We start from the raw sequence: 57,671 nt of genomic DNA, 5'->3' as shown, positions 1-57,671 counted from the left end.
ACCAGCACCAGCGTGGTCAGTTCCTCGCGACCGTTGTGCCCCCCGGCCTCGAAACCCTCGCACACCACCCCGTCGCAGCCCGCCTCCTCGCACTTGCGGGCGAGGATCGGGCTGGCCACCACGTGCAGGACCGTGCAGCCGTGGTCCTTGAGCCTGCCCACCACTCGCCTGGGCGAGCCCGCGCTGGTGACGAAGAGCTTGACCCCCTCGGCCAGCGCGATGTCGAGCACCTCGCCCGAGTGCGGATAGAGCAGTGGCACGTTCACGCCGAAGGGCCGGGTGGTGAGCGCGCGGCACTTCTGGAGTTGCTCGCGGAAGAGGTCGGGACGCATGCTGCCCGAGCCCAGGAGCCCCAGGCCCCCGGCCTCGCTGACCGCGGCGGCGAGCCGGGCGCCGCTCATGTACACCATGCCGCCCTGGATCACGGGCAGGCGAATTCCGAGCAGCTGGCAGAGGCGATTGTTGGACCAGTCCATGACGACTCCTTCGTGGCGTGCCGATCGCGGACCTTGGCGGGCGCAATTCCTTGCCGGGAAGGGGGCCGGAGTCCCGCCGACACGGTCGGCTACGTGCTGCACAGGGTAGCGGATCCGGCATGGTGGCGGAACGGGGAATCCGTGCAAGACTCCGCCGGAGGCCTGGATTCGTGTCGGATAAATACAAAACTTGATCCGTCCTGTTGTTAAATTGTCGTCCGGATCCGTTAAAACACTCTTTGAAGTTAACACCGTTCCTCGACTATGGTTGTCGCGCTAGCGGTCCCGTTCCCGAGCGTCTGGAGGTTCTCATGCGGAGTCTCATCTGCCTGGTCATCTGTCTGGCGGTCCTATTGCCGTTGCAGGTCGCCGCGGGCGAGAAGTACCTCGAGCGGTTCGACGTGCCGGCGGATGCCGAGTACGTCGGAGCCGAGGAATGCACCATGTGCCACGAGGACGTGGGTGAGTTCTACACCCATTCCCCCCACGCCTGGGAGCGCGGGCTCGCCGTGCCGGGCACCGACATCGTCGGCTGCGAGGCCTGCCACGGTCCCGGCAGCCTCCATGTCGACGAGGGCGGCGACGGCTGGATCCTCGGCGTCGAGCAGCTCGGCCAGCTCGAGGCCGCCGGCCGCGCCGACATGTGCACCCAGTGCCACATCAGCATGGACCTGCACTTCGCCGGCAGCCCCCACGCGGGCAGCGAGGTCTCGTGCGCCGATTGCCACACCGACCAGGTCCACTTCCCCGGTCTGGCGCGGCCGGCGGCGGAATTCCGCAACCGCAGCGAGTTCTGCCTGCAGTGCCACACCGAGGTGGTCGCAGCGTTCCGGCTGCCGTTCCGCCACCGGGTGCTCGAGGGACAGATGTCGTGCAGCGACTGCCACGACCACCACGCGGGCAACGATCTCGCCAGCTGGGAAGGTCTCAACGCCGGCTGCCTGAGCTGCCACCCGCAGATCGGCGGCCCCTTCGTCTTCGAGCACGAGGGCGTCGACGGCGAGGAATGCCTGAGCTGCCACCTGCCCCACGGCTCGCAGCACGACAAGATGCTCACCCAGGACGGCAACGGGCTCTGCCTGCAGTGCCACTTCGAGGCCGGCTTCAACAACGACATCATTGACCCAGAAACAGGCGAGAGAAACAGCTGGGCCATCGGCGACGTCAACCACGGCGGCCTGATCGCGGGCGAGGCGCGCTGCTACGACTGCCACCGCGAGGTCCACGGCTCGAACATCAACCCCAACTTCCTGGACCAGTAAAGGAGGCAAGGTCATGAAGAACACGCACCTGACCACCGCGCTCATGCTGGTCCTGCTGCTGGCCGCGTTGCCCGCAGCGGCCACCGAGCTCCCCGCCCAGTCCATGCGGATCTGGGCCCCGGCCGGCGACCTGATCAGCCTCGACAACCACGCCACAGCGTCGCTCGTCATGGCCGACCGCCATGGCGACCGCGCCAAGGGCGCCGAGGACACCCAGCTCTACGGCAAGACCATGGGCACCGGCCTGTTCGGCTACCATCGCACCAGCGAGAGCAGCCACCAGATCGACGCCAGCGGCTACTTCGGCAACCTCGAGGGCGGCGGCCTCAGCGGCGACTTCGGTGTCTGGAGCTCGACGCCCGGCAAGTACAGCGCCACCCTGACCTACCACCGCCACCACACCTTCGCCGACACCGACAGCGAGATGCGCAACCCCAACTTCCCCTATCCCCCGCCGCCGGCGTCGCTCGACTTCGACCCGCGCCTGCGCTGGGCCCAGGGCAAGCTCGACCTGCGCTTCCACCTGTCGGATTCGTTCGACCTCACCGGCGGCGTGGTCGACATGCGCCGCGAGGGACGCAAGGGCAGCCTGCTGCGTGGCGGCGCGCTCTCCACGCCTCCCGCGGTCCAGACCATGGACACCTCGCTGTACGAGGTCTGGATCGGCGGCGCCATGGCCCTGGGCCGGTTCAAAGGCGACCTGCGCCTGGCCTTCCGCGGCAGCGACGGCGACCGCGGATACACCACCGGCCACGTCTACACCGACGACCGCCAGGACTTCCGCGGCAGCCTGGACGTGGCCTACGACCTCAACGCTAGGCACCGGCTGCAGTTCTACGGCCTGGTGGGCGACCTCACCAGCAAGGGCGGCGAGACCTGGGGCGCGAGCGACGTCGGCAACCTCGACAACGAATCGCACATCGCCACCGGCCGGCTGGCCTGGCTGGGCCGGTTGTCCCGGAACACCATGGTCCGCCTGAGCGGCGGACTGTCGAGCCAGGACACCGACGGCAACCTCGCCGACCCCGACGGCGTGCTCCTGGGCTCGGACCGCCAGCGCGACTACGTCGACGCCATGGCCGCGGTGGACAACACCAGCCTGGGCAAGACCCGGATCCACCTGCACTACAAGTACCGCCAGACCGAGCTCACCGAGCAGACCGCCGAGGGCGCGTTGCCCGGCGAGGTCGCCGCGACCCGCAGCCGGTCCCTCGACCAGAAGAAACGCAACCAGGAGCTCGCCCTGCGGATAAGGTCGCGGCTGAGCCGCCAGACCAAGCTGCGCGTGGGGCTGCTTTACCAGGACCGCAACGTTGAGCACGCGGTGTCGGACAACGACTGGTACGGGGTCATGGGCGACTACCAGCGCCAGCGTCTCGGCTGGGAGCTGGCGCTGCAGGCCCGGCCCAGGCCCAAGCTGCCGCTGGACTTCGGCTACCAGGGCCGCGACCAGTCGCTCGAGCGCAAGGACCAGGACACCGAGACCAGCTGGCAGGCCCATCGGCTGTTCGCCAACCTGAACTGGCTGGCCAGCCCCATGCTCTCGTTCTACGGCATGGTCTCCTACGGCACCGAGAAGTACGAACTGAAGGACGGCACCACCCCCACGCCCGGCATGGGCGCCTTCAACTACGACGGCACCACGCTCCGCTTCACGCCCGGCGCCACCGTCCGCCTGACGCCCAAGCTCTCGTTCGAGGCCATGTACGAGGGCATCTACTTCGAGAACAAGGGCGACGAATCCACCAGCCTGAACCCGGTCCAGAGCGACCACGACCGGGCCATGGTCCGGGCGCGGTGGCAGGCCAGCGAGAAGCTCGCCGTCAGCGCCACCTACCGGCGCAACGAGTTCGACGAGAATCGCTGGGACGACTACATCCAGGACCTCTACGCCATCTCCGTGAGCGGTCTGTTCTAGACCACTCCTCTCGATGCGGGGCTCCGTGCAAACGGAGCCCCTTTCTTTTGTTGAAATCTCAATTCCGACAGTTTTGGTTGTTAATAGATAATCTATTGTTGACAAGGAAATCACAGGGCCTATCTTCGAGTTGGTAAACGTTCGCTTACTGAAATGGTAGGACAAGCGCCTTGCCCCACGGAAACGGCTCCAGCAACCGCCGCGACCAGATCCTGTCCCGGGCCACCGACCTCTTCGCCCGGCATGGATACGTGGGCACGTCCGTGCGCCAGATCGCGCGCAGCTGCAGCATCACCGAGGCCGCCATCTACCGTCACTTCGACAGCAAGCGCCATCTCTACGAAGAGGTGATCCGGCGCAAGGCCGCCGAGCACGATATCGCGGGCTATCTGGCTCAGCGCGCGGATCGCGGCTCCATCCGCGACGCGCTGATCGCCGTCAGCAGCCACGTCATGACGCTGACCCGCGAGGACCCGGCGCTCATGCGCCTGATGTTCAACAACAGCCTCGACAGCGGCGACGTCTCCACGGTCCTTTTCCAGGAGATCCGCCTGCCCTACATCGACTTCCTGACCCGCGAGCTGGAGATTCGCGCGGAGAAGGGCGAGATCCTCGCGGTCGAGCCGTTCCTCACCGGTCGCTGCTTCGTGGGCATGGTCATGGACTGCGCCCTCAACCTCGGGATCTGGGACACCCTGTTCCCGAGCCGGAACCAACCCGTCGACATCTACACCAACACCGCCACCATCTTCGCCCTTGGCCTCAGCAAGGAAAGGGATGCCATCACCATCGAGGTGGCATCCAAACCAGGGAGAACCCCATGAAGCAGCTCACCGCACTCGGCCTGCTGCCGCTACTGATCCTGGTCGTCCTCTGGGGGTGTGACAACGACACCTCCAACGACGTGTCCGGACCGGGCGGCGGCACCACCGACAAGACCTGTATCGGCTGCCACTCCAGCGAGAGCGAACTGAAGGCCGCGCTGGGCGTCGAGGAAAAGGGTCAGGACTTCGTCCTGCGGATCCCCAACAAGGACGACGGCTGAGGCGGCGACGTCCCCGAGCTGGAAGCTTGGGAAAAGGTCATCATCACCGGCTCCAACGGCGATCGGTTCCTGGAGAGCGTCCACGGCCCCAACTACACGGGCGACGACGAACGCATTCCCCACGTGCTGACGTGTCAGCACTGCCACGGCGGCGCCGCGGACTTCACCTTCGCCTCCATGGACGAGGCCCACGCGGGCATGTTCGCCGATCCCAGCGAGCCCGGCGCGAGCGGCTGCACGGCCTGCCACGACCAGACCGAGGTGCGGTCCGCCTGCGACCAGTGCCACGCCGAGGCCGTGACCAACACCGCCAACAGCCTGCACACCACGCTCAACGGCTACTACACCGCCATCAACCAGCGCTGCGGCTGCGAGTTCTCCGAACAGGGCATGGACACCCAGTTCAACCAGCGCTGTGCCGGCTGCCACACCACCTGCGGCCAGTGCCACATCTCGCGGCCCCAGAGCGTGGGCGGCGGCTTCCCGCGGATCGGGGCGCTCTACTCGCACCGCTTCCGCGAGACCCCCGACATGAACGAGCAGTGCACCGCTTGCCACGGCAGCCGCGTCGGCCACGACTTCAGGGGCGAGGGCGAGGGCAACGAGGCCGACGTGCACCGCCAGGGCGGCATGCAGTGTGTCGGTTGCCACACCAAGGAAGAGATCCACGGCGACGGCACCGAGTACAACCACCGGTACGAGGTGGCCAACATGCCGCGCTGCAGCAACGCGGAGTGTCATCCGGCGGCCAACCTGTCGAACACCTACGGCCACATCCACCACACCGGCCAGGATCCCGACTGCGGCCAGTGCCACCACAACGGCGACAGCAACTGCAACGAATGCCACGACGGCGGCGGCGTCTTCGCCTTCGCCTACCCGCTGCCCACCATGCAGTGCCAGGTCTGCCACTCGCAGCCTTATAAGAACTGCACGAACTGCCACAACCTCACCGAGGCGGGCTACGACATCGACCCCAGCGTCCTGCAGCTGAAGATCGCCCGCAACCCGAGCCCGCACCGCACCGAGTTCGACTACTCGCTGGTGCGGCACACGCCCATCGACCCGGGCACCTTCGCCAACTGGGGCCTGGACCTGCCCGACTACCTGAGCAAGTCGACCTGGCAGTACACCAGCCCCCACAACATCCTGCGCGAGACGCCCCAGACCGCCGTGGTCGACGGCAGCTGCTCCTACAGCTGCCACCAGTCGGCCACCGGTCCTCAGGGCTTCTTGCTGCGGGAAGCCGACCTGTACGAGGCCGACGGGGTCACCCCGTTGCCCGACTACAACGCCAACATCGATTACGTGATTCCGGAATCCTTCCCCGCGGGGAAGTAGCATACCCGTGAAGGCCGGGCCCCGAGCGGGGTCCGGCCCCAACCCCGAGGAACGGTGACCAGCTGTTCCCTCGACCAGGCCTCCGGGCCGCTTAAAGGAGCGACAATGCAGTACCGCAAGACCTGGCTCATTCTTCTCATGGTGGCCCTGATGGCTCTCTGGGGCTGCTCCGACGACGACGACGACGGGCCCACCACGCCCACCGGCACGGCCTTCGAGGTCATGGCCGAGGCCGGCGCCGGCTACATCAACGTCTCCGCCCAGTGCCCCGGTGTCCTGAGCGCCGAGGCCCTCCACGACAATCTGGATGATTACACGGTCATCGACATCCGGCGGGAAGATGCTTACCTGGCCGGCCACATCCCCGGCGCCTACCACAGCAGCCTGGGCACCCTGCTCGACGACCTGGCCAACACCATCCCCAGCGACAAGCCCTACGTGGTGGCATGCTACAGCGGCCAGAGCGCCGGCCACGCCAAGATCGCCATGGAGCTCGTGGGCTACGACGACGTCTACAGCCTGCTCTTCGGCATGTCCTCGTGGAACAACAGCCTCGACGTCTGGACCGCCAAGTGCGACGACGCGCTGCCGGCCGGCATGATCGAGCAGGAGAATCAGAACGGCAACCTCACCGAGCACGACTTCCCCGTGCTGAGCGAGGACGCCGGCTCGGTGGTGGCCGATCGCGTGGCCCTGATGCTCACCAACGGTTTCAAGGGCCTGCCCTTCACCGGCAACGACGGCAACAACCTGATCGATCACCTGGACGAGTACTTCATCATCAACTACTTCGGCGAGGCCGACTACGAGGGCACCGGCACCTCCGGCGTCCCCGGCCACATCCAGGGCGCCTTCCAGTTCACGCCCTACGAGAGCCTGGGCATGGATCAGATGCTCAACAACCTGCCCACCGACATGCCCATCGTGGTCTACTGCTGGACCGGCCAGCACAGCTCGCAGATCACGGCCTACCTGAACATGCTCGGCTACGAGGCCTACAGCCTCAGCAACGGCTCGAACAACCTGTTCTACGGCTCGTTGACCGCGCACAAATGGAACGTGGACACCGCGTCCCACGACTACGACCTCGAAGTCGGCGCCATGCCCGAAGAGCCCTTCGCCACCATCGCCGCGGCCATGGCCGAGTACGTCAACGATTCGGCACAGTGCCCGGGCACCATCAGCGCCTTGGACCTGCATGACAACCTCGACGACTACACCGTCATCGACATCCGCCGGGAAGACGCCTACAACGCGGGCCACATCCCCGGCGCCTATCACAGCGGCCTGGCCACCATCCTCGACGACCTCGACGGGACCATCCCCAACGACAAGCCCTACGTGGTGGCCTGCTACAGCGGCCAGAGCGCGGGCCACGTCAAGATCGCCATGGAGCTCATGGGCTACGACGACGTCTACACCCTGCTCTTCGGCATGTCCTCCTGGAACACCTCCCTCGACGTCTGGACCGGCAAGTGCGCCGACAACCTGCCGGCCGGCATGATCGAGGTGGAGAACCAGAACGAGAACCTGGTGGCCTACAGCTACCCGACCCTCGACGCCGGCGCCACCGTGGCGAGCCAGGTCGAGGCCATGCTCGCCGCCGGCTTCAAGGGCCTGCCCTTCACCGGCAACGACGGCAACAACCTGATCGACCACATGGACGAGTACTTCGTCATCAACTACTTCGGCGTGGACGACTACGAGGGCAACGGCACCTCCGGCGTCCCCGGCCACATCCAGGGCGCCTTCCAGTTCACCCCCTACCAGAGCATGGGTGTGGACCAGATGCTGGCCTACATCCCCACCGACATGCCGGTGGTGGTCTACTGCTGGACCGGCCAGCACAGCTCGCAGATCACGGCCTACCTGAACATGCTCGGCTACGAGGCCTACAGCCTCAGCAACGGCTCGAACAACCTGTTCTACAGCTCGTTGACCGCGCACAAGTGGAACGTGGACACCCAGTCCCACGACTACGAGCTGACCGATCCCATCACCTTCTAGTTCCGTTCCGCACACACGAAGGGAGGGCCTCAGGGCCCTCCCTTCTCTCGTAATTGTCAGGACCGTGGCCTACAATCCGAGGTCGTCCGCCACCGGCACCAGCGCCCCGAGCACGTGCGCGATCACCTCGTCCACCTCGAGCCCCAGGTCGGCCGCACCCTCGGCGATCTCCTCGCGGTTGACCTTGGCGGCGAAGTCCTTCTTCTTCAGCTTCTTCCGCACCGACTTCACCTGCACCTGGGCGATCTTCTTGTCGGGCTGCACCATGGCGCAGGCCATGCAGAACCCGCACAGCTCGTCCACGGCGAACAGCCAGCGCGCGCAGTCGTCCTCGCGCGGGAGGCCGGTGTGGCTGGCGTGGGACATGACCGTGCGCACGAAGCGGTCGTCGTAGCCGCGCTCGCGCAGGATCTCGCCGCCCCGGAACGGATGGTCCTCCATGGTGGGGAAACGCTCGTAATCGAAGTCGTGGAGCAGGCCCACGGCGCCCCAGTACTCGGGGTCCTGGCCGGTGCGCTCGGCCGCGGCGCGCATGGCGGCCTCCACGGCGTAGCCATGGCGTCGCAGCGCCTCCGACTCGGTGTATTCGTGCAACAGGGCGAGGACCTGCTCGCGGCGGTAGAGGTCGGACATGGTGGTTCCTCCAGGCTCGGGTTCCGGCCGAGGATGATGCCATGGAACGACCCCGACGCCAAGAGAGCCGTTGCGGTCAGGAGCGTTTCTCTGTATCAAGATGAAAGAGTCTCAGTATCCGAATTCGCGCCCGGACCGATCGCCATCATGGCAGATCGGCCGCCGCCAGCGGATCTCGCCCCGAGACGATACACCGGCTGCGGCGACCGACACACAAGGAGGTTGCCATGTCAGATCATTTCATCCTCATGACCCGATATCCCCAGATCGGGCGCAGCAAGACCCGCTTCATCCCCACCCTGGGCGCCGAGGGCGCCGCCCGCCTGCATCGCAAGCTCGTCGAGCACAGCCTGGCCGAGGCACGTCTCTGGCGGCAGCGTGGCGAGAATCGCCACATCACCGTGGCCTGCGAGGGAGCCTCGATCACCGAGTACCGCGAGTGGCTGGGCGAAGACGTCACCTTCGCCGATCAGACCGGCGGCAGTCCCGGCGCGCGCATGGCGGTGGCCTCGGTCCGCGCCTTCACCCACGGCGCCGACCGCGTCGTCCTGTCCTGCGCCCGCTGTCCCGACCTCGACGCGGTCCAGATCGCCCGGGCGTTCTTCGGCCTCGACCATGCCGACTGCGTCATCGGCCCGAGCCGGGCCGGCGGCTACTACCTCATCGGCCTGGTCACCCCCACGCCGGCGCTCTTCGCGGGCATCCCCTGGGGCACCGGCGCGGTCCTGGCCCGCACCATGGCCACGGCGCACCAGCGCGACCTGCGCGTGGGCGTCCTGCCGACCCTGCCCACCATCAACGGCCCCGGCGACCTGATCAACGCCGCCCGCCTGCTGGAGGTCCACCCGCTGGCCGACACCGTCGGCTGAGCCGGCTCACAGCTCGAGTTCGCCGCCGTGCCGGCGCAACCATGCCATGTGTTCATCGTGGGCGGGGCAGTGTGCCGCCACCAGTTCGTGGAACCGCGGCCCGTGGTCCAGGTGCGCCAGATGGCAGAGCTCGTGGATCACCACCGCATCCACCACCGCGAACGGTGCCATCACCAGCCGATAGCAGAACGACACGGTGCCCCGCCGGGAGCAACTGCCCCAGCGGCTGGTCCGCTCGCCCACCATGACCCGCCGGGGAACCAGGCCGGTGCGCTCGGCCAGCGCATTGGTGCGCGCGCGCAGGTGACGGCCGGCGAAGGTCCGGAGCCAGCGCTCCAGCGCCGGCCGCGGATCGAGCAGGTCTGCCGGCGGCAGTTCCAGGCGCAGGCGATCGTCCTGCTGGTCGACTCGTGGGCGCGATCGTCCCGCGGGCAGGGCCGCGAACTCCAGCCGGAGCGGCTGGCCGAGGACGCAGAGCTCGCTGCCCGTGGCCCAGGAGCGGCGACGCGGGCCATCCCATACCTGGTGCAGGTCGGCCTGTCGCGATAGCCAGGCCTCGCTGGCGGCGAGTAGCTCCTCCACGTCGCGATAGGTGGCCCGACGGGGCATCACCACCTCCACGCCCCCGCGGTGACTCACCCGCACGGTGAGGCGGCGGGCCCGCTGGCTGCGACGCAGGCGCAGGCGGAGCGGGCGGCCTCCGATCAGGCGGATCTCCTGACGATCGGTCACGACGGCACCCGGACCTCATCTGTACAGGACAACTTTGGTATGGTATTATCGCACTGTTCTTGTCGGATATACGTCAGGAACATCCCAGTCACCCCGGGTGCTGCGGCGCCCTTACACTCGCGAAAGGATCGCCCATGAAACGTCATCTAACGACCCTGATCGCCTGCGGCCTGCTGGCCGCCGTTCTGGCTGGCCCGTCCGCGGCCACCGATCATACCGTCAACCAGGTCGGACTGCTCTTCGAACCCGCCGAGCTGGTCATCCAGGCCGGCGACACCGTCAACTGGGTCTGGTCCAGCGGCTTCCACACCGTGACCAACGGTTCGGACCCCGAGGCCGACGATGCCGGTTCCCTGTTCGACGCACCGCTGAACAGCGACAACCCGACCTTCAGCTTCACCTTCGACACCGAAGGCGTCTACCCCTACTTCTGCCGGCCCCACTTCTCGCTAGACATGGTGGGCACCATCACCGTGGAGAACGGTACGCCCGTGGAGAGCGCCACGCTCGGAGCCGTGAAGAACCTGTTCCGCTAGCCTCGTCGCTCGCGGTCGACACCAGGCGGCGGCCCCTGCGGGCCGTCGCCTGCGCCATGTCCGGCCTTGCCAGCGGGGCGCGATACGGGCACCATGGAGCATCGCGACCCTGGACCGGGAGGCCACCCGTTGTTCTTCCTGCGCGGCCGCCGCCGCAAGAAGCTCCTGCAGACGCCGCTGAGCGAGGCGCAGCGCCGCCTCCTGCACGCATCATGCCCGCTGTGCGCCGCGGTTCCGTCCGACCTGCGCCCGCGCCACGAGGGCGTCATCCAGATCCTGCTGGCCGAGAAGCATTTCGAGGGCGCCGGCGGCCTCGCGGTGGACGAGTCCATGCGCCTGACGGTGGCCGGGCAGGCCGCGCTCCTGCAGCTGCGCGCCGGCGCCGACTACTACCCCGGCCTCGACACCATCCTCTTCTACCCCGACGCCTTCGTGGTCGCCCACGAGGAATGGGACGAGGACGGGCTGGTCCACGCCGGTCCCGACGAACGCGCGGGCGAGTCCTGGCAGCGCGGCGCCGTGGTCCTGAGCTGGCGGGACGCGGCCCAGGAGGCCGCTCGCCGCGACGGCTACAACGTGGTGCTCCACGAGTTCGCCCACCAGCTCGACGACCAGTCGGGCGAGGCCGACGGCACTCCCATCCTGCACACCGGCGATCAGGCGGGCCGCTGGGCCGAGGGTTTCCAGGCTGCCTTCGAGCGCCACCAGCGCGCGCTGCGCCGCCGCCGCGAGATCCTCTTCGATCGCGACAGCGCCGAGAGCCCCGCCGAGTTCTTCGCCACCGCGGTCGAGCTGTTCTTCGAGTATCCTCGCGACCTGCAGCGGGAATTCCCCGCCGTGCATTCCTTGTTGGCCGAGTACCTGGAGCTCGACCCGGCCGCCTGGCCGGCCCGCTGACGACCCCTTCGCCCCGGAGGCCCCGCACCATGCGCCACTTCGCCCTGTTCGCCCTCGCCTGCACGCTGGTGCTCGCCGGCTGCGCCTCGGTCCAGGACCTCGACCTCGACGACCTGGCCGGCTCCTCCGGCGCCCTCGACGAGGCCACCGTCGCCGCCGGCCTCAAGGAGGCGCTCACCGTGGGCACCGAGCGCACGGTGCGGCAGGTGAGCCAGGCCGGCGGGTACCTCGACGACGCCTCCCTGCACATCCCGCTGCCCGAGGAAGTGGCCGGGATCGGCGACGCGCTGCGCGGCCTGGGCCTGGGCCACTATCCCGACGAGATCGAGATCGCCATGAACCGCGCGGCCGAGCAGGCCGCGAGCGAGGCCACCGCCGTGTTCGGCGACGCCATCGCCAAGCTGACCATCCCGCGCGCGCTGCAGATCCTGAAGGGGCCCGACACCGCCGCCACCGACTACTTCCACGAGCGCACCGGCCCGGCCCTCTCGCTGCGCTACCGGCCCATCATCGAGGAGAACCTGCGCCAGGTCGGCGGCTACGACACCTACCGCGACATGATCGAGAAGGTCCAGAAGGCGCCGTTCATCACGGTGCCCCAGCTCGACATCGTCGAGTACGTCAACGCGCAGGCGCTGGACGGCCTCTTCCGGGTGCTGGCCAGCGAGGAGAAACGGATCCGCGAGGACCCGCTCGCCCGGACCACCGCGCTGCTCCAGCAGGTCTTCGCGACCCGGCCGGCGCGCTAGCGCCCCTTGCCGTAGTTCGGCGCTTCCTTGGTGATGTGCACGTCGTGGGGATGCGACTCCTGGACCCCGGCCGCGGTGGTGCGCACCAGACGGGCGCGCGCGTGCAGCTCGGCGATGGTCTGGCAGCCGCTGTAGCCCATGCCCGAGCGCAGGCCGCCCACCATCTGGTAGAGGATGTCGCCGGCGCGGCCCTTGTAGGGCACGCGGCCCTCGATGCCCTCGGGCACCAGCTTGGCGGCGTCCTCGACGTCGCCCTGGAAGTAGCGGTCCTTGCTGCCCTTCTGCATGGCCGCCAGCGAGCCCATGCCCCGGTAGGTCTTGTAGACCCGGCCCTCGAACAGGACCTTCTCGCCGGGAGACTCGTCGGTGCCGGCGAGCAGGCCGCCCATCATGACGCAGTCGGCGCCCACGGCGATGGCCTTGACCGCATCGCCGCTGTAGCGGACGCCGCCGTCGGCCACCAGCGGGATCTTCGCCGGACGGGCCACCGCGGCCACGTCCATGATGGCCGTGATCTGGGGCACGCCCACGCCGGCCACCACCCGCGTGGTGCAGATCGATCCCGGCCCGATGCCCACCTTCAGCGCGTCCACTCCGACGTCGACCAGCGCGCGGGCGGCCTCGCCGGTGGCGATGTTGCCCGCCATGACCTGCTGGTCGGGATAGGTCTCCTTGAGCGTGCGCACGGTGTCGATGACGTTCTTCGAGTGGCCGTGGGCGGTGTCGACGCAGAGCAGGTCGACTCCGGCCTCCACGAGCAGTTCGGCGCGCAGGAGCGTCTCGGCGCCCACGCCCACCGCGGCGGCCACACGCAGCCGGCCGAGGTGATCCTTGCTGGCCAGCGGGTAGTCGAGCTTCTTCTGGATGTCCTTGACCGTGATCAGGCCGCGCAGCTCACCCGCCTTGTTGACCACCAGCAGCTTCTCGATGCGGTGCGCGTGGAGCTTCTCGGCGGCCTGCTCGAGGGTGGTGCCCTCGGGCACGGTGACCAGGTTCTCGCTGGTCATGACCTCGTGCACCGGCCGCGTCGTGTCGCGGACGAAGCGCAGGTCGCGGTTGGTGAGGATGCCCACCAGCTTCTCGCCGCGGGTGATGGGCACGCCCGAGATCTTGTAGTGCGCCATCAGGCCCATGGCATCGGCGATGGGTTCGTCGGGGCCCATGGTGATGGGCCTGGTGATCATCCCCGACTCGCTGCGCTTGACCCGCTCGACCTCGCCCGCCTGCTGCCGCGGCTCGAGGTTCTTGTGGATCACGCCGATCCCGCCGGCGCGGGCCATGGCGATGGCCATGTCCGATTCGGTGACCGTGTCCATGGCCGCCGAGAGGAAGGGGATGTGCAGGCTGATGGCGCGGGTGAGGTTGGTGGTGGTGTCGATCTCCGATGGCACGACCTCGCTGTAGGCGGGCACCAGCAGCACGTCGTCGAAGGTCAGTCCCTCGCGGAAGCCGCCGCTGGCGGCCGTCTGATCGTTGCTCGTGTCCATCCGTCTCACCTTCGCGTTGAAACCCGTGTCGCTAGCCCTTCAGAACGCCGATGAACGGTAGGTTCCGGTGCTTCTCCTCGTAATCCAGGCCGTAGCCCACTACGAACTCCTTGGGGATCTCGAACCCCCGATAATCCACATGCACATCCTTCTGACGAGCCGCGGTCTTGTCGAGCAGGGCGCAGATGCGGACGCTGCGTGGCGAGCGGGTGCTCAGCAGCTCGACGAGGTGGCTGAGGGTCAGGCCGCTGTCGACGATATCCTCGACGATGATGATGTCGCGGTCGGTGATGTTGGTGCGCAGGTCCTTCTCGATCTTCACCACGCCGGTGGACTGGGTCCCGCCCTCGTAGCTGGAGACCGCCATGAAGTCCACCTCGTGGTCGATCCCGATGCAGCGCGTCAGGTCGGCGAGGAAGACGTAGGCTCCCTTGAGGATGCAGACCAGGATCGGCACCGAGCCCTGGTAATCGCGGGTGATCTCGTTGCCGAGTTCCTGGATGCGCAGGCCCAGCTCCTCGGAGCCGATGAGGATGCGGTCCAGGAGCTTGGTGCGGCGCAGATAATCCTGATCGTCGAAGGTCACGGCTAGTCTCCATTCGCTCCCGCGGCGGAGGTCGGGCGATTCTCGCGCCATTGCCGCCGCATCTGGATGATCTCGTTGATCTTGCTGGTGATCAGGTCGATGGCGACCTGGTTGTGCCCGCCCTCGGGGATGATCAGGTGCGCGTGCCGCTTGCTGGGCTCGACGAACTGCAGATGCATGGGCCGGACCACGCCGCGGTACTGCGCGAGCACCGAGTCGAGGGAGCGCCCACGGTCGAGGATGTCGCGCTTGAGTCGCCGGGCCAGCCGTTCGTCGGCGTCGACGTCGACGTAGAGCCGGATGTCCATGAGCTCGCGCAGCTGCTCGTGTTCCAGCACCAGGATCCCCTCGACGAACACGATGTCCGCCGGTTCGACCCGCTTCGTCGCCCCGGTACGGCTGTGGGTGGCGTAGTCGTAGATCGGAACGTGCACCACCTCGCCGGCGCGCAGCGCGGCCAGATGGCGGACCAGCAGGTCGGTCTCGAAGGCGTCGGGATGGTCGTAGTTGATGCGCGCCCGATCGGCCGGGGCGAGGTGCGAGTTGTCGCGATAATAGGAATCGTGGTGCAAGACGGCCACCGTACGTCCCGGGGCCTTCTCGCGTACGCGCACCGCCACGGTGGTCTTGCCGGAGCCTGAGCCTCCGGCTACCCCGATGATGACCGGGGGCAACGGCTGTGTGTGCTGGTGCGGCATGGCCGAAATCTATCCGGGAGGTGCCTCCGTGTCAACGATCCCCGGCGATGGGGCACGATCCGGGGTGGCGCCGGGACCGGTCCGGCCCTTAAGATTGGCGCCACTGTCTGCTCCCTCAAGCCGCCGGAGGCCGCCGCACGTGACCGCCAACCTCATCTCGCTCCTGGGCATCGTGGTCCTGCTAGGGCTGGCCTGGATCCTCAGCAGCAACCGCCGGGCCTTCCCCCGCCGGACGGTCCTCTGGGGCCTCGGGCTGCAGTTCGTCTTCGCCCTGGTCCTGCTGCGCACCGGCTGGGGCCAGGCCGCCTTCCAGGGGCTCCGCGGCGCCGTGGTCCAGCTCCTGGCGTTCACCGACCCCGGCGCTGAGTTCGTCTTCGGGCCACTGTTCCGCACGGCGCCCCAGTACGTCGAGCATCTGGGACCGGGCAAGAGCTGGTGGCAGGCCGTCGACCCCGCCACGGGCGGCCCCGTGACCCTGGGCATCGTGTTCGCCATCCACGTCCTGCCCATCATCATCTTCTTCTGCAGCCTCATGGCCATCCTCTACCACCTGGGCGTGATGCAGCGGCTGATCCAGGGCGTGGCCTGGATCATGCGCAAGACCATGAAGACCAGCGGCGCCGAGACCCTGTCGGTGGCCGCCAACATCTTCGTGGGCCAGACCGAGGCGCCGGTGGTGATCCGGCCCTACCTGCGGGGTCTGACCATGAGCGAGCTGATGGCCGTGATGGTGGGCGGCTTCGCCACCGTGGCGGGCAGCGTCATGGCGGCCTATGTGCGCTTCGGCGTGGACGCCGGGCACCTGCTCACCGCCAGCGTGCTCTCGGCGCCGGCGGCGCTGGTCATGGCCAAGATCATCCTGCCGGAAACCGAACGCTCGGAGACGGCCGACGACGCCTCGGTCAGCTTCGAGAAGGAACACGCCAACGTGCTCGAGGCCGCCGCGGCCGGCGCCACCGACGGCGTCAAGCTGGCCCTGAACGTGGGCGGCATGCTCATCGCCTTCATCGCGCTGGTGGCCATGGTCAACTTCGCGCTGGGCTGGGTGGGCACCTCGCTGCAGGAGATCTTCGGCTGGGTGTTCTCGCCGCTGGCCTGGACCATGGGTGTGCCCTGGGACGAGGCCCGCACCTTCGGCAACCTGCTGGGCACCAAGCTCGCGATCAACGAGTTCGTGGGCTACATCGAGCTGATGCAGGCCCAGCACGACGGCTCGCTCTCGCCGCGGAGCGTGGTCCTGGGCACCTACGCGCTCTGCGGCTTCGCCAACTTCTCGAGCCTGGCGATCCAGATCGGCGGCATCGGCGCCATGGCCCCCGAACGCCGGGCCGACCTGGCGCGCCTGGGTTTGAAGGCCATGTTCGCCGGGGCGTTTGCGTCGTGGCTGACGGCATGTATGGTAGGGGTGCTGCTGACCTAGACCGACACCCGACCGCGAAAGGACCGAGACCCTTGCGCTCCCCGCTGATCACCGGCATCGCCCTGTGCACCACCCTGGCCCTGGCCCTGCTGCCCGGCTGCGGTCAGCCCGATCCGCCGCTCAACCTGGTCATCGTCCTGGTGGACACTCTCCGGGCCGACCACCTCCAGCACCACGGCTATCAACGCCAGACCTCGCCGCGCATCGCCGCCGAGGCCGCGCGCGGCCAGGTCTTCCTGCAGCATTTCTCCACCGCCTCGCGCACTGGCCCCTCGGTGGCCAGCATCTTCACCGGCCTGTTCCCCCGCAGCCACGGCGTGGTCAACCCGCTCAACAAGATCGACGCCAAGGGTCTTTTGGTCGAGGCCCAGACCACGCTGGCCGAGATCCTGGCACTCCAGGGCTATCGTTGCTACGGCTACACCGCCAACCTCAACGTGGGCCCGCGCTTCGGCTTCGCCCAGGGCTTCACGGACTATGAGCTCTGCCGCACCGGCAAGGCGCCCGAACTGCGCCAGCGCGCGTTCGAGGTGATCGACGGCGCCGGCGCCGAGCCGTTCTTCCTCTACCTGCACTACATGGAGCCACACAGCTCGTACGCCGCGCCGCCGGCATACCGCCAGCTCTACGTCGACCCGGATTATGCCGGCGTGTTCGACGGTTCGCACCAGCAGCTCAACGACATCGTCGGCAACAAGCTCCAGCCCAGCGCGGCCGACGGCGCCCACCTCGAGGCGCTCTACGACCAGGAGATCCGCTACATCGACGACGAGTTCGGGCTGCTCATGGACCACCTCGCTGCGAGCGGGCGGCTCGAGAACACGCTGGTGGTGTTCATCGCCGACCACGGCGAGGAGTTCCTCGAGCACGGGTCGGCACTCCATGGGTACACGCTCTACGAGGACCAGCTGCACGTGCCGTTCTTCGTGCTCGACCCGCGCCGGCCCGAGCCCGGCCGCCACGAGACCATCACCCGCCACGTCGACGTCCTGCCCACCCTGCTCGACCTGCTCCACATCCCGTACGACGGGCTGGTGCAGGGACGGTCGCTGGTGCCGTTGATCGACGGCGACAACGAAACGCTCCCCGACGGCGAGGTCCTGGCCGAAGCCAGCCTCAAGGCGGTCAAGACCGTGCGCAAGCGGTCGCTGCGCGCGGGCGACTGGAAGATCATCGAGGGGCTTCTGAATCCCCGCACCCTCGAGCTCTACAACCTGGCCGACGACCCCGGCGAGCAGGTCGACCTGCTGGAGAGCCGGCCCGACATGGCGCAGAAGCTGCGCCTGCGGCTCGACGAGATGATGGACGCCCTGCCCGAGGCCGCCACCGTCACCACGCCGCTCACCGACGAGGAGCGCCGCAAGCTGCGGTCGCTGGGGTACGTCAAGTAGCGCCGATCCGGTGCTGCAGCCAGCGCGCGGCCAGCCAGCAGGTGGCCGCCCAGGCGGCTCCAGCCGCCCAGCCCGCCGCCACGTCCGTGGGCCAGTGCACCCCGAGGTAGATCCGGCTCACACCCACCAGGACCACCAGGAGCATCGCCACGAGCATGAGGTAGATCCGCTGTCGCCGGCTGTCCTGCAACCGCGCCAGCAAGGCGCCGAGGGTGAGATAGACCACGGCCGACATCATGGAGTGGCCGCTGGGGAAGCTGGACTGGTAGGCCCGCATGCCGTGGGCGACGAGGTCGGGACGGGGGCGGTCGAAGCCGAGCTTGAGCAGGGCGCTCATCGCGGCCCCGCCGGCCACGGCCACGAGCACGAAGAGGGCGAGGCTGCGCCGGCGGGCGATCAGCAGGTAGCCGCAGACTGCCGCCGTGACCAGGGACACCACCCCCAGGCCGCCCAGCGCGGTGACGTCGCGGACGAGTTCCTCGAACCAGGCCGGACCGATGGGGTCGTCCGGGGCGCCGGGCGTGCGCAACGCCAGCAGCAGCGTCTCGTCCAGCCAGCGCCATTCGCCCTCGAGCACCTCCTCGGCGATCTCCACGAAGCCCATCAGGCCCAGACCGAGCAGGGCCAGGGCGAGCAGCGTGGTGGCGTCGCGGCGCCTGATCCAGCGGATGAGCGGCCATTCGCGCCAGGACGGTCGGTCATGACGGATCGGTTCCTGCTGCCTCGTCACTGCGCGCCAACCTCCTGGCTACCGGCCCGGGCTCCAGGCTACCCCGTCGGCACCGTGCTGGAAAGCCAAACTCGGGCTCACGCGGATATGCTATGATCCCCTTGATCCGGCCACCGGCACCGAGCTGCCGGGGCGTTCCGCCGAAGAGGGGGTCCTCATGTCCGCCATCGCCCGATTCCTCACGATGCCGGCGCTGCTCGGCCTCGCCCTGGTCCTGCCCGCAGCCGCCGAATGCACCGACTGGGACCAGGTCCTGCCCCTGGTGGGCTCCGCCGACGGGGCCACCAACCTCCAGCGCGTCGCCGTGACAGGCTCCTGGGCGTTGGCCATCGACGAGACCGGCTACGTGCAGCGGGCCCTGCTCGTCTACTCCCTCCACGACCCCGAGGCCCCCGAGCTGGTCAACTCGCTGCCCTTGCCCGACTGGACCGGCGTGATTGTCTGCCGCGGCGACCTGGCGTTCCTCGCCGGCCGCGGCACGCTGGGCGCCTACGACATCAGTTCGCCCGCCACTCCGCAGCTGATCAGCCAGATCGCCGTGCCCGGCGAGGTCTGCGACCTCGACCTCGACGGCAACCTCTGCGCGCTCGCGGCCGACGAGGCGGGCCTGGTCCTGATCGACGTGTCCGACCCCCAGTTCCTGACGATCCGCGGCAGCTTCGTGCCGCCCTCGTGGCAGGGGGATTCCCGGGGCGTCGACCTGCGGGGCGACCGCGTCCTTTTGAGCCTGGACGACGTCAACGACGGCTATCTCTACTGGTGTGACGTCAGCGACCCCGCGGCGCCCACGGTCCTCCAGTCGCTCCTGTTCGATCGGATGATTCAACAGGTGCAGCTGCTCGACGACGGCCTGGCGCTGGCCACCTCTCACTCGACCCTGCACACCCTCGCGGTGAGCGACACCGAGCCCATCACGCTCCTCGGCAGCAGCTACGCGGCCGGCCTCCGCCTGCTGCGCTTCGACAATCTCGCCCTCAGCATGTACAGCCACGACGGCGACGCCCTGCTCATGGACCTCACCGATCCGGTGGCACCCCGCTGGCTCGCGCCCCTAGAGTCCTTCGCCTTCGACGCCGTCCGCAAATCCCAGTACCTGGTCCTGGCGCGCGGCCCCGCCGGCCTCGGCGTGGCGCGGATCACGGACCCCGACGCGGTTCCCATCCTGGGCGTCGAGCCCACACCCATGCCCAGCGCCCAGCTCTTCGTCACCGACGATCCCGACCTCGTCCTCGCGCTCGATCCCACCAACGACCGCGTGAGCCTCCTCGACGTGAGCGCTCCGGACCAGCCGACGGTCCGCAGCACGCTGCCCCTCGAGGGTCCATCCTGGGCCGCCATCCAGGGCTCGCAGGCCGTGGTCCTGGCCGAAGACGGCGCGCAGCTGCTCTATCTCGCTTACCCCGACAACATCGCCACCATGGGCCCGGTCGCCCTGCCCGCAAACACCGAACGGGTCACCTGGACCGGCGACCTCTACTACGTCGCCGCCGGCGCCGACGGCCTGGTGATCATGGACGCCACCGTGCCGCGGCAGCCCGTGGAGCTGGGCCGCCTGAACACCAGCGGGTCGGTGCGCAACACGGTCCTCACGGCCGGCGTGGCCGTGATCGGCGACAACGCGTCCGGCATCCGGACCGTCGACGTGAGCGACCCGACCGCGCCGGTGGAACTGGGCCACGTCAGCGGCGTGCACGGCGATCTCCTGATCGCCCGCGGCCAGCGGTGCTTCACCGGCGGCTGGCTGGCCGACGTCGTGGCGGAGGTGGACGTCACCGACCCGACCGCCCCCGTCGTCGCGGCCACGATCCCGTTGCCCGCCAGGCCCGACGGCATCCTCCTGAACGGCGACCTCCTCTGGGCGGTCAGCTACGCCGGCGTCGACGTCTTCGACATCGCCGATCCCGGCTCACCCGCTCCGGTCGACCACCTCGGCGGCCGCCCGCGGGCGTACGGCCTGGCGCCGGTGGCCGATGGGGTGGCCACCTGCCTTTGGCAGTTCGTGACCCTCCGACCGCCATGCATCACCCTGACCGCGGTCACCGGGCCCACCCCGACCCCCGACCCGTTCCTCGCCGCGGCGCCCAACCCCTGCAATCCCCTCACCCGCCTCTCCTTCACCCTGCCCCGTGCCGGCACCTGCCGGCTCGATATCCACGACCTGGCCGGCCGCCGCCTCCGCACCCTGTGGCGCGGCCACCTCGACGCCGGCCCGCACTCCTTCGCCTGGGACGGCCGCGACGGCTCGCGGCGGCTCGCCGCGAGCGGCGTCTACGTGGCCAGGCTGGCCGCCGCCGGGCTCACGGCCACCACGCGGGTGGTACTCGTCCGGTGAGCTGAGCGCACCTGCTTCCAGACCCGAACTTTCCGGTCCCCTCTGCCGGCTCGGTCGCGATGTCCGATCATTGTGGATTATTGTGGTCTTGTTTACAGTGTTCCATCATCTCGTCCCAGGCTCGCCCCGCATCGGATGCCGCACAGCAGGGAACGCGCGGGCCCACCACCGAGCCGAAGCTCGTCCGACCCGAACCAGGGAGCGCCCGTCCATGAGGACCACGCCCAAGATCCTGTGCCTGCTCGTCGGCCTGACCATCCTGGCGAGCTGCTCTAGCGACTCGCCCACGGGACCGTCCGGCCCCGAGTCGGACAAAGCCGATGACACGGTGATCAACGAGTACATCGTCCGCTACCTCGGCCGGAACTACGACGCATCCGCCGACGCCACCACCTTCCGCTACACGATCCACGGCCGCGGCGTCGGGCCGTCGCTCGACCGCTTCGCCATCGAGCTTGCCGACTGCCTGCCCGCACTGGCCTCCTGGTCGCCCGGCGACGGCGTTTCCTACGACCCGGAGAACCCCGTCACGATCGCCTGGTCCCTCCCGATCGAACCCTATGCAGCCAGCGGCAACCAGTACGCGATCACCCTGCCCGGCGACATCCCGGAGGGTACGGTCCCGGGCACAGTGGAGGCTGGCGGCGGCAGCCAGGTCCGCGCGATCCCCGGTCCCGCCTGTCCCGAGTACGAGATCGCCGGCGCCGTCTTCATCGACGCCGACGAGGAGGGCGACCGCGATCCCGACGAGCTGGGCATCGCCGACGTGGCGGTGGAACTGGTGCATCCGGACCAGACGGTGACCGTGCTCGTGACCGACACGGACGGCAACTTCAGCACCCTCGTCGGCGAGGGCGCCTACACGCTGCGCATCGACCTCGAGGCCTACCCCGAGGCCTTCAACGCCCAGCTCGCCGCCTCGTTCGATGCGACCCTGCCCCTGGAGATCGCGGTCACCGTGGGGCCCGACGCCACCGACAACCTATTCGGCTTCGCGCCGCGCACCGACCAGATCATCGCGGAGCTGGAGTCGGGCGAACTGGCCAGCAACGGCTGGAGCGCCAAGTTCTGGCGACAGCAGATCGAGTGGGCCCTCGCCGATCCCGACCACCCGGAGGCGGAATTCGACCGGGAGGAGCTCGAAGCCTTCCTGGCTCAGATCCAGGAGCTCTATCTGACGGAGATCTTCCAGTTCACGCCGGGCAACGAGCTCCAGGACGCGTACGACATCCTCGAGCGGCAGGTCCTGACTCCCGGTGATGCCCAGTCGCTGCAGAGGAGCCTGGCCCGGCAGCTCCTGGCCACCGAGTTCAACGAGGTCAGCGGTCGCGGCCTGGTGGACGACCCAGAACTCCAGGGCGTGCTCCTGGCCTGGGGCGAGACGGTCTGGGTGGAGAACCAGGAACTCCTGCGCCGGCTGGCCATCGGCCACGTTCAGGATCCGGAGGAGGTCTGGGCGGCCCTCAACGAGCTCATCCCGCCGGCGCTGCAGATCTTCACCCTGATCAACACCGGCGGCGGCGGTGGTGTCGACGAGTAGCGGCGGGACCTGGCCTTGACACGAGAGGCGCTCCCTCCGGAGCGCCTCTCTTCGTTCGCGGGTCGGATGTCAAGCTCCGATCGCCAGCCTGAAGAACCGGTCCCCCTCGAGCAGACCCAGCGCTCCCGCCCGTACCGCCTCCTCGTCGTAGCGCTCCACGGCGTCGGCCGCCACTCCCGGCGTCCAGATCGCCACCGGCACCGGATCGCTGGCGTGCGCCCCGGTCTCCACCGGCGTCGGGTGATCGGGCAGCACCGCCACGGTGGCCGCCAGCCCGCGCGCCGCGATGCCCTCGAGGATCGGCCGCGTGAGGCGTTCGTCCAGGTACTCGATGCAGCGGATCTTCAGCGCGAGGTTGCGCTCGTGCCCCGCCTCGTCGGTGGCCTCGACGTGGACGTAGACCACGTCGTGACGTTCGAGCGCCGCCAGCGCCGCCGCGGCCTTGCCCTCGTAGTTGGTGTCGTGCAGGCCGGTGGCGCCCTCGACCAGGATCTTCTCCATCCCGGCGTACACCCCCAACCCCTGCACCAGGTCCACCGCCGAGATCACCGCGCCCGACTTGCCGTACAGTTCCTGCAGGGTCTGCATGGTGGGCCGCTTGCCCGGCGACCACACCCACATGGCGTTGGCGGGGTCCTGGCCGCGCTCGCGGCGGGCGCGGTTGACGGGATGGTCGGCGAGCAGTTCGCGGGCCGCGCGGTGGAGCTCGATGAGCCGGGCGACCGTCTCGGCGGCGCCGTCGTTCCTCGCGGTCGGCAGGAGGTCCGCCTCGCGCTCGCCCACGTGGTCGTGCGGCGGCGCGCAGTCGAAGTCCGCCGAGGCCCAGCCGCCGGGCAGCGCCAGCACGTGGCGGAAGCTCACGCCCGGATGGAACTTCGCGGGGCGGTCGCCCCGGGCGTCGCCCAGCTCGCGGTCGAGGTCCGCGATGAGTTGGTGCGATTCGGCGGTGGAGATGTGCCCGGCCGAGTGGTTCTTGATGGTGCCGTCGTCGTTGATGCAGAGCAGGTTGCAGCGCATGGCCACGTCCTGCGGACCCAGGTCCACGCCCATGCTGGCGGCCTCGAGGGTGCCGCGGCCCGAGAAGCACACGCGCGGGTCGTAGCCCAGCACCGAGAGGTTGGCCACCGCCGAGCCGTTGGGCATGCCGTCGGGGATGGTCTTGAACAGGCCGCAGCGTCCCTCGCGCGCGATGCGATCGATGTGCGGCTTCTTCGCCACCATCAGCGGCGTCTTGCCGTCGAGCGCGGCCACCGGGTGGTCCGACATCCCATCGCCCAGGATGATCAGCGACTTCATGCCCCGTACTCCTGCTGCAGGTGGTTCTTGAAGGCGTCGTAGTCCACGTCGAGGTGTCCGAAGCTCTCCGGGCGGTCGTCGAGTCCCTGGAGGCTGGGCGGCAGGGCCGGATCGACCCCGGTGATGGCCTGGACCTCCTCGGGGAACTTGGCCGGGTGCGCGGTCTCCAGCGAGATGGCCGTGGTCTCGTGGTGCTCGGGATGGTCGGCCAGGAACCTGGTGAGGCCGGCCCAGCCCACCGCGCCGTGGGGTTCGAGGACCGTGCCGTGGTCGCGGTGGACGCGGCCGATGGTCCGGCGGGTCTCCTCGTCGTCGATGCTCACGGCGAAGAAGTCGCGCCGGATCGCCGCCATGTCGGGCACGGCGGCCATGGCGCCGGTCTCGTCCATGCGACCGCCGTAGAGCGCCACCAGCCGCGCCAGGTTGGACGGGTGCCCCACGTTCATGGCGTTGGAGATGCAGACGCGCGAGGGCTCGATCTTGTGGTACTCGCCGGTGGCCACGAAGCGCGGCACCTCGTCGTTGGCGTTGGTGGCCACCACGAAGCGCGCCACCGGCAGGCCGCCCTTGCAGGCGAGGATCCCGCCCATGAGATCGCCGAAGTTGCCCGAGGGCACGGCGAAGACCACCTGCTCGCCGGATGCGAGGTCGGCCAGCCGGGCCGCGGCGTGCACGTAGTACACCGACTGCGGCAGGAGCCGGCCGATGTTGATCGAGTTGGCCGACGAGAGGTTGAGGCCGGCGAGGTCGGCATCGGCGAAGGCGCGCTTCACGAGCGCCTGGCAGTCGTCGAACTTCCCCTCCACCGAGATGGTCGCCACGTTGTCGCCGAGCGTGGTCATCTGCTTGCGCTGGCGGTCGGAGACCTCGGTGCGCGGGAACAGCACCAGCACGCGGATCCCGGCCACGCCGAGGAACGCGTGGGCCACGGCCGACCCGGTGTCGCCCGAGGTGGCGGTCAGGATGAGCAGTTCCTGGCCGCGGTCGCGGACGAGCTTGCCCAGGGCGCGGCCCATGAAGCGCGCGGCGAAGTCCTTGAACGAGGCGGTGGGACCCTGGTCGAGGCGCAGCACGTGCTGCCGGCCGGTGACGTGCTCCAGGGGCACCGGGAAGTCGTAGGCGTCGTGGCAGATCGCGGCCAGTTCCGCCGGCGTGAACACGCCCTCGGCGTAGGGCGCGAGCATGGCCGCGGCCAGTTCGGGATAGGGCAGATCGCGGGCGCGGGCCAGCAGCGCGGGGTCGAGGCGCGGGATCTCCCGCGGCAGGAACAGCCCCCGATCGCCGGCCTGCCCCTGCAGGAGAGCCTGGGCCAGGTCGACCTCGCCGACCCGGCCGTTGGTGCTGTAATACGCGGTCATGACTCTTCCCTGGCGATGGACGCGCTGGAGGCGCCGCCGGTGGAGAATTCGTAGGGCACCTGGACCGCGATCTTGCCGCCGATCGCCTGCAGCGCCTGGTCGAGGTCGGCGATGACGTCGTCGGGATGCTCGCCGCCCACGCAGAGCCGCACCATGTTGGGCGGGATCGCCGCCATGCTGCGTCCCTCCTCGCCCTGCTGCGAGTGGGTGCTGATGGCCGGGATGGTGGCCACCGACTTGACCCGGCCGAGATCGGTGGCGCGCCAGATCCGTTGCAGGCCGTCGAACATGTCGCGCGCAGCCTGGGCGCCGCCGGCCACGTTGAACGACATCAGGTGTCCGTAGCGGTTCACCGGCTCACCGTACTGCGCGTCGTGCTCGGCGTCCGCCAGCCACAGGTACTTGGCGGCCAGCTCGTGCAGCGGATGGTCCGCCAGACCGAGGTAGTTCACCGTCTCCACCTTCGGGTGGCCGTTCAGGAATTCGGCCACCGCCATGGTGTTGCGGCTGAACATGTCCATCTTCGAGCGCAGGGTGCGCATGTCGTTGAGCGAGAGGATGGCGTTCATGGGCGAGAGGTTCTGCCCGTTGTCGCGGTTGGGCAGGGTCTTGAGGTACATGGCGAAGTTGGCCTTCATCTCGTCCGAGCCGAACTTGCTCGTGATGTTGGCCCGGCTGATCACCGCGCCGGCGATGCCGAAGCCCGACGAGGTCAGCGTCTTGGTCACCGACTGGACGACGATGTCGGCGCCGCGGGCCAGCGGTCGCAGCAGCGCCGGCGAACCCACGGTGTTGTCGATGATCACCGGCACGCCGTGGCCGTGGGCCAGCGCGATCACCGCGTCGAGGTCGAAGAACGCCTGGCCGGGATTGGACGGCAGCTCGCCGTAGACGAAGCGGGTGTTCGCGTCGATCTTGCTCGCCCACTCGTCGAGGTCGGCCGAGTTGATGATCCACCGCACCTCGATGCCCCGCTCCTTGGCCTTGCGCTCGGCGAACTGCTGGAAGGTGCCGCCGTAGACCTGGCAGGTGGTGACGAAGTTGATCTTCTGGCCGGGCTTGGCGGGATCGACCGCCAGGAACGGGTCGGTGGCCGAGGCGATGGCGGCCATGCCCGAGCTGGTGGCGCAGCAGGCGGTGTCGATGTCCGCGCCGTAGCCCTCGAGCAGCGCCATGGTCTGCTCGAAGTAGTACATGGACGGGTTGCCGATGCGCGAGTAGCACCAGGTGGGGATCTGGTAGGAGAGCGCCGCCTCCATCTCGTCGCTGTCGCGGTAGCCCTGGGACGAGCACATGTACATGGGCTCGATGATGGCGCCCTGGTTGAAGTTCAGCGCCTCGTTCATGCTATAGAGGCCGTGCACCGCGATGGTGTCGAAGCGGCAGTTCTTGATCGCGGCCAGATCGGCCGCCCGGCGCGCAGCGGCCTGCTCGGCCAGGGCGATGTACTTGTCGACTCCGGTACGTGTCAGCATGGGGCACCTCGCGGGTTAGTCTTCCGACAGCAATGGTTCCAGCGAATAGCCGCGGTCCTCCTTGACCGTGGAGAGGACCAGGAAGGTCTCCTGCTTCTCGACCCCGCCGATGGCGCCGAGCCGGTGCTTGACCAGCTGGCTCAGGTGGTCGATGTCGCGGGCGACGACGTGCAGCATGTAGTCGTAGCGGCCGGCCACGTGGTAGCACGCCACGACCTCGGGGATCTCGGCCACCCCCGACTCGAAGATGTCGATGCCCGAGACCTGGTGGCGGTCGAGCACGACCATCACCTGGGCCTGGATCTGATAGCCGAGCTGCTGGGGATCGAGCACCGCGCGGTAGCCGCGGATGACGCCGCGGTCCTCCAGGCGACGCACTCGCTCGAGCATGGACGACGGCGCCAGATCGTTGAGCCGGGCCAGTTCCACGTTGGTGGTCCGCCCCTGTTCCTGGAGCGTGGCGAGGATCTTCAGGTCGGTGGGATTCATGCGAATGCTCCTGTCTCTATCCGGCATAGTGACAAATCCCAGACCTGCAGTCTACTATTAATTCGCTTTTTTAGCCACAATGCCGCTTCTTATTCGGTAGATGTGTCTGTTTCCCGGACATGATACCGAGCAGCACTTTCAATGGAGCACCGCCCCATGCCTGTGCGCTACCCACACCGCGAGCTTGCCCCTGGCCGGCCCTTTCGGCGCAAGGCCCTTGACGCGCCGCCCGGCGGTCCGGTAGCATGCCGGGCCGAGGTTTGATCGTGGCTGTATCTCCATGCAAACAAACCAACAAGACTCTTTCTGGCCGCGATCGCTCGCCGCGGTCCGCGGGCCGGCTCCTCGGCCTCGGCACCGACCTCTGCGCCGTGCCGCGCCTCGCTCGCCAGATCGCCCGGCCGGAGGCAGGATTCCTCGCGGCGGTGTTCCGGCCAGAAGAGATCGCACGGTGCACGGCGCACCGGCACCCCGAACGCGCCTTCGCCGCGTGCTTCGCGGCCAAGGAAGCGGTGGTCAAGGCCCTCGCCGAGGCGAAGCAGCCGGGCACGTACTGGCAGGAGATCGAGATCGGAGACGACGGTGACGGCCGGCCGGCCGTGACCTTGCACGGCAGGATCGCGGGCCTGGCGCGAGCGCTGGGCGTGCGCCGGATCCTGCTGTCTCATGCGCACTGCCGCGATTACGCCACGGCATGCGCCATCGCGTCGGGCTAGCGGCCTGCCAAACGGTCGCCGCCCGACCTCAACCCGAGTCGCCTGGGGCCGCCCGGGCCCCCATCCGGAGGTCGAGAGAATCGTGACCCCCACCTACGAGGAACGCTGCCAGGGCTTCGAGTGGTCGCTGGTGGAGAAGGAACTGGGCTACACGCCCGGTCAGCCGCTCAACATCGGCTGGTACTGCTCCGACCGCATCTGCGAACTGGGCCACGCCCAGAAGCCCGCGCTCATCTGGGAAGACAACGCCGGCAACGAACGCACCTACACCTTCGACGACATCCGGGTGCACTCCGACGCCATCGCCGCCCACCTGCTCTCGCTGGGCCTGAAGCCCGGCGACCGCATCTGCCTGTTCATGGACCGCCTCGCCGAGCTGTACATCGGCTTCCTCGGCGTGCTCAAGATGGGCGGGATCGTGCAGCCCCTGTTCTCGGCCTTCGGCGAGGACTCGCTGTGGACGCGCCTCGACAACGCCGAGACCAACGCCGTGATCACGCAGATGAAGCACGTGCGCAAGGTCCGGCGCATCCGCGAGAAGCTGCCGTCGCTGCGCAACATCGTGGTGGTCGACGGCCAGGACAAGCCGCTCAAGGAGCTCGAGTCGCCCATGTCCATGCACGACCTGGAGCGGCCCACCGACTTCCAGGTGGCCCGGACCGGCCCCGAGGACTTCTCGGTCCTGCACTACACCTCGGGCACCACGGGCCAGCCCAAGGGCGCGCAGCACGTCCAATATTCGCTCATCTCGCAGTACATCACCGCCAAGTGGGTTCTCGACCTGCAGCCCGACGACATCTACTGGTGCAACGCCGACCCCGGCTGGGTCACCGGCACCAGCTACGGCATCATCGGGCCGTGGGCCAACGGCGTCACCCAGGTGGTGCTCGACGCCGGCTTCAACAGCGAGGCCTGGTACCGCTTCATGGCCAAGCACAAGGTCACCGTCTGGTACTCGGCCCCCACGGCGATCCGCCTCTTGATGCGCGACGGCGAGGAATTGGTGGGCAAGTACGACCTCTCCGCCCTGCGCCACCTCTGCTCGGTGGGCGAGCCGCTCAATGCCGAGGCCGTGATCTGGTCGGAGAAGACCTACGGCAAGCCGTTCCACGACACCTTCTGGCAGACCGAGACCGGCTGCATGGTCATCACCAACTTCCCGGGCATGAAGGTCAAGCCGGGCAGCATGGGCAAGCCGTTCCCCGGCATCACCGCGGGGATCGTCGACCCGCGCAGCGGCGAACAGATCACCGAGCCCGGCAAGGTGGGCGTGATCGCACTGCGCCCCGGCTGGCCCTCGCAGATCCGCGGCTACCGCAACAACGAGGCGGGCTACCAGAAGAAATTCGTGGGTGGCTGGTACCTCTGCGGCGACCAGGGCAGCGTCGACCCCGACGGCTACTTCTGGTTCAGCGGCCGCGACGACGACGTCATCAACACCGGCGGGCACCTGGTGGGCCCGTTCGAGATCGAGTCGGCGCTGCTCGAGCACGAGGCCGTGGCCGAGTCGGCCGCCGTGGCCACCCCCGACAAGGTGAACATGGAGGTGGTCAAGGCGTTCGTGACCCTGAAGCCGGGCTACGAGCCCAGCGACGACCTCGATCTCGAGATCATGAACTTCATCCGCAAGAAGCTCTCGCCGCTGGCCATGCCCCAGCAGATCGAGTTCGTGGATTCGCTGCCCAAGACCCGCAGCGGCAAGATCATCCGCCGCATCCTGCGCGCGCAGGAGTTCGGCGAGGATCTGGGCGACGTCTCCACCCTCATGAGCGACGACGACTAGACACGACCATCACCCGGCCGGGCCCGCGGGCCCGGCCCAACCACGGGAGACCGCACATGGACGAGCAGAAGAAGATGATCCTGGACTACGTGATCCGCGAATACGTCGAGGAAGACGACGACATCGAGGTCGATCTGGACACCGAGCTGATCTCCGGCGGTATCGTCGACTCGTTCTCCATGGTGTCGCTCAAGCGCTTCCTCGAGAAGAAGTACGACATCCAGATCCCCGACGCCGACGCCTCCCCCGAGGCCTTCGACAGCGTGAACAAGATCTCGGCGCTGGTCGACCGCTTCCGCAACGCCTGACCGAACGCAGCAAGGGGTTATCATGGTCTATTCCGCTGAAATCCGCGCGGCGTACCAGGCCGAACTGGACACGCTGAAGGAGCAGGGCCTCTTCAAGGAAGAGCGCTACATCCACGGTCCGCAGGAGGCCGACATCCACGTCGAGTTCCCCGCGGGCGCCGATGACAAGCCGGTCATCAATTTCTGCGCCAACAACTACCTGGGTCTCAGCAACCACCCCGAGGTGGTGGCCGCCGCCCGCCAGGGCCTCGACGATCACGGCTACGGCATGTCGTCGGTCCGCTTCATCTGCGGTACCCAGGACATCCACCGGACTCTCGAGGCGCGGCTCACCGAGTTCCTGGGCACCGAGGACACCATCCTCTTCCCCTCGTGCATGGACGCCAACGCCGGCGTCTTCGAGGCCGTGCTCGGCGCCGACGACGTGATGATCGCCGACCGCCTGGTCCACGCCTCGATCATCGACGGCATGCGGCTGTGCTCGGCCATGCGCGACTCCTACAAGCACTCGGACATGGGCCACCTGGAGTCCAAGCTCCAGGAGCACCAGGACCGGCGCGTGCGCATGATCATCACCGACGGCGTCTTCTCCATGGACGGCGACCTCGCCAAGCTCGACGAGATCGTGGCCCTGGCCAGGAAGTACGACGCCATGGTCTTCGTCGACGACTCGCACGCCTCGGGCTTCATCGGCAAGACCGGCCGCGGCGTCCACGAGCATTGCGGAGTCATGGGCGAGATTGACATCGTCACCACCACGCTGGGCAAGGGCCTGGGCGGCGCCTCGGGCGGCTGCGTCTCCGGGCGCAAGGAACTGGTGGCCATGTGCCGGCAGAAGGCCCGGCCCTACCTGTTCTCCAACACGGTGGCGCCCCCGATCGTGGCCGGCGCGCTCAAGGTGCTGGATCTGATCATGGACAACACCGAGCGCCGCGACACCCTGGAGTGGAACACCAGCTACTGGCGCGAGGGCCTCAGCAAGATCGGGCTCGACCTCAAGCAGGGCGACAGCCCCATCGTGCCGGTGATGCTCTACAACGCCAAGCTGGCCCAGGACATGGCCCGCGACATGTACGCCGAGGGCATCTACGTGGTGGGCTTCTTCTTCCCGGTGGTGCCCAACGGCGCCGCGCGGATCCGGACCCAGATCTCGGCCGCGCACACCAAGGAGCACCTGGACCGCGGGATCGAGGCCTTCCGCAAGGTCGGCGAGAAGTATGGGATCCTCGGCCTGGGCAAGAAGGAGATCATCGCCAAGTACGGGAAGTGATCCGGGACCGGAGACGTTCCGCACCGCCGCGGCCCGACCGCGAAAGGACGGCGAGACCATGACCAATCCACGCACCATCGAGGTGGCCCTGCCGGACTGCCTCCAGATGAACGAGGACGACATCGGCGTCCTGCGGACCACCTTCGAGACCATCATCACCCTGGCCTCGGGCGGCTGCGGCGGTGCCGAACAGCACCTCGCCCGCATGCGGCAGGAGGAATGGGCGGTGAACTGGGGGCTGACCTGGATCGCGCGCGCGCGGCGAGGGTCTGCCTACGAGGAGGCCATCGGCGGGACCAAGCAGGAGGTCCTGACGCAGCTGGGCCGCCTGACCAGCCTGCACGAGGTGGAGGGCACGCCCTAGCGCGTCCTTCTTCACCGACGAGAAACGGCCCGGGTCTCGCTCGAGACCCGGGCCGCTCCGTCTCCGACCCCGCGATCAGCGGACCAGGACCATCTTCCCGGCCTGCTCCTGCCCGGCGCTGCGCACGCGGTACAGGTAGGTGCCGGTGGGCAGGTCGCGGCCGCCGTCATCGCGGCCGTCCCAGGCCAGCCGGTGCTCGCCGGCGGCCTGCAGCCCCGCCTCGAGCCGGCGCACCCGCCGCCCGAGCAGGTCGTAGACCGCCACCTCCACCGGCGCGGCGCTGCCGAGGCGGTAGACGATGTCGGTCTGTGGGTTGAACGGGTTGGGCACGTTGCCCAGCAGGACCAGCGGCTGCGGCGTGGCCCCGCCGGCGCCGGTGGTCCCGGGCGCGAGCCACTCGATGATCCGCTGCATCACAACGCCGCGGTCGTCGGCGTTGTCGATGGCCTCGTAGCCGAAGGCGAAGTAGACCACCTTGTACACCCCGGTGTCCGCCTTGATGGCGCCGTTGCGGCTGGCGTCGTAAGTGAAGACCACCGAGGCGTCGGCGCCGCGCGGGTCGATGTCGCTGGGATACTCCTGGTTGTCGGCGCCGTCGCCGCCTGAGATCCGCAACGTCAGGCCGTCGCCGATGGGATCCTCGGGCACACCGTTGAGCACCAGCATGTTGGTGTCGTCGCCGATATAGCTGGCGTGCAGGTACTGCTGATACCAGGCGATGGCGGCGCCGCCCTGGTCGTTCATCTCCCAGCCGATGTCCTGGCCGGTGATGAAGAGGCTGCCGCCGCCGTCGAGGTACGCCGCCAGCGCGGCGCGGTCGTCGGCATCGACGGTGGGGAACGCCCAGCCGCACTGCCAGACGACCACGTCGAAGTTCTCGAGGACCGCGCTGGTCACGCCGGTGGCGTTGCGGTCCCAGATGGCGTAGCTCTTGCCGGTGAGGTCGAGCGCCGGCGCGAAGTACTCGGTCTCGTAGTCGAACGCGCCGTCGTCGTCCACCAGCAGGACCTCGGTGTCTGAAGTGATCAGCGAGTAGACCAGGTGCTTGTCGGCGACCTCGCCGCTCTCGGAGTGGAACACCAGCGTGACCGTGCCCTGGCCGGCGCCGCCGGGCGTGATGGTCACCGCCATGCCCAGCGGCTCGCCGGGCACCAGGGTCATGTTGAAGCTGGTGTAGTCGTCGCTGCCGATGCGGAACGAGGCGTCCCAGCCATCGGGCAACTGGCTCAGGTCCAGGCTCACGGTGACGTCGTCGACCTCGGTGCCGTGGTTGAAGACCTTGGCCTCGCCGTAGGTGTGCGCCCCGTCGGCGATGACCGAGCGCTCGCCCAGCGCGTAGTAGCGCAGCGAATAGGGCGGCGTGGGCCGGCTGTTGCACGACTGGAGGACGTCCTTGGTGGTGTCGTCCTGGGTCCAGGCGATCAGGCGCAGGTTGTCGGTGTTCCAGCTCGGATCCAGGGGGAAGGTCTCGTCGACGAGCTGGGATTCGAACGCTTCGTCGATGGTCAGCGGGATCGTGGGCAGGATGTCGCGCAGGACGTTGTCGTACACCTCGCTCCCGTAGCTCAGGCCGTCCTCGACGATGGCGATCCGGATGACCGTGTGGGAGATATCGGCCAGGTCCTGGACGAGGCCGAGGTTGAGTTCGATGAATCCATCGGTGGCGCCGAACCCATGGTCGTAGATCTCCATGCGCAGCGGCGTGGGATCGTCCAGCATGCTCTGGACGATGGGATCGTACTGGCTGCCGTCCACCGCATCCGGGCCGGCGCCCACCACCATGGTGGTCCCGTTGAAGAGGAGGTGCGGATAGCCGTTGTTGCCGTAGAAGGCGATGCGGGCATCGCTGTCGGGGCAGCTGATGCCGCCAGAGGAGGCGTAGTAGCCGACGTTCTCGAACTCGTTACTGTCGTATCGGTCCAGCATGACCGCCAGACCCGCGTAAGCACGCGGACAGTAGCTTCACCAGGTGGCCGTGCCGAACTCGACGAAGACCGAGCGAGGCAGCTGGGCCGCGGCCGGTACGGCCACGAGCAGGATCAGAAGACAGAAGATCAACTTGCGGGCGGGAATCATGGGTGGATCCTCCGGGGAGGGCTGGCAGGCTACGGCCACGCGCTGCGTGACCAGGACCTCCCTAGCATACCAGCTCCAGGAGGCGAGCAGGGGATTTTACGGTGTCTTTTTGCCACACGGCGTGCCATCATCCCGAATGCCGCCCCTGGCCGGGCAACTGCCCTCGCGCTGGAATGGCCGCACCCCCACCTCGCGACAAGCCCACGATTCCGGAGTTGTTTCGCATGCCGCGCTTGCAATTGACCCCCTGTTCAGCTTACCCTTTCTGTACCGGTCTGGCCGTCAGGGTCACCGACCTCAACTATGGCGGCCATCTCGGCAACGACCGGATCCTAGCCCTGCTGCAAGAAGCGCGCGTCGCTTTCCTGGCCGAGCATGCCTGGAGCGAGAAGGATTGCGCCGGCACGGGCTTGATCATGACCGATGCCGCGGTCCAGTACCGCGGCGAAGCCTTCGCCGGCGACCACCTCCTGATCGAGGTCGCCATGGGGGAGGCAGCCCGTACGGGCTTCCGCTTCTTCTACCGGATCACCCGCCGCGGCGACCAGGCACTGATCGCCGTGGCCGAGACTGGCATGGCCTGCTTCGACTATGAACGTCGGCGCGTGGTGGCCCTGCCCGAGACGGTCCGCAGGCTCTGCGAGGAAAACTGATGGCCTTCAGCCACTCTGGCGACGAACTCGAGAAGGAACTGGCTCACAGCGACGGCGGTGTGGGCAACGACACGGACACCGGCACTGGCAACGGCACGGGCACCGGTCGAGGCCGCGGCAGCCGCCGCGGCAGCAAGACCGGCCGCGGAGGCAAGGGTGGCCCCCGCAACCCCAGGAACAACAACCAGCGCCGGCGCAAGGGCAGCCCGGGCGGGCAGAACGGCCAGGGCAACCAGAATGGCCAGGGTAACGCCAAAGCGGCCCCGGCCGACAAGCTCTCGAGCCCCCAGAACCCCCAGGTCAAGGCGCTGGTCCGCCTCCGCCACCGCCGGACCCGCGATCAGCTCGGCCAGACCGTGATCGAGGAGCCGCTGGTCCTGCGCCGCGCCTGGGAGGCCGGCTACCCGCTGGAGACGGTCTACTTCTGCAACGACATGATGTCGCCCACCGCGCGCGAACTGCTCGAGGACCTGCGCGCCGCCGTGGCCGTGGGCCAGACCAGCGTCGCCCTGGTGGAGCTGGCCCCCTCGCTCATGCGCAAGTCGGCCTACCGCGACCAGCCCGAGGGCATCCTGGCGGTGGCCCCCCAGCAGCGGCGCACCCTCGAAGATCTCGTCCTGCGCGAGAACGCGCTCCTGATCGTGCTGGAGAACGTGGAGAAGCCCGGCAACCTGGGCGCCGTGCTCCGCATCGCCGACGGCGTGGGCGCCGACGCGGTTCTGGTCACCGGCGAGGGCACCGACATCTTCAACCCCAACGTCCTGCGCGCCAGCCGCGGCGCCTTCTTCGCGGTGCCCGCGATCCATTGCCAGATCGGCGAGGCCCGCGACTACCTCCACGAGAACGGCCTGAAGGTTTTGGCCACCACCCCCAAGGCCGACACCGACTACACCCAGGCCGACCTCACCGGCTCGGTGGCGGTGGTCCTGGGCTGCGAGCACGACGGGCTGAGCGAGGCCTGGCTCAAGGACGAGGGTGCCCAGGCGGTGCGCATCCCCATGCGCGGCCGGGGCGACTCGTTGAACGTGGCCACCACCGCCGCGGTCCTGCTGTACGAGGCTCTGCGCCAGCGCGGCCTCGGCTAGTGTCCATGCAGAACACGTTCTACAACGCCTGGGACATGGAGCAGCCGGAGCCGGCGTCCCGCGACTACCGCACGCCGTTCCGCCGCAACCGCGACCGCCTGATCCACAACGCCGCCTTCCGGCGCCTGCAGGCCAAGACCCAGGTGTTCCTCAGCGGCGAGTACGACTTCTACCGCACCCGCCTGACCCACAGCATCGAGGTGGCCCAGATCGCCGGCTCGATCAGCCAGTACCTGAACCACTCCTCGCCGCTGCTCGAGCCCGGCTTCCACATCGACCCCGACCTCTGCGAGGCCATCTCGCTCGCCCACGACATCGGGCACCCGCCGTTCGGCCACGCCGGCGAGAGCACGCTGCACCGGTTGATGGCCGACCACGGCGGCTTCGAGGGCAACGCCCAGACCCTGCGCCTGATCGGCTCCACCATCTACACCAGCGGCGGCGACCGGCGCGGCCTCAACCCGACCCGCGCCCTGGTCGACGGCGTCCTCAAGTACAAGACGCTCTGGAGCGAGCTGCCCGACCAGCGCAAGCACTTCCTCTACGACGACCAGGAGAGGTTCCTCCGCTTCGTCACCGACGGCCGTCCCTGGCCCGAGGACCTCGCCCCGGGCAAGCCGCGCAACGCGTTCCGCAGCCTCGAGTGCCAGATCATGGACTGGGCCGACGACACGGCCTACTCGCTCAACGACATCGTCGACGGCGCCCACGCCGGCTTCATCACCCAGAGCCGCGTGGAGCGCTGGGCCGAACAGTATGCCGGCCCGGAGGATCAGGAATCGGTGGCCTACCTGGTGGAGGCGCTGCGCACCGGCAGCATCGAGCGCGCCATGAACCGGCGCATCGGCCGCTTCGTCGAGAGCGTCGAGCTCTGCGAGCGCCGCTGCTTCCTCACCGACCTCAGCAACCGCTGGCGCTTCGAACTGCGGCTCGACGACGACGTCCGCCGCGAGCAGTCGCTCTTCAACCGCATCGCCGTGGACCTGGTCTTCCGCTCGCCCCAGGTCTGCCAGCTCGAACACAAGGGCGACTTCATGCTCACCCGGCTCTGGGACACGCTCAGCAGCCACTACCTGCCTGGCGGCCGGCCGCAGCTGGCGCTCCTCTCGGACGACTTCGAGCGCGAGATCGCCCGCGAGGACCTCGACGAGCGCGGGCGGGCCCGGGTGTTGTGCGACTACCTGGCCGGGATGACCGACGGGTTCGCGAGCCGGATCTACAAGCGGCTCTTCGACGCGGACTTCGGGAGCATCGTCGATCTGGTCTGAACCAACCGCACCGTCACGATCGTGCCGGCCGGACAAGGCCTCCACCCACGGCGCCCCCTCACTGCCTCATCGCCGCCTGGATCCGCATGAACTCGCCCATGTTCTCCATGGTCACCAGTCCCACCAGCGCGCCCAGATGATCGGTCACCGGCAAGGTCCGGCAGTTGCATGTGCCCAGCCGCTTGAAGACCGTCTCGACCATCTCGCCAAGGTGCGCCGTCTGGTAGTCGCGCTGCATCACGCTCTCCACCTTGGCGCCGGGCCCCAACTCGTGCAGCCCCCGCAACATGTCCTCCTGGCGCAGCACCCCCACCAGGCGACCGCCCGCCAGCACCGGGAAGTCCTTCTGGCTGCCGTCGATGGTCAGGCGCACCGCGGTCAGGAGCTGGTCGTCGGCGTCGAGGGTCTCGAACTGGGTCTGCATCACCCGCTGCAGCGGGATCCCACCGAGGGCGCCCTTCATCTGGACCATGGCGTTCTCCTGCGCCGCGCCGATCCACACGAAGAACGCGATGAACAGCAGGAACGGGTTCCAGATCAGCCCCACCAGACCGAAGACCAGCGCCAGCGCCTGCCCCACCATGGCCGCGATCTGGGTGGCGCGGGTGTACTCGAGCCGCATGGCCAGCGCCGCGCGCAGCACGCGGCCACCGTCCATGGGGAACGCGGGGATCAGGTTGAAGAGCACGAGGAAGATGTTCACCACCATCAGGCGCTCGACCAGCGGACCGCGCGTCCAGTCCAGCGCCTCCACCGGGGCCAGCGCCCCCGACATGTGCAACCAGACGTAGAGCCCCGCCGCGATGACCACGTTGACCAGCGGCCCGGCCAGCGCCACCACGAGTTCCTGGCGCGGGTTGGTGGGCATGCGTTCGAGCCGCGCCACCCCGCCGATGGGATAGAGCACGATGTCGCGGGTGCGGATGCCGTAGCGGGCCGCGGTCAGGGCGTGGCCGAATTCGTGCAGGAGCACGCAGAGGAAGAGCAGCAGGAAGAAGCCGACACCGACCAGGGCGGCCGTCACCGAACGCGTGGCGCCCCAGGCGTTGAGCGCCAGGAAGCCCAGCAGGATCAGGAAGGTGACGTGCAGGTAGACGTCGATGCCACGGTAAGCACCCAGACGAAGGGTCCAGCGCATGCCCAAGCCTCCAGGAAGGTCGCAAGTTTGGGTCGCCCTCGGCGACCGCCCGCTCGGCCCACATGAATACATGCATCCGAGACGATGTCCACGACTGGCGGCGACACACCGGCCGCCTATAATGTAGACCATGTTTGTACGCTTTTTATTGAACCACGGCTGGAGCCTCTGGTTCCTGATCCTCGCCGGCGATCTGGCGGCCGCTCCCGTGCCGAAGCCCGTGACCGTGCAGGCGCATCTGGCCGCCACGAGTTCCGATTCGGCCGTGGTGGTCTGGCGCTTCCAGTTGAGCGAGGGCTGGCACCTGTACGGGCCATTCCGCAACGACTCGGGCTTTCCCCCCGAGATCCGCCTGGACCTGCCCGACGGCTGGTCGGCCGGACCGCTCCGGTGGCCCGTTCCCCGGCGCTACCTGAGCGCCGGCATCATCCTCGATCACGTCTACGAGCACGAGCTACTGCTCCCCCAGACCCTGCGCTGGCCCAGAGGCGACGACCCCGCCACCATCACCGCCAGGCTCCGCTGGCTCGCCTGCCAGGAGGCGTGCGTGCCCGGCGATACCACCCTCACGTTCACCTTGCCGGCCCCGGCGACACCGGACGCCGCTGCTCTCTTGCAGGAGGCGGCCAGGCGCCTGCCCGGCACCCTGCCGCCCGGGCTGGTCACCGTCCGCCGAGAGGGAACGGTCATCACCCTGGAGGTTCCGGGCGCCGAGGGATTGACCTTCATCCCCGATCCCGACGGGCCGTTCCTGGTCGATATGCTGGCCGATGGCCACGTCGACGATTCCCGCCTGGTCTTGCGCCTACGCCCCGATCAGGGTCCGCAGACCGCGCTCTCCGGCTTGTTAATCATTCACCACAACAATGGCGCTCGAACCACGGGACCGATTGTCATCCCGTGATTTGCAGCAGATCCCGAACCCAAGGAGCATCCACCATGCGATCCCTCGTCTCCACAGCCCTCCTCCTCGTGGCCGTCTCCGCCCAAGCCGGTGTCGTGCCCGGCGACAAGGCCCCCGATTTCACCCTCACCGACACCGACGGCCGTGCCCATTCGCTGCACGAGTACCTCGAGTCCGGCCACACGGTGGTGCTGGAGTGGTTCAACGCCGACTGCCCGTTCATCAAGAAGCACCACCACGACCACCGCACCATGAACGAGACCTACGCCGCCTTCGTCGACGAGGGCGTCGTCTGGCTGGCGATCAACTCGAGCGCCGAGGGCAAGCAGGGCGCCGGTCTCGCGCGCAATCGCCGCGCGCGGGCCGAGTACGAGATGCCCATGCCCGTGCTCCTGGACGCTGACGGCAAGGTGGGCAAGGCCTACGGCGCGCGAACCACGCCGCACATGTTCGTGATCGCCGCCGACGGCACCGTGGCCTACGCCGGGGCCATCGATGACGACTCCTCCGCCAGCGATCTCGGCCAGACCAACTACGTGGCCGCGGCGCTCACCGCGGTCCTCCAGGGCGCCAAACCGGCGGTGGCCGAGACGAAGGCCTACGGCTGCAGCGTGAAGTACTAGGCAGAAAAGACGACGCCGGCCCAGGAGGGTCGGCGTCGTCTGCGGATCGGTCGTCGGGCGCCGGTCAGACCAGTTCCACCAGCACCGCCCCCTTGGGCACGTTCTGCCCCTCCTCCACCAGCACGGCCTTGACCGTGCCCTCCCACGGCGACTGCACCTCGTTCTTCATCTTCATGGCCTCGAGTTCGATCACGCCCTCGCCACGCTGCACGCGTTGTCCGGGCCGCACGAGGATGCGCGTGATCAGGCCGGGGATCAGGGTGGTGATCCGGGTGCGGTCGACGGGAGCCCACGGCTGGCGCTCGCGGAACTTGCGCGTGGTGTGGGTCTCGTAGTCGGTGCCGTCGATGTGGAACTTGACCAGCTTGGCGTCCTCGGGGGTCCCGGGAATGTCGGCCATGTCCTCTCCTTCGCTCGTCCTAGAACGGCGGAATGCCGTGCTTGCGGTGCGGTCGGGTCTCCTGCTTGGTGGCCGAGACGTGGATGGCGTGGACCAGGAAGTCGCGGGTCTCGTCGGGCTGGATCACCGCGTCGACGTGCCCGTCGCGCGCGGCGATGTACGGGTTGGCGAACTTGTCCTGGTACTCCTTGATCTTCTCCTGACGCATGGCCTCGGGATCCTCGGCGCCGGTGATCTCCTTGCGGAAGATGATGTTCGCCGCGCCCTCGGGGCCCATGACCGCGATCTCGGCGCAGGGCCAGGCGAAGACGAAGTCGGCGCCCAGGTGCCGCGAGCACATGGCGATGTAGCCGCCGCCGTAGGCCTTGCGCAGGATCAGGGTGATCTTGGGGACCGTGGCCTCGCTGTAGGCGTAGAGGATCTTGGCGCCGTGGCGGATCACGCCGGCGTGCTCCTGGTCCACGCCGGGCAGGTACCCGGGCAGATCGACGAAGCTGATCAGCGGGATGTTGAAGGCGTCGCAGAAGCGGATGAAGCGGGCGGCCTTGTCCGAGGCGTCGACGTCGAGCACGCCGGCCAGGTACGCCGGCTGGTTGCCCACGACGCCCACGGTCTTGCCGTCGAGCCGGGCGAAGCCGATGACGATGTTCTTGGCCCAGTGCGCCTGGATCTCGAGGAAATCGCTGTCGTCGCACACGGCCCGCACCACGTCGCGCACGTCGTAGGGCTTGCGCGGATCGTCGGGCATGATGGCGTCGATGTTGTACTCGGGCCGCGGCGGCTTGGCGGGGAACGGCTCGCTCTGCTTGCGGTTGTTCCAGGGGATGAAGGTGACCAGCCGCTTGATCTGCTCGAAGCACTCCTGCTCGCTCTCGGCGAAGAAGTGCGCGTTGCCCGAGATCTCGGACTGGACGCGGGCACCGCCCAGGTCCTCCATGGAGATCTCCTCGCCGAGCACGGTCTTGATGACCTCGGGCCCGGTGATGAACATCTTGGAGATCTTGTCGACCACGAACACGAAGTCGGTCAGGGCCGGCGAGTACACGGCGCCCCCGGCGCAGGGGCCGAGGATCACCGAGATCTGCGGGATCACGCCCGAGGCCAGGGTGTTGCGGAAGAAGATCTCGCCGTAGCCCGCCAGCGAGTTCACGCCCTCCTGGATGCGCGCGCCGCCCGAATCGTTGATCCCGATCAGCGGCACACCCATCTTCATGGCGTGGTCCATGATCTTGGTGATCTTGCGCGCGTGCGCCAGGCCGAGCGAGCCGCCGGCCACGGTGAAGTCCTGGGCGAAGCAGCACACCGGGAAGCCCTGCACGGTCCCGGTGCCGGAGACCACGCCGTCGCCGGGCAGCCGCTTCTGGTCCATGCCGAAATCGTGGCAGTTGTGCTCGACGAAGAGGTCGTACTCGTGAAACGAGCCCTCGTCGCAGAGCGAGGCCACGCGGTCGCGGGCGGTGAGCTTGCCCTGGGCCTGCTGCTTCTGGACGGCCTTCTCGCCGCCACCCTGCATGAGCGTGCGGGTGCGGCTGACGAAATCGTTGATCTTCTGGCCGAGCGACATGGTCTGGATCCTCCTGCGCACGACTCGTTCTAGACAAAACGACCGGGCCAGGGGGCAGCCCGGAAACCTGTCGAAACATTAACCGGAGCCAAACCTTGCAACAACCATGACGCGGGGTCAAGTCAATCTGCGCCCGATCTCCTCCCTGGCCAGGGGGTGATCGAAGTAAAACCCTTGCACCAGCGGGCACTCCAGTTCCGCGAGCAATTCGGCCTGCTCGGCGGTTTCGACCCCTTCGGCGATGATTTCCAGGCCGAGCCGCTTGCCCAGGCCGATGATCGCCGCGGCGATGGCCGCGTTGCGGGGGTCGCGGGCGATGTCGCTGATGAAGTCCTGGGCGATCTTCAGCCTAGTCACGGGCAGGTGCTTGAGGTAGACCAGCGAGGAGTAGCCGGTGCCGAAATCGTCGATGGCCAGGCTCACCCCGTCGGCGCGCAGGGCGCCCAGGGTCTCGGTGGCCTCCTCGGCGTCCTGCATCAACACGCTCTCGGTGATCTCCAGTTCGAGGTGGCGGGGCGCGAGCCCGGTCTCCTGGAGGATGCGCTGGACCAGGTCGACCAGGCCGGGTTCGGCGAACTGCCGGCCCGAGAGGTTCACCGCCACGCGCAGGTCGGGATAGCCGGCCGTGAGCCATTCCTGGACCTGTGTGCAGGCCGAGCGCAGGACCCACTCGCCGATGGCGTGGATCAGGCCGGTCTCCTCGGCGAGCGGAATGAACGCCGCCGGCAGGATGGTGCCCTGCTCGGGATGGATCCAGCGCAGCAACGCCTCCACGCCCACCAGCCGCCCGGACTTCAGCTCGTACTGCGGCTGGTACACGAGCCGGAATTCCTCGCGCTCCACCGCCTGACGCAGCCCCGCCTCCAGCTGCATGCGCTGGACCGCCCGGGCGTGCATCTCGTCGCTGAAGAACTGGTAGCGGTTCCGCCCCTTGGCCTTGGCCGCGTACATCGCCATGTCGGCGTGCTTGAGCAGGCTGCTGACCGTGTCGCCGTCCTCGGGATAGAAGGCGATGCCGATGCTCGGCGATGTATAGACCTCGTGGCCGTCGAGATCGAAGGGCAGCGCGAGCTGCTCCTTGATCTTGCGCGCCACCATGACCGCGTCGCGACTGGCGGTCACCGCCGGCAGCAGGAGCACGAACTCGTCGCCGCCCAGCCGGCTCAGGGTGTCGCCCTTGCGGATGCACGACGACAGGCGCTCGGCGATGCCCTGCAGGAGGAGGTCGCCCTTGTCGTGGCCGAGCGAGTCGTTGACGTCCTTGAAGTTGTCGAGATCGCAGAACAGGAGCGCGGCCCGGCGGTCGCTGCGCTTGGCCGAGGCCAGGGCGCGGGCGAGCTGCTCGAGAAAGAAGGCGCGGTTGGGCAGCTTGGTCAGCGCGTCGTAGTAGGCGATGCGGCGGATCTCCTCCTCGTTGCGCTTGCGGTCGGAGATGTCGGTGACCGAGCCGATGTAGCCCGAGAGCTGCTGGCGCGTGTCGAACACCGGTTCGGCCTGGACGAACACCCAGGTGGTCATGCCGCGTGGCCGGCGGAAGCGGCACTCGGTCCGGAAGACCTGCCCCTCCATCACCGCCAGCTGCCAGTTCTGGGTCACGGCCTGGGTGTCGTCGGGGTGGACCGCCGCGAGCCAGCCCTCATCGGCGGCCTGGGCGGTGGTCAGCCCGGTGATCTCGCGCCAGCGGCGATTCACGTAGCGGCAGCGGCTGTTGCGGTCGCAGCGGAAGATGCCCACCGGCGACGACTCGGCCATGATCTGGTACCGGCGTTCGCTCTCGCGCAGCGCGTCCTCCGCGAGCTTGCGGTCGGTCACGTCCTGGACCGTGGAGATCATCAGCCCCTGTTCGGGCAACGGCGTGTTGACCGCGCTGATGATGCGCATGTTGCCGTCGCGGCCGCGCACGCGGATGTCGTCCCACTGCATGCGCTGGAGGCTGCCCTGGCCCAGATCCTGGAGGAAGCGCTTCTGGAATTCACGGCGCTGTTCGGGGTCGGGGCAGAGGCGGTCGAGGAAACCGGCGAGGTCGGCGACGCCCTGACTGTTCCAGGTGCCGTAGATGTCCTGGAACCGGCCGTTCACGTAACCCACGGCCGACATGTCCAGCGAGTTGATCGCCATGCCGATGGGCAGGTTCTCCAGCACCGTCTCGATGAACTCGTTGCGGCGGCGCAGCTCGGCCTGCAGCGCGTTGGCGGTGTGGTCCACCGGCACCACGAAGCCGATGATCCCGCCGCCAGTCGCGTCCGGTCCCTGCTGCAGGGCGGCGAAGCGGCAGGCGAAGGTGGCACGCCCACCCCCGGGCAAGGTCACCTCGAATTGACGGTAGATTCCCTGCTGCTGCGGATCCGTCTCCCGCAAGAGGCCGCGCAGCGAAGCCTGGTCCATGCCGTCGAGGCCGGGCAGCGACCGCCCCAGCAGGGCCTCGCGTTCGGTCTCGAGCAGGCGGGCGAACTCCTGGTTGGCCTCCACCACCAGACCCTCGCGGTCCAGCGCCACCACGCCCAGAGGCAGGCTCCGCAGCAGCGCCGTGGCGAGGTCGGCCCCCAGGGGGTTCGCAGCAGCATCCGTGCGCGGTTGCTTCTTGGGATCCAAGTCGGGAGCCTCCTTGCCTGGACAATCAGCAGCGACCGTTGCCCCGATCTTGGGGACACGATAGATCCTCTATTGCAAAGTCGCATCCGTTATCAAGATAGCATCGGGCGCGCGGCTTGAGAAACCGCACGCCCGGAACCCCTCCCCAGGACGGTCAATAGGCGGCTTCGGCCCGGCGCGGACGGGGTCGGGGGGCCTGCCGCGCCTGCTCGGCTGCCTCGATCATCAGGTTCACCGCCCGGACGAGCTGGGGATCCTCGCCGGCGAGGATCTGCGGCGGCCCCAGCGGCACCAGGTGGTCGGGCACGCAGCCACCGTGCTCCTGGTTGCGGTTGTTGCGTTCGGGGTGCCGATCGTCGCCCCAGACGTACCAGCCGCGGAAGGGCAAACGCACCCAGCCGCCGTCGAGGGTGGTCCAGCCGCCGGTGGAGATCACGTTGCCGCCGGTGGTCTGTCCGATCACCGGCCCCCGTCCGATGGTCTTGATGGCATGGCTGAAGATCTCGGCGTTGGAGTAGCTGGCCTCGTTGCAGATCACGGCGATGGGCTTGTTCCAGCGCTGCATGGGCAGGCGCTCGCTATCGGGATAGCCGACCTCGCCCCCGCGCGGGACGGTGTAGGCGTGCACCGGCTGGGTGAGGATGGTCAGCAGGAGATCGGTGGTCCAGCCGCCGCCGTTCCAGCGCACGTCGATGACCAGCGCCTCCTTGTCGTGGGCGGCGGCATAGAGGTCGCGCTCGAAGAGTTCGACCTCGCGGCGGCCCATGCCCTGGATGTGGACGTAGCCCACGCGGCCGTCGGAGAGGTCCTCCACGCGCTGGCGCATGGCGCGGACGTCGGCCGCGTAGATGCGTTGCCGGATCTCGCCCCAGCGGGCCGGGCGGAGCGCCACCTCCTGCCGGTCGCCATCGCGCACGAAGGTCACCAGCACCGGATCGCCGCCGGCGGCCACGATGGGGGCGAAGACGTTGTCCTCGCGGCCCACCGGCACGCCGTCGATGGCCTCGATCACGTCGCCGGCCTGCAGGCCGCCCACGGCCAGGTCGGCCGGACCGTGGGGCACCACGCGCGCGAGGCGCAGCCCCCGGCCGCGATGGTCGGGATCGAATTCGAGCCCGAGCCAGCCGGCGCCGCTGCGATCACCACGGCCACCCGGGTAGTAGCCCAGGTGCGAGGCGTTGAGGCTGCGGATCATGATGTTCATGACGTCGGCGAAGTCCGCGTCGTGGTCGATGCCCGCCGCCAGGCGCAGGGCCTTCTCGCGCTGCCGCGCCCAGTCGACGCCGTGCATGTCCTCGGCGTAGAACGACTGGCGTAGGCGGCGCCAGGCCTCCTCCACCACCTGCCGCCGCTGGCCGTCCCGGTCCACCGTCAGGCGGGCGCGGAACGACGTGGTCTCCAGATCCCCGCCCTTCAGCGGCACCCGGGCGGGGCGACCGTCCTTCAACAGCCAGACGGTCTTGCCGTCGCGGCCCAGATGCGCGGCACGGTCGCCGGCGCCGCCCTTGGTCAGGGCCTCGCGTTCCTCGCCGAAACGATCGACCGTGTAGAGGTCGCGCTTGCCGCCGATGGTGGCGGCGAAGGCGATGCGGTCGCCTTGCGGATGGAGCGCCACCACCCGCTCGTCGCCCGGCAGGCTGGTCAGACGGTGCAGGCGCAGGTGGATGTCCTCGAGGTCGATGACGATGGGCGTGGGCTCCTCGGGCGTGGTGTCCTCGGCTTCATCCTCGTCCTTGGTCTCGTCCTTGGTCTCGTCCTTCTTCTTGTCCCGCGTCTTCTCCCAGATCTGCCACTCCTCGCGCGACCGTTCGTGGTCGGCGCGGGTCAGGTAGCAGAAGACCACGTCGCTCTGGTTGCCGTAGCGGCGGCTGGTCCAGGCCAGCATGCTGCCGCTCTCGTTCCAGACCGGCCCGCGGTCCACGTCGGGATGCTGGCTCACGTTGACGGCCTCGCCGCCGGTGGCCGCGACCAGCCAGATGTCGGTGTTGAAATCGCTCCCGCTGGCCACGGCATAGGCGAGCCAGTTGCCGTCGGGCGACCAGGCGAACTCGGGGTCGTCCCAGCCCTCGTAGAGGATGCGGCGACCGCCGCCGTCGGCATCCATCACCGCCAGCTTGCCCGGACCATGGAGATAGGCGATGCGCCCGCCGTCGGGCGACCAGACCGGAGCCGTGCACTCGACTCCCGCGGGCGTCAGCCACTCGATCCGGTGGCGCCGGGCCGTACGCAGCGACGTCGCGTCGGGATCGTCGGCCAACGCCAGGCCGATGCGGCTGTAGGGGATGCCGCCCTTCTCCTCGCGGTCGCTGACGAACACCAGGGTATCCGCCGACCCTGGCCGGAAACCGACACCGCTCTCGCGCCACGACGAGGGCAGCACCACCGTGGCCCGGCCCTCGAGCTCGCGGTTGACCAGCACGATCTCGCCCTCGACGATCATGGCGATCTCCTCGCCGTCGCTGGCCACGTCCAGCTCGCCGGCATCGCCCGTGTAGTCCTTCACGGTCACCGGCTCGGTCAGCTGGTCGGCCGCGATCTCGATCTCGAGCCGCCTGGCCTCGCCGCCGCCGGTTTCCAGGAGCCAGAGCCCGTCGCCGGCCTCGAACACCAGGCGTGATCCGTCGCGGCTCAGACGGGCATTGCGCACGCCTTCCTCGCGGAAGTCGGTGAGACGCTCGCGGCCGCTGCCGTCGAGGTTCTGGCGCCAGATGTTGAACGCCCGGGTATCGTCGTCCTCGGCCCGCCAGTAGACCGCATCGTCCGGTCCCCACATGGGATCGGTGTCGTACCAGGGACCGTCGGTGAGCTGCACGGGAACCTGGCCGGGCGTGTAGAGCCAGAGGTCGGACTGATACGTCCCGCGGTAGCCGAGCTTCCCGAAGCGCTGCGAACCCACGGCCAGCAGGTGGCGCCTGCCGTCGGGATGGACCGCCACCTCCTGGGCGAAGAGGTCGACCAGGCGCAGGGGGGTGCCGCCGGAGGCGGCCACGCGCTGGATCTGCGCCGAGACCGGATATCGCCACGGGCGCACGCTCGAGAACAGGACCTCGCGGCCATCGGCCGACCAGGCCTGGGGGATGTCGGTGGCGGGGGCGTAGGTCAGGCGCGTGGGCCGGCCGCCATCGGCGGGCATGACGTAGACGTCGAAGCTGCCCTCGCGGTCCGAGGCGAAGGCGAGCTGCGTGCCGTCCGGCGAGAATACGGGGTCGCGGTCGTAGGCGGAGTGCGCGGTCAACCGCTCGGCCCGGCCGCCGGTGGCGGCCACGCGCCAGAGGTCGCCCTGACAGGTGAAGATCACGGTCTGTCCGTCAGGTGAGATCCCCGGCCGACGCGGGAGGAAAGCATCCTCGGCCACGGCCAGTGACGACGTCAGCACCAGGAGCGACAGCAGGGTCATGGCAAGCAGCAAACGCATGGATTCTCCTTCACAAGAGGACGCGCAGGACGGCCTACGGTCGAGACAATGGCATGTCCGCCATCATACGGGAACAGGGTGCATTTGTGTCACGAAGAAGCGGCCAGCACCTCGCGGACGCGGCGGAGCAGATCACGACGCGTGAAGGGCTTGTGCACGAGATGGTCGGCGCCCAGATCGACCAGGTCATGGGGCAAGGTCCCGACATCGTGGCCGGTGATGAAGAGCATGGGCACATCCGGACGCAGGGTCTGCATGCGGTCCCGGGCCTCCCGTCCCGAAAGCCGGGGCATGACCACATCCATGATCACCAGCGCGATGGTCGCCGCCTGCCGCACGAAGACCGCCACCGCCGCCTCGCCATCGGCCTCGGCCAGGACACGATAGCCCGCCGCTCCCAGGACCAGCCGGGCGAAATCGCGCACCGATTCATCATCCTCCACCAGCAGGATGGTCTCCCCTCGTCCCTGGATCTCGCCCACGTCCTCGGTCTCGGCCTGAGGCTCGAGGATCGTCTCGTGCAGCGGGAGGTAGACATTGAAGCGGGCGCCCTGCCCCTTGCTGCTGCGCAGTTCGACCAGGCCCTCGAACCGCTTGACGATGGCGTAGACCGTGGCCAGTCCCAGTCCGGTGCCCTTGCCCACGTCCTTGGTGGTGAAGAAGGGCTCGAACACGCGATCCTGGTGCTCGACCGGGATGCCGCACCCGGTGTCGCTCACCGTCAGACAGGCATAGCGGCCCGGACGCGCCCAGGGATGGGCTTCGCAGAACGCATCGTCGAACGAGGCCACGGAGGTGCCGAGCACGAGGCTCCCCCCGCTGGGCATGGCGTCGCGGGCGTTGACGCAGAGGTTCATCACCACCTGATCGAGCTGCCCCTTGTCCGCCCGCACCGGCAAGGCCCCCGCGGCGAGATCGAGCTCGAACGTGATGTGGTCGCCGATGACCCGCTCCACCATGCGGCTCAGCCCGGTCATGAGCTCGTTGAGATCGTAGGTCGCCAGGTTCACGGCCTCCCGCCGGCTGAACAGCAGGAGCTGCTCGACCAGGTCGCGGGCCCGGGCGCCGGCCACCTTGACCCGCTCGAGATAGGCGCGGTGAGGATGATCGGCCGCGAGCTCCTCGTAGACCAGGTCGGTGTAGCCGTTGATCACCTGCAACAGGTTGTTGAAGTCGTGCGCCACGCCTCCGGCGAGCTGGCCCACCGCCTCCATCTTCTGCGCGTGACGGAGCTGGCCTTCCAGCTCGTCACGCTGCTGCGCCAGGCTCGCGGTGAGCAGCCGACCGGCCAGCACCGGCGCCATGCGATCGGCGACCGCCTCGAGGAGCTCCTGCTGCGCCCGATCGTAGCCGCCGGTGCGGTCGGCGACCAGGAACAGGCCCACGGGCTCGCCATGATGCAGCAGCGGGACCGCCAGGGCGTCATGCAGATGCTGGTGCCCTGCGGGGACCTGCAGATCACCTGAGGCGATCTGGGTCTCCTGCCGGGCCAGCGCTCGGCCCCAGACACCGCCCCATTGCTCGCGCGGGAAGCGGATGGGCCCCTCGACCGGTGGGCCATCGCGCCACATCTCCCCCACCAGGGTGGGGCACACGAGTCCGCCGGCCGCGTCGATGTAGCCGAAGAAGCCGGACTGGCTCCCGGTGGCGGCGATCAGGACATCGAGGACCTGGTGGTAGAGCTGATCCCCCTCGGCGATGAGGAAGATCTGGGCGATCTGGTTGAGGGTGTGCAGTCGCGTGGAGGTGCGGGCCAGGTCGGACTCGGTCCGCTTGACCTGGGTGATGTCGATGATGTGGATGATCACGCTGGCGGGCGAACCGTCCCTGGCCGCGACGGGATGAATGGAGAAGGCGCTCCAGACACCGTCGCGGCAGTCCTCGGCGTGCACGACCTCTCCCGTGGCGAAGGCCTGCTCGGCGAGGGCCCGACGCGATGCCGCGAGGTCGGGCGGATAGGGATCGAAGACGCATGTGCCCAGCAGCTCCCGGCGTGTCTTGCCGAACCTGGCCGCATAGTGGGCGTTGGCATCGAGGATCGCCCCTTCACGGTCAACCATCAGCACGGAGGCCGGCGCCACGTCCAGCTGGAGGCGGGCCAGCCGTTCGCGTTCGCGCAGCTCGTCCAGCGATGGGGAGCGCTCGTTCATGGCATCCGCTCGGCTTTCGGACCGTCAGGCTCGCTGCCGGATGAGGTTCAGCGCCGACCCTGCCCGGAACCAGCCGATCTGCTCGTCGGTCAGGGTATGCTTCAGGGGGACCTCCTCCACCGCGCCGTCGGCATGGCGCAGCACCAGGGTGACCGTGCTGCCGGGCGCGAGCCCGTCGAGTCCGGCGAGGTCGACGGTATCGTCTTCCCGCACCTTGTCGTAGTCGGCCGGGTCGGCGAAGACGAGCGGCAGGATGCCCTGCTTCTTGAGGTTGGTCTCGTGGATGCGGGCGAAGCTGCGGACGATCACCGCCGCACCGCCCAGATGGCGCGGACTCATGGCGGCGTGCTCGCGGCTGCTGCCCTCGCCGTAATTCTCGTCGCCGACGATGATCCAGTGCCGGCCGGCCGCCTTCAAGGCGCGCGCCACGTCGGGGACCCGGCCGAGGCTGCCGTCGAGGGGATTGCGGGTCTGGCCGGTCTCGCCGTTGAAGGCGTTGATGCCGCCGATGAGCATGTTGTCGCTGATGCGGTCGAGGTGGCCGCGGAACTTGAGCCAGGGGCCGGCCATGGAGATGTGGTCGGTGGTGCACTTTCCCTGGACCTTGATCAGGAGATCCAGCCCGCGGAAATCGTCGGCCTGCCACTTGGTGAAGGGCTCGAGCAGCGCGAGGCGCTCGCTGTCGGGCGCCACGATCACCGCGACCCGGTCCTTGTCCGCGGCCGGGGCCTGGTAGCCCTCCTCGGCGAAGACGAAACCGTCGCGGGGCACCTCGTCGGCCACCGCCGGCGCCCGGAGCTTGACCGCCTCGCCGTCGGCGTTGGTCAGCGAGTCGGTGAGCGGGTTGAAGTCGAGCCGACCGGCCAGGCCGTAGGCCATGACGATCTCGGGGCTGCCGATGAACGCGTTGGTCTCGGCGTTGCCGTCGTTGCGCTTGCGGAAGTTGCGGTTGAACGAGGTGATGATGCTGTTGCGCTCGCCCTCGGCGATGTCGTCGCGCTTCCACTGGCCGATGCACGGACCGCAGGCGTTGGTCAGCACGGTGGCGCCGAGCTGCTCGAGCACCGCCAGCTGGCCGTCGCGCTTCACCGTCTCGTAGATCTGGTCCGACCCCGGCGAGATCAACAGCGGGGTCTTCATGGTCAGGCCCTGGTCGAGGGCCTGGCGCGCCACGTCGGCCGCACGGCCGATGTCCTCGTAGCTGCTGTTGGTGCAGGAGCCGATCAGGGCCGCGGACAGCTCCACCGGGTAGCCTTCACGCTCGCAGTCGTCCTTCATCTGCCCCACCGGGTGGGCGACATCGGGGCTGTGCGGGCCGACCAGGTGCGGCTCCAGGGTGGACAGGTCGATGGTGACCACGCGGTCGAAATGGGCGGCGGGATCGGCGAGCACCTCGGGGTCGGCCTCGAGCAGGTCGGCATGGGCGCCGGCCAGCTCGGCCAGCTCGGCGCGGCGGGTGGCCCGCAGGTAGCCCTGGATGCGGTCGTCGCAGGGGAAGATGCTCGTGGTGGCGCCGAGCTCGGCCCCCATGTTGGTGATGGTGGCCTTGCCGGTGCAGCTGATCGCCTCGCAGCCGGGGCCGAAGTACTCGATGACGTGGTTGGTCCCGCCCTTGGTGGTCAGCAGGCCGCAAAGCTTGAGGATCACGTCCTTGGGCGCGGTCCAGCCACTGGGCGCCCCGATGAGCTCGACACCGGTGATCCGTGGATGCAGGACCTCCCAGGGCATGCCCACCATCACGTCCACCGCGTCGGCGCCGCCGACGCCGCAGGCCGCCATGCCCAGGCCGCCGGCGTTGGGCGTGTGGCTGTCGGTCCCGATCATCAGGCCGCCGGGAAAGGCGTAATTCTCCAGCACCACCTGGTGGATGATGCCCGACCCCGGTTTCCAGAAGCCCATGCCGTAGCGCGAGGAGGCGCTGCTGAGGAAATCGTAGACCTCGCGGTTCAGGTCGAGCGCCGCGGCTTTGTCCTTCTCGGCGCCCTGGTAGGCCAGTAGCAGATGATCGCAGTGGACCGTGGTCGGCACCGCGGTCTCGTCGCGTCCCGCCATCATGAACTGGAGGATGGCCATCTGGGCGGTGGCATCCTGCATGGCCACGCGATCGGGCGACAGCTGCAGGGTGGCCTCGCCGCGGGCCAGCTTCTGGCCGGCCGGGTCGACCAGGTGGCCCAGGAAGATCTTCTCCGTCAGGGTCAAGGGCCGGCCGAGGCGCTCGCGGACGATGTCCAGGTTGCGGCGGGTACGGTCATACACGTGGCGAACCAGTTCCGGGGTGGTCTCGATGGCCATGGGGATCTCCTTGGCGGCTGGGTCGGGTCGATCATCGCAATCGGCATTCAAAATACACGTATTCGGGGGTTCCGCACGCGTGAGATGGCCGAGCGTGCCGGTCGGCAGAGCCTCTCCAGGTCCTGGAGGACAAAGAATCATACGCACAATGAATGTGGTTTTTCCTTAAGCCTCAACAGTGACACCCGATCCATACGGGAGAAAGCGCCGTAAAGGTCACCGGAGCAAGAGGCCGCGCCAATGCGCCTGGACTCCGCCGCTACCGGCCGAGCAAGCACCCAACGCCTTGGAGAACAGTCATGAAGATGAATCTGCGCAACCGGTTCCTGGTCCCGACCGCGGTGGCCCTGCTGCTTGCATTCGGGCTCTATCTCGGCATCACGACCCACAAGACCGGGGAAGCCCTGGAGACCGCCGTCCACCAGGAGATGGGCAACCTCAACACGCTGGTCCTGACCCAGGTCGACAGCTGGATGAGCCACCGTGATCAGGATGTGGCGCGCTGGGCCGAACTGCCCCAGATCCGCAAGGCGGTGGGTTCCGCGGGTTCGGGAGCCGCCATGGAAGCCGAGATCCTGCTCAAGAAGATCGAGGCCAACACCAGCGACTACGAGGGCATCCACCTCGTCGGCCCCGACGGGCTGGCCGTGGCCTCGAGCGTCCAGGGCATGACCGGCACCCTGAACATCAAGGACCGGGACTACTTCCAGGAATGCATGCGGACCGGCCAGGTCTCGGTCTCCAAGGCGCTCAAGAGCAAGGTCACCGGCAACCCCATCATCGTGATCTGCTACCCGGTGCGCAGTGCCCTGGCCAGCGGCGCCATCATCGGCGTGGTGGACCTGGGCAAGTTCACCGCCAATGTGGTCGACCCCATCAAGGTGGGCGAGACCGGCTACGTCTACATCGTGGACGAGGACGGCACCTTCCTGGCGCATCCCAAGAAGGAACTCATCCTCGAGCACAAGTTGACCGAGTTCGACTTCGGCCAGAAGGTCCTGGCGCAGAAGTCCGGCATCCTGGAGTACGACTTCGGAGGCAAGCGGCGCCAGTCCGCCTTCGCCACCAACGAGCGCCTGGGCTGGCTCTGCGCCGTGGCCCTCGACAACTCCCAGGTCTACGCCGCCAGCAACGAGCTGCGTAACTTCGGCATCCTGATCACCCTGATCTCGGTGCTCGTCGTGGCCGGCGTGGTCTTCTTCGTGGCGCGCTCGGTCACCGGCCCCGTCAACGCCATGATCGCCGACCTCAACTCCGGCAGCGAGCAGACCTCGTCCGCCGCCGCCCAGATCTCCAACGCCAGCGTCGCCCTCGCCGAGCAGTCGAGCGAGCAGGCCGCCGCGGTGGAGGAGACCTCGGCCAGCCTCGAGGAGATGACCGCCAACGTCCGCAACACCACCACCGCCGCCGACCGCTGCCAGGAGCTGATGCAGCAGGCCAAGGCCGTGGTCGAGCAGGGCATGGGTTCGATGCAGGCCACCGTCCAGGCCATCAGCACCATCAAGTCCAGCGCCGACCAGACCGCCAAGATCGTCTCCACTATCGACGAGATCGCCTTCCAGACCAACCTGCTGGCGCTCAACGCCGCGGTGGAGGCCGCGCGGGCCGGCGAGGCCGGCAAGGGCTTCGCCGTGGTGGCCGAGGAGGTGCGCAACCTGGCGCAGCGCGCCGCCGAGGCGGCCAAGGAGACCAGCGCGCTGATCGAGGAGTCGGTCACCCACGCCGAGAAGGGCGTCCAGGTCACCGAGCAGACCCGCGAGGCGTTCGAGCAGACCGCCGAGAACTCGAACCAGGTCGCCATGCAGGTCGACAGCATCGCCACCGCGGCGCGCGAGCAGGCCCAGGGCATCGACCAGATCAACAAGGCCGTGGGCCAGCTCGACCAGACCACGCAGGGCGCCGCGGCCAACGCCGAGGAGTCGGCGTCGGCGGCCGAGGAGCTCTCGGCCCAGGCCAGCCAGCTCCGCTCGGTGGTGGCCCGGCTGCACGCCCTGGTCTCGGGCGACACCCACGCCGCCGAGCGCGGCCTCGACGCCCATGACCAGCGCCTGCACGCGCTGGCCGACAGCGGCGCGAGTTACGAACCCGAGCGGGTCGGCGTCTGACCCGATCACCAGCTTGACCGGCGTGCTCCGCCACGCCAACTTGGACGCCGCCCGGACCACCGGGCGGCGTTCCTCTGCCGTGGAGGCTGACCAATGAAACCACAGATCCTGGCCCTGATCACCGCGGCCGCCTGGGGCCTGGGCGGGTATTTCGAGAAGAAGGGGCTGCACCTGGGCAACCTGCCGCCGCAGGTGGGCATCACGCTGCGCACCGCCGTGGCGCTGGTGGTGCTGGGGGCGGTGAGCTGGCCGCAGCTGCGGCTGATCCCCCAGGCCGGCGGCAAGGCCCTGCTCTACCTCGTGGTCGGCGGCGGCGTGGTGGCGGGTTCGGTGGGCATGCTGTGCTTCTATGCCGCGCTCAAGGGCGCTCCGCTGAACCGGGTCATGCCCGTGGCCTTCACCTCGCCGCTGTTCGGGGTGCTGGCGGCCATGATCCTGGGCGGCGAGCCCCTGACGATCAAGACGGGGCTGGGCATCCTGATGACCGTGGGCGGAATCGTCCTACTGACCCTCTGAGGCCCGGCCGGCCAGCGCCGGTGGACGGACCGGCAGCTCCACGGTGAAGACGCTGCCCCGGCCGACCGTGCTCTCGGCGTCGATCCGCCCGCCGTGCTCCTGGACGATGCGCGCCGCGGTGACCAGCCCCCAGCCCAGGTGGACCCGATCGCGGTCGGTCTGGAAGCCGGGTTCGAAGAGCCCCGCCAGCTTGTCCGCCGGGATCCCCCGGCCCGTGTCGCCGACCGTGACGCGCACCCAGCCGGAGCGCGGCACCGACGTCGTGATGGTCAACGTCCCCTGCTCGCCCATGGCCTCCACCGCGTTGCGGATCAGCGCCAGGAAGAGCTGATTGAGCTGGTCGGGATAGCAGAGGATGCGCGGCAGGTCGGCGAAGTCGCGCTCCACCGAAATCCCCTCCCGGACGCCCCGACACATCACCGTCAGGGTGGTGTCCACGAGGTCCTGCATGTCGGCTTCCTGCAGCTGGGCCCGGTCCAGGGCGGTGAACCGCTTCAGGCCGCCCAGCAGTTCCTCCAGGCGCCCGGCCGCCTCGGTGGTGCTGCGGCTGCTCCGCTCGAGGGCGTCGAGCGCGTGGCCGAGGCGAGCCGCCGCCGCGTCCTGGTCGACATGCAACGCCACCTGCTGGCGCAGGATCTCGGTGCTGCGCTGCGTTAAGTCGCTGCCCGAGACCAGCACCCCGAGGGGCGAGTTCAGCTCGTGGGCCAGGCCGGCCACGAGGCGGCCCAGGCTGGCCATCTTCTCGGACTGGATGATCCGGTCCTGCGCCAGCCGCAGCTGCTCCTCGGCCTCCTTGCGCGCGGAGATGTCGCTGATGGTGCCCACCATGCGCCTGGGACGGTGGTGGTCGTCCCACTCCACTGTCCGCCCCTTGATCTGGACCCAGGCGAAGGTGCCGTCGTGACGGCGCAAGCGCGCCTCGAACGAGGCCTCCTTGCCGTCGGGCAGATCCTCGTTGAACATCCGCCGCACCGCATCCTGGTTGGCCAGCTCCATCATGCCTTCCATCTCGGCCATGGTGGTGGGCTTCTCGTCGACGGTGTAGCCGAGGATCGCCGCGAAACGGTCGCTGCAGTAGAACTGGCCGCCGGGCAGGTGGATGTCCCAGATCCCGTCATTGGCCGCGTCCAGCGCCAGCGCCAGCCGCTCCTCGCTCTCGCGCAGCGCGTGCTCGATCTCCTCGCGGCGCGCGATGTCGGCCTCGAGCGCGTGCTGCATCTCGCGGAAGCTGTCGGCCAGCATGCCCAGATCGTCGTCGGAACGGTAGTCGATGTCCTGGTCCAGCTCTCCGCGCGCGATGGCCCCCGCCGCCTCGCGGAGCTTGCGCAGCGGATTGACGATGGAGACGATCACGCCGGTGGCCATGAGCAGCAGCAGGACCACGGTGCCCACGGCCAGGACCGTCACCTGCCGCACCCGGCTGGACAGGCGCGTCCGCGTGTCCATGAGCGCCGACCGCATGTTGCTGACCTGGGCGCTGGTCAGCTGGTTGAGCTGAGCGCGCAGATCCTCGAACGAACGGTTCATCTCCGCGGCCTCGGCGAGCAGGTCCGGCGGCGTCGCGGCGATGTCCTCCTGGGCGATGAGCTGGTAGGTCACCCGGTGGGCCTGGGCATAGTATCGCTCGAAGGTGGCGGTCAACCGGGCGAGCGCCGCGGGTTCCACCGTCTCGATCCTTCTGCCGGCCTCGAGCAGCTCGCGGAAGCGGTCGGCCATGCGGTCGGTCTCGGCCACGAGATCGGGATCGCTGAGGCTGACGGCGGTGTCGAGGGCATGGCCGATGCGCAGCGATTCGGTCTCCAGGCCGTGGCTCAGGTTCACCGCGGTGAAGAAGTCCGATTGCAGGCGCTGGATCAGGCGGTTGCCCTCGCGGAAGTTGGCGAAGGCGATGGCGAACACCACCACGAAGACCACGGCCGTCAGAACGGGCAAGGCCAGGATGCGGTAGGTGAAGCGCACGAGGATCCTCCGGGTGGTCGCGGGGTCAGTCGAGGGTCAGGATCTTCAGGCCGGTCAGATCGCTTTCCGGCGGCAGGAACCCGATGGCGCCGGGCGTCTCGCGCAGAAACGCCGCCAGTTCGGCGGCGCCGGCGAAGGCCCTGGGCGGCTGCCCCTTGCCCGTGAACACCATCCGCTTCCAGTACACGCTGAAGTTCTCCGCCGATCGCTCGAGCATGTCGTTGATGAAGACGTCGTCCACGTCGTGCTCCTGCAGCAGCACCGGCCGGATCATCAGCCCGCCCGACCAGCGCGTCGCCTTGCCGAGGTAGATCCGCTGGAGCTGGCGCAGGGTCAGCGTATCCTCCGGCACCTCCGCGTTGGCGACCACCACCAGCGAGGCCGCAGGGTCGGCGACGACGGCCGGCCCGGCGGCCAGCAGGATGGTGATCAGCAGGAGTGTCGAACGTCGCAGCATGCCTTCGCCCTAGAAGTGGAAGGTGGTCTTGGCGGTCCAGACCCGCCAGCGCTCGGACGCGGTCTCGCCCGCGGCCAGATCGTCCCGGTCGGCCAGTGCGGCGCCGTTCATGTGATGGTACTCGAACTTGATCAGCCAGTGTCGGTTGAGGTCGCAGCGCACCGCCAGCGCCAGATCGTGCTGCCAGGCGTAGTACTTGGGCAGTCCCCGGTCCTCGAATTCCTTGCCGTCGCGCGCATCGTGGTCGGGATAGTAGGTGGACCAGTAGGTCTGGAAGGCCCAGCGCTGGTCGAGCTGGAAATCGGCGCTGGCGTACCAGCCGGCGCTCGTCACCTCCCCCATGCGCATGTGCGAGACTTCCGAGGTCAACGTCCAGCGGTCACGGTGGTATTCGAGCGAGGCGGTGGTCACCTCGCGGAGGTCCAGGTCCGCCACCACGGTCTCGGTGTAAGGAACGTAGGCGGGGACCGGTGTGCCCTGCTGGAGCATCACGTCGTAGCGGAGGCGACCGGTCGCCTCGGCGTCGCCCTCCATGTAGGTGCCGCCGACCCGCAGTCCGCTGACCGGTGTGTTCCAGATCACGGCGCCGCCGAGGATCCAGGGCACCGCCAGTTCGAGATCGTCCACCGTGGCGAGGGCCGCGCTGGCGCTGTCGGCCGGCAACCCGTACATGGCGGCGACCTGGCTGGCCACCGCGTCCGCGTAGTTCGCGCCGGCCTCGCGGTAGGCGCGCTCGGTGTCCCGATGGCCCGCTTCCGGCACGTTC

48 protein-coding genes (2 of these 48 running past the window's edge) are annotated in these 57,671 nt (G+C 68.5%); 26 read left to right on the top strand and 22 right to left on the bottom strand.

The annotated features are described in order from the left end of the window. On the bottom strand, nt 1-476 hold the 5' portion of the coding sequence (locus IFSED24_RS01345; RefSeq protein WP_491333434.1) for an NAD(P)H-dependent flavin oxidoreductase. The gene continues 475 nt to the left of window position 1, outside the view; only the first 476 of its 951 coding nucleotides appear in the window; it begins with the start codon at nt 474-476; the stop codon falls past the left edge of the window. A gap of 311 nt (nt 477-787) precedes the next feature. Here IFSED24_RS01345 and IFSED24_RS01340 point away from each other — a divergent pair, with 311 nt between their 5' ends. The 6 genes from IFSED24_RS01340 (at nt 788) to IFSED24_RS01315 (ending at nt 8,049) form a co-directional block, all read left to right on the top strand. Further along, nucleotides 788-1,738 (top strand): cytochrome c3 family protein, encoded by a 951-nt coding sequence (locus IFSED24_RS01340; protein WP_491333433.1) that lies wholly within the window; start codon nt 788-790, stop codon nt 1,736-1,738. A 13-nt stretch (nt 1,739-1,751) separates the two neighbouring features. Then, nucleotides 1,752-3,656: a TonB-dependent receptor gene (locus tag IFSED24_RS01335; RefSeq protein ID WP_491333432.1), complete on the top strand. Its 1,905-nt coding sequence runs from the start codon at nt 1,752-1,754 to the stop codon at nt 3,654-3,656. A gap of 170 nt (nt 3,657-3,826) precedes the next feature. Beyond that, nucleotides 3,827-4,480 (top strand): TetR/AcrR family transcriptional regulator, encoded by a 654-nt coding sequence (locus IFSED24_RS01330; protein ID WP_491333431.1) that lies wholly within the window; start codon nt 3,827-3,829, stop codon nt 4,478-4,480. Continuing rightward, entirely contained in the window at nt 4,477-4,701 is a 225-nt protein-coding gene (locus IFSED24_RS01325; protein ID WP_491333430.1) for a hypothetical protein, read from the top strand. The genes IFSED24_RS01330 and IFSED24_RS01325 overlap by 4 nt, the downstream gene beginning before the upstream one ends. Nucleotides 4,702-4,824: 123 nt before the next feature. After that, nucleotides 4,825-6,042 carry a hypothetical protein gene (locus tag IFSED24_RS01320; protein WP_491333429.1) on the top strand — a complete coding sequence of 406 codons (1,218 nt, stop codon included), beginning with the start codon at nt 4,825-4,827 and terminating at the stop codon, nt 6,040-6,042. Nucleotides 6,043-6,147: 105 nt separating this feature from the next. Next, entirely contained in the window at nt 6,148-8,049 is a 1,902-nt protein-coding gene (locus tag IFSED24_RS01315) for a rhodanese-like domain-containing protein (protein ID WP_491333428.1), read from the top strand. 69 nt (nt 8,050-8,118) lie between these two features. Here the strand turns inward: IFSED24_RS01315 and IFSED24_RS01310 are convergent, their stop codons facing one another. After that, nucleotides 8,119-8,682, bottom strand: coding sequence for an HDIG domain-containing metalloprotein (locus tag IFSED24_RS01310; protein WP_491333427.1), 564 nt, complete (start codon nt 8,680-8,682; stop codon nt 8,119-8,121). A 227-nt stretch (nt 8,683-8,909) separates the two neighbouring features. Between IFSED24_RS01310 and IFSED24_RS01305 the strand changes: the two genes are divergently transcribed. Further along, nucleotides 8,910-9,551: a TIGR04282 family arsenosugar biosynthesis glycosyltransferase gene (locus tag IFSED24_RS01305; protein WP_491333426.1), complete on the top strand. Its 642-nt coding sequence runs from the start codon at nt 8,910-8,912 to the stop codon at nt 9,549-9,551. Nucleotides 9,552-9,557: 6 nt separating this feature from the next. Here the strand turns inward: IFSED24_RS01305 and IFSED24_RS01300 are convergent, their stop codons facing one another. Then, nucleotides 9,558-10,283, bottom strand: coding sequence for a M48 family metallopeptidase (locus tag IFSED24_RS01300; protein ID WP_491333425.1), 726 nt, complete (start codon nt 10,281-10,283; stop codon nt 9,558-9,560). Nucleotides 10,284-10,417: 134 nt separating this feature from the next. Here IFSED24_RS01300 and IFSED24_RS01295 point away from each other — a divergent pair, with 134 nt between their 5' ends. From IFSED24_RS01295 to IFSED24_RS01285, 3 genes are all read left to right on the top strand, one after another. After that, the gene (locus IFSED24_RS01295; protein WP_491333424.1) at nt 10,418-10,819 is read left to right on the top strand and encodes a cupredoxin domain-containing protein; all 402 of its coding nucleotides are present in this window, start codon (nt 10,418-10,420) and stop codon (nt 10,817-10,819) included. 129 nt (nt 10,820-10,948) lie between these two features. Further along, nucleotides 10,949-11,716 (top strand): M90 family metallopeptidase, encoded by a 768-nt coding sequence (locus tag IFSED24_RS01290; RefSeq protein ID WP_491333423.1) that lies wholly within the window; start codon nt 10,949-10,951, stop codon nt 11,714-11,716. Between the two features lie 29 nt (nt 11,717-11,745). Further along, the gene (locus IFSED24_RS01285; protein ID WP_491333422.1) at nt 11,746-12,465 is read left to right on the top strand and encodes a DUF4197 domain-containing protein; all 720 of its coding nucleotides are present in this window, start codon (nt 11,746-11,748) and stop codon (nt 12,463-12,465) included. Here IFSED24_RS01285 and guaB read toward each other — a convergent pair. The 3 genes from guaB to udk are packed head-to-tail and all read right to left on the bottom strand — an operon-like array spanning nt 12,462 to nt 15,236. Further along, nucleotides 12,462-13,952, bottom strand: a complete 1,491-nt coding sequence (gene guaB, locus IFSED24_RS01280; protein ID WP_491333421.1) for an IMP dehydrogenase — start codon at nt 13,950-13,952, stop codon at nt 12,462-12,464. The two genes, IFSED24_RS01285 and guaB, sit on opposite strands and share 4 nt — an antisense overlap. A 31-nt stretch (nt 13,953-13,983) precedes the next feature. Then, a complete protein-coding gene (hpt, locus tag IFSED24_RS01275; RefSeq protein ID WP_491333420.1) occupies nt 13,984-14,538 on the bottom strand; it encodes a hypoxanthine phosphoribosyltransferase in 555 nt (184 codons plus the stop codon). Between the two features lie 2 nt (nt 14,539-14,540). Beyond that, a complete protein-coding gene (gene udk, locus IFSED24_RS01270; protein ID WP_491333419.1) occupies nt 14,541-15,236 on the bottom strand; it encodes a uridine kinase in 696 nt (231 codons plus the stop codon). Nucleotides 15,237-15,375: 139 nt separating this feature from the next. Here udk and IFSED24_RS01265 point away from each other — a divergent pair, with 139 nt between their 5' ends. Both IFSED24_RS01265 and IFSED24_RS01260 read left to right on the top strand, forming a co-directional pair. Beyond that, nucleotides 15,376-16,656 carry a NupC/NupG family nucleoside CNT transporter gene (locus tag IFSED24_RS01265; RefSeq protein ID WP_491333418.1) on the top strand — a complete coding sequence of 427 codons (1,281 nt, stop codon included), beginning with the start codon at nt 15,376-15,378 and terminating at the stop codon, nt 16,654-16,656. A 32-nt stretch (nt 16,657-16,688) separates the two neighbouring features. After that, nucleotides 16,689-18,047 (top strand): sulfatase family protein, encoded by a 1,359-nt coding sequence (locus IFSED24_RS01260; protein WP_491333417.1) that lies wholly within the window; start codon nt 16,689-16,691, stop codon nt 18,045-18,047. On the opposite strand, the gene IFSED24_RS01255 is transcribed toward IFSED24_RS01260, so the two are convergent. Continuing rightward, nucleotides 18,040-18,777, bottom strand: a complete 738-nt coding sequence (locus IFSED24_RS01255; RefSeq protein WP_491333416.1) for a phosphatase PAP2 family protein — start codon at nt 18,775-18,777, stop codon at nt 18,040-18,042. The two genes, IFSED24_RS01260 and IFSED24_RS01255, sit on opposite strands and share 8 nt — an antisense overlap. A 157-nt stretch (nt 18,778-18,934) precedes the next feature. On the opposite strand from IFSED24_RS01255, the gene IFSED24_RS01250 reads away from it, so the two are divergent. Both IFSED24_RS01250 and IFSED24_RS01245 read left to right on the top strand, forming a co-directional pair. Next, nucleotides 18,935-21,109, top strand: a complete 2,175-nt coding sequence (locus IFSED24_RS01250) for a FlgD immunoglobulin-like domain containing protein (RefSeq protein ID WP_491333415.1) — start codon at nt 18,935-18,937, stop codon at nt 21,107-21,109. Between the two features lie 211 nt (nt 21,110-21,320). Continuing rightward, on the top strand, nt 21,321-22,649 hold the full coding sequence (locus IFSED24_RS01245; RefSeq protein WP_491333414.1) for a hypothetical protein: 1,329 nt from the start codon (nt 21,321-21,323) through the stop codon (nt 22,647-22,649). 69 nt (nt 22,650-22,718) lie between these two features. Here IFSED24_RS01245 and IFSED24_RS01240 read toward each other — a convergent pair whose 3' ends face one another. From IFSED24_RS01240 to IFSED24_RS01225, 4 genes are read right to left on the bottom strand one after another with little or no spacing between them, the layout of a single operon-like run. Continuing rightward, nucleotides 22,719-23,945, bottom strand: a complete 1,227-nt coding sequence (locus IFSED24_RS01240; protein WP_491333413.1) for a cofactor-independent phosphoglycerate mutase — start codon at nt 23,943-23,945, stop codon at nt 22,719-22,721. Next, a complete protein-coding gene (gene thrC / locus IFSED24_RS01235) occupies nt 23,942-25,303 on the bottom strand; it encodes a threonine synthase (protein ID WP_491333412.1) in 1,362 nt (453 codons plus the stop codon). Before thrC ends, IFSED24_RS01240 begins: the two co-directional genes overlap by 4 nt. Further along, nucleotides 25,300-26,778: a PLP-dependent transferase gene (locus tag IFSED24_RS01230; RefSeq protein WP_491333411.1), complete on the bottom strand. Its 1,479-nt coding sequence runs from the start codon at nt 26,776-26,778 to the stop codon at nt 25,300-25,302. Before IFSED24_RS01230 ends, thrC begins: the two co-directional genes overlap by 4 nt. 15 nt (nt 26,779-26,793) lie before the next feature. Then, nucleotides 26,794-27,267 carry an Lrp/AsnC family transcriptional regulator gene (locus IFSED24_RS01225; RefSeq protein WP_491333410.1) on the bottom strand — a complete coding sequence of 158 codons (474 nt, stop codon included), beginning with the start codon at nt 27,265-27,267 and terminating at the stop codon, nt 26,794-26,796. A 266-nt stretch (nt 27,268-27,533) separates the two neighbouring features. Here IFSED24_RS01225 and acpS point away from each other — a divergent pair, with 266 nt between their 5' ends. The 5 genes from acpS to IFSED24_RS01200 all read left to right on the top strand — a co-directional run bounded on the left by acpS (nt 27,534) and on the right by IFSED24_RS01200 (nt 31,708). Next, nucleotides 27,534-27,983, top strand: a complete 450-nt coding sequence (gene acpS, locus IFSED24_RS01220) for a holo-ACP synthase (protein WP_491333409.1) — start codon at nt 27,534-27,536, stop codon at nt 27,981-27,983. 82 nt (nt 27,984-28,065) lie between these two features. After that, complete coding sequence (acsA, locus tag IFSED24_RS01215) at nt 28,066-29,766, top strand: acetate--CoA ligase (protein ID WP_491333408.1); 1,701 nt, start codon at nt 28,066-28,068, stop codon at nt 29,764-29,766. Between the two features lie 56 nt (nt 29,767-29,822). Further along, on the top strand, nt 29,823-30,074 hold the full coding sequence (locus IFSED24_RS01210) for a phosphopantetheine-binding protein (RefSeq protein WP_491333407.1): 252 nt from the start codon (nt 29,823-29,825) through the stop codon (nt 30,072-30,074). Nucleotides 30,075-30,096: 22 nt separating this feature from the next. Continuing rightward, nucleotides 30,097-31,344, top strand: a complete 1,248-nt coding sequence (kbl, locus tag IFSED24_RS01205; protein ID WP_491333406.1) for a glycine C-acetyltransferase — start codon at nt 30,097-30,099, stop codon at nt 31,342-31,344. Between the two features lie 58 nt (nt 31,345-31,402). Then, a complete protein-coding gene (locus IFSED24_RS01200; RefSeq protein WP_491333405.1) occupies nt 31,403-31,708 on the top strand; it encodes a hypothetical protein in 306 nt (101 codons plus the stop codon). A 75-nt stretch (nt 31,709-31,783) separates the two neighbouring features. Here the strand turns inward: IFSED24_RS01200 and IFSED24_RS01195 are convergent, their stop codons facing one another. Continuing rightward, entirely contained in the window at nt 31,784-33,634 is a 1,851-nt protein-coding gene (locus tag IFSED24_RS01195; RefSeq protein ID WP_491333404.1) for a FlgD immunoglobulin-like domain containing protein, read from the bottom strand. A gap of 374 nt (nt 33,635-34,008) precedes the next feature. Between IFSED24_RS01195 and IFSED24_RS01190 the strand changes: the two genes are divergently transcribed. The 3 genes from IFSED24_RS01190 to dgt are packed head-to-tail and all read left to right on the top strand — an operon-like array spanning nt 34,009 to nt 36,790. Next, nucleotides 34,009-34,437, top strand: coding sequence for an acyl-CoA thioesterase (locus tag IFSED24_RS01190; RefSeq protein WP_491333403.1), 429 nt, complete (start codon nt 34,009-34,011; stop codon nt 34,435-34,437). Further along, complete coding sequence (locus tag IFSED24_RS01185) at nt 34,437-35,522, top strand: TrmH family RNA methyltransferase (RefSeq protein WP_491333402.1); 1,086 nt, start codon at nt 34,437-34,439, stop codon at nt 35,520-35,522. Before IFSED24_RS01190 ends, IFSED24_RS01185 begins: the two co-directional genes overlap by 1 nt. Before the next feature lie 5 nt (nt 35,523-35,527). Further along, complete coding sequence (gene dgt / locus IFSED24_RS01180; protein ID WP_491333401.1) at nt 35,528-36,790, top strand: dGTP triphosphohydrolase; 1,263 nt, start codon at nt 35,528-35,530, stop codon at nt 36,788-36,790. A 58-nt stretch (nt 36,791-36,848) separates the two neighbouring features. Here the strand turns inward: dgt and IFSED24_RS01175 are convergent, their stop codons facing one another. Beyond that, nucleotides 36,849-37,928, bottom strand: a complete 1,080-nt coding sequence (locus tag IFSED24_RS01175) for a site-2 protease family protein (protein WP_491333400.1) — start codon at nt 37,926-37,928, stop codon at nt 36,849-36,851. Between the two features lie 130 nt (nt 37,929-38,058). Between IFSED24_RS01175 and IFSED24_RS01170 the strand changes: the two genes are divergently transcribed. Together IFSED24_RS01170 and IFSED24_RS01165 are read left to right on the top strand one after the other, a co-directional pair. Next, nucleotides 38,059-38,832: a protein-disulfide reductase DsbD domain-containing protein gene (locus IFSED24_RS01170; RefSeq protein ID WP_491333399.1), complete on the top strand. Its 774-nt coding sequence runs from the start codon at nt 38,059-38,061 to the stop codon at nt 38,830-38,832. Nucleotides 38,833-38,867: 35 nt separating this feature from the next. Further along, entirely contained in the window at nt 38,868-39,455 is a 588-nt protein-coding gene (locus IFSED24_RS01165; protein WP_491333398.1) for a thioredoxin family protein, read from the top strand. A gap of 64 nt (nt 39,456-39,519) precedes the next feature. Here IFSED24_RS01165 and IFSED24_RS01160 read toward each other — a convergent pair whose 3' ends face one another. The 6 genes from IFSED24_RS01160 to IFSED24_RS01135 all read right to left on the bottom strand — a co-directional run bounded on the left by IFSED24_RS01160 (nt 39,520) and on the right by IFSED24_RS01135 (nt 51,868). Then, nucleotides 39,520-39,855: an acyl-CoA carboxylase biotin carboxyl carrier protein subunit gene (locus IFSED24_RS01160; RefSeq protein ID WP_491333397.1), complete on the bottom strand. Its 336-nt coding sequence runs from the start codon at nt 39,853-39,855 to the stop codon at nt 39,520-39,522. A 19-nt stretch (nt 39,856-39,874) separates the two neighbouring features. Further along, nucleotides 39,875-41,419, bottom strand: coding sequence for an acyl-CoA carboxylase subunit beta (locus IFSED24_RS01155; protein ID WP_491333396.1), 1,545 nt, complete (start codon nt 41,417-41,419; stop codon nt 39,875-39,877). Between the two features lie 117 nt (nt 41,420-41,536). Further along, on the bottom strand, nt 41,537-44,011 hold the full coding sequence (locus tag IFSED24_RS01150; RefSeq protein ID WP_491333395.1) for an EAL domain-containing protein: 2,475 nt from the start codon (nt 44,009-44,011) through the stop codon (nt 41,537-41,539). 154 nt (nt 44,012-44,165) lie between these two features. Continuing rightward, nucleotides 44,166-47,426, bottom strand: coding sequence for a S41 family peptidase (locus tag IFSED24_RS01145; RefSeq protein WP_491333394.1), 3,261 nt, complete (start codon nt 47,424-47,426; stop codon nt 44,166-44,168). A gap of 89 nt (nt 47,427-47,515) precedes the next feature. Further along, a complete protein-coding gene (locus IFSED24_RS01140; protein WP_491333393.1) occupies nt 47,516-49,576 on the bottom strand; it encodes an ATP-binding protein in 2,061 nt (686 codons plus the stop codon). Nucleotides 49,577-49,600: 24 nt separating this feature from the next. Beyond that, nucleotides 49,601-51,868, bottom strand: coding sequence for an aconitate hydratase (locus tag IFSED24_RS01135; protein WP_491333392.1), 2,268 nt, complete (start codon nt 51,866-51,868; stop codon nt 49,601-49,603). 299 nt (nt 51,869-52,167) lie between these two features. Between IFSED24_RS01135 and IFSED24_RS01130 the strand changes: the two genes are divergently transcribed. Beyond that, nucleotides 52,168-53,973 carry a methyl-accepting chemotaxis protein gene (locus IFSED24_RS01130; protein WP_491333391.1) on the top strand — a complete coding sequence of 602 codons (1,806 nt, stop codon included), beginning with the start codon at nt 52,168-52,170 and terminating at the stop codon, nt 53,971-53,973. A 93-nt stretch (nt 53,974-54,066) separates the two neighbouring features. Continuing rightward, entirely contained in the window at nt 54,067-54,489 is a 423-nt protein-coding gene (locus tag IFSED24_RS01125; protein WP_491333390.1) for an EamA family transporter, read from the top strand. On the opposite strand, the gene IFSED24_RS01120 is transcribed toward IFSED24_RS01125, so the two are convergent. The 3 genes in view from IFSED24_RS01120 to IFSED24_RS01110 are tightly spaced (at most 25 nt apart) and all read right to left on the bottom strand, a layout consistent with a single transcriptional unit that may run on beyond the window. Further along, nucleotides 54,475-56,448 carry an ATP-binding protein gene (locus tag IFSED24_RS01120; RefSeq protein ID WP_491333389.1) on the bottom strand — a complete coding sequence of 658 codons (1,974 nt, stop codon included), beginning with the start codon at nt 56,446-56,448 and terminating at the stop codon, nt 54,475-54,477. The two genes, IFSED24_RS01125 and IFSED24_RS01120, sit on opposite strands and share 15 nt — an antisense overlap. A gap of 25 nt (nt 56,449-56,473) precedes the next feature. Then, nucleotides 56,474-56,905, bottom strand: coding sequence for a hypothetical protein (locus IFSED24_RS01115; protein WP_491333388.1), 432 nt, complete (start codon nt 56,903-56,905; stop codon nt 56,474-56,476). A 9-nt stretch (nt 56,906-56,914) separates the two neighbouring features. Beyond that, nucleotides 56,915-57,671 carry the 3' portion of a hypothetical protein gene (locus IFSED24_RS01110; RefSeq protein WP_491333387.1) on the bottom strand. The gene runs 530 nt beyond the window's last position, so 757 of the gene's 1,287 nt are visible here — the last part of the coding sequence; its start codon lies beyond the right edge, outside the window; the stop codon is at nt 56,915-56,917.

It is taken from the genome of Candidatus Latescibacter sp. IFSED24 (genome assembly GCF_058273205.1).
The sequence above is the reverse complement of the archived record's forward strand: the minus strand, read 5'-3'. Positions and strand labels throughout refer to the sequence as shown.

Excerpts from the sequence above, each read along its gene's own strand:
- IFSED24_RS01230 (WP_491333411.1), bottom strand. The coding sequence starts at position 26,778 with ATGCTGACACGTACCGGAGTCGACAAGTACATCGCCCTGGCCGAGCAG.
- IFSED24_RS01250 (WP_491333415.1), top strand. The coding sequence starts at position 18,935 with ATGTCCGCCATCGCCCGATTCCTCACGATGCCGGCGCTGCTCGGCCTC.
- IFSED24_RS01170 (WP_491333399.1), top strand. The coding sequence starts at position 38,059 with ATGTTTGTACGCTTTTTATTGAACCACGGCTGGAGCCTCTGGTTCCTG.
- IFSED24_RS01325 (WP_491333430.1), top strand. The coding sequence starts at position 4,477 with ATGAAGCAGCTCACCGCACTCGGCCTGCTGCCGCTACTGATCCTGGTC.
- IFSED24_RS01245 (WP_491333414.1), top strand. The coding sequence starts at position 21,321 with ATGAGGACCACGCCCAAGATCCTGTGCCTGCTCGTCGGCCTGACCATC.
- IFSED24_RS01295 (WP_491333424.1), top strand. The coding sequence starts at position 10,418 with ATGAAACGTCATCTAACGACCCTGATCGCCTGCGGCCTGCTGGCCGCC.
- kbl (WP_491333406.1), top strand. The coding sequence starts at position 30,097 with ATGGTCTATTCCGCTGAAATCCGCGCGGCGTACCAGGCCGAACTGGAC.
- IFSED24_RS01225 (WP_491333410.1), bottom strand. The coding sequence starts at position 27,267 with ATGAATCCCACCGACCTGAAGATCCTCGCCACGCTCCAGGAACAGGGG.
- udk (WP_491333419.1), bottom strand. The coding sequence starts at position 15,236 with ATGCCGCACCAGCACACACAGCCGTTGCCCCCGGTCATCATCGGGGTA.
- IFSED24_RS01165 (WP_491333398.1), top strand. The coding sequence starts at position 38,868 with ATGCGATCCCTCGTCTCCACAGCCCTCCTCCTCGTGGCCGTCTCCGCC.
- IFSED24_RS01305 (WP_491333426.1), top strand. The coding sequence starts at position 8,910 with ATGTCAGATCATTTCATCCTCATGACCCGATATCCCCAGATCGGGCGC.
- IFSED24_RS01145 (WP_491333394.1), bottom strand. The coding sequence starts at position 47,426 with ATGCGTTTGCTGCTTGCCATGACCCTGCTGTCGCTCCTGGTGCTGACG.
- IFSED24_RS01310 (WP_491333427.1), bottom strand. The coding sequence starts at position 8,682 with ATGTCCGACCTCTACCGCCGCGAGCAGGTCCTCGCCCTGTTGCACGAA.
- IFSED24_RS01315 (WP_491333428.1), top strand. The coding sequence starts at position 6,148 with ATGCAGTACCGCAAGACCTGGCTCATTCTTCTCATGGTGGCCCTGATG.
- IFSED24_RS01200 (WP_491333405.1), top strand. The coding sequence starts at position 31,403 with ATGACCAATCCACGCACCATCGAGGTGGCCCTGCCGGACTGCCTCCAG.
- IFSED24_RS01175 (WP_491333400.1), bottom strand. The coding sequence starts at position 37,928 with ATGCGCTGGACCCTTCGTCTGGGTGCTTACCGTGGCATCGACGTCTAC.
- IFSED24_RS01185 (WP_491333402.1), top strand. The coding sequence starts at position 34,437 with ATGGCCTTCAGCCACTCTGGCGACGAACTCGAGAAGGAACTGGCTCAC.
- IFSED24_RS01335 (WP_491333432.1), top strand. The coding sequence starts at position 1,752 with ATGAAGAACACGCACCTGACCACCGCGCTCATGCTGGTCCTGCTGCTG.
- IFSED24_RS01130 (WP_491333391.1), top strand. The coding sequence starts at position 52,168 with ATGAAGATGAATCTGCGCAACCGGTTCCTGGTCCCGACCGCGGTGGCC.
- IFSED24_RS01155 (WP_491333396.1), bottom strand. The coding sequence starts at position 41,419 with ATGTCGCTCGGCCAGAAGATCAACGATTTCGTCAGCCGCACCCGCACG.
- IFSED24_RS01195 (WP_491333404.1), bottom strand. The coding sequence starts at position 33,634 with ATGCTGGACCGATACGACAGTAACGAGTTCGAGAACGTCGGCTACTAC.
- IFSED24_RS01210 (WP_491333407.1), top strand. The coding sequence starts at position 29,823 with ATGGACGAGCAGAAGAAGATGATCCTGGACTACGTGATCCGCGAATAC.
- IFSED24_RS01240 (WP_491333413.1), bottom strand. The coding sequence starts at position 23,945 with ATGAAGTCGCTGATCATCCTGGGCGATGGGATGTCGGACCACCCGGTG.
- IFSED24_RS01140 (WP_491333393.1), bottom strand. The coding sequence starts at position 49,576 with ATGAACGAGCGCTCCCCATCGCTGGACGAGCTGCGCGAACGCGAACGG.
- IFSED24_RS01340 (WP_491333433.1), top strand. The coding sequence starts at position 788 with ATGCGGAGTCTCATCTGCCTGGTCATCTGTCTGGCGGTCCTATTGCCG.
- thrC (WP_491333412.1), bottom strand. The coding sequence starts at position 25,303 with ATGACCGCGTATTACAGCACCAACGGCCGGGTCGGCGAGGTCGACCTG.
- IFSED24_RS01190 (WP_491333403.1), top strand. The coding sequence starts at position 34,009 with ATGCCGCGCTTGCAATTGACCCCCTGTTCAGCTTACCCTTTCTGTACC.
- IFSED24_RS01160 (WP_491333397.1), bottom strand. The coding sequence starts at position 39,855 with ATGGCCGACATTCCCGGGACCCCCGAGGACGCCAAGCTGGTCAAGTTC.
- IFSED24_RS01125 (WP_491333390.1), top strand. The coding sequence starts at position 54,067 with ATGAAACCACAGATCCTGGCCCTGATCACCGCGGCCGCCTGGGGCCTG.
- IFSED24_RS01285 (WP_491333422.1), top strand. The coding sequence starts at position 11,746 with ATGCGCCACTTCGCCCTGTTCGCCCTCGCCTGCACGCTGGTGCTCGCC.
- dgt (WP_491333401.1), top strand. The coding sequence starts at position 35,528 with ATGCAGAACACGTTCTACAACGCCTGGGACATGGAGCAGCCGGAGCCG.
- guaB (WP_491333421.1), bottom strand. The coding sequence starts at position 13,952 with ATGGACACGAGCAACGATCAGACGGCCGCCAGCGGCGGCTTCCGCGAG.
- IFSED24_RS01115 (WP_491333388.1), bottom strand. The coding sequence starts at position 56,905 with ATGCTGCGACGTTCGACACTCCTGCTGATCACCATCCTGCTGGCCGCC.
- IFSED24_RS01135 (WP_491333392.1), bottom strand. The coding sequence starts at position 51,868 with ATGGCCATCGAGACCACCCCGGAACTGGTTCGCCACGTGTATGACCGT.